Source organism: Maribacter sp. PR1, from assembly GCF_028464145.1.
In the GTDB taxonomy this organism is placed as follows: Bacteria; Bacteroidota; Bacteroidia; order Flavobacteriales; family Flavobacteriaceae; genus Maribacter.
In genome coordinates, this window is record NZ_JAQPCG010000005.1 from 346,030 (window position 1) to 402,849 (window position 56,820).

The 56,820-nt window shown below is 37.3% G+C and carries 60 protein-coding genes and 1 riboswitch (1 of these 61 only partly in view); of the genes, 30 read left to right on the plus strand and 30 right to left on the minus strand.

Features of this window, described 5'->3' with window-relative positions; genetic code table 11:
* The first annotated feature begins 270 nt into the window (after positions 1-270).
* A riboswitch (cobalamin riboswitch) is annotated at positions 271-477 on the plus strand.
* A 73-nt stretch (positions 478-550) separates the two neighbouring features.
* Positions 551-2,425: a TonB-dependent receptor plug domain-containing protein gene (locus tag PP182_RS12445; protein ID WP_272651583.1), complete on the plus strand. Its 1,875-nt coding sequence runs from the start codon at positions 551-553 to the stop codon at positions 2,423-2,425.
* Positions 2,426-2,476: 51 nt separating this feature from the next.
* Here the strand turns inward: PP182_RS12445 and PP182_RS12450 are convergent, their stop codons facing one another.
* Together PP182_RS12450 and PP182_RS12455 are read right to left on the minus strand one after the other, a co-directional pair.
* On the minus strand, positions 2,477-3,943 hold the full coding sequence (locus tag PP182_RS12450) for a S41 family peptidase (protein WP_272651584.1): 1,467 nt from the start codon (positions 3,941-3,943) through the stop codon (positions 2,477-2,479).
* Between the two features lie 27 nt (positions 3,944-3,970).
* Complete coding sequence (locus PP182_RS12455; RefSeq protein WP_272651585.1) at positions 3,971-5,497, minus strand: S41 family peptidase; 1,527 nt, start codon at positions 5,495-5,497, stop codon at positions 3,971-3,973.
* 226 nt (positions 5,498-5,723) lie between these two features.
* On the opposite strand from PP182_RS12455, the gene PP182_RS12460 reads away from it, so the two are divergent.
* The 6 genes from PP182_RS12460 (at position 5,724) to PP182_RS12485 (ending at position 9,389) form a co-directional block, all read left to right on the plus strand.
* The gene (locus PP182_RS12460) at positions 5,724-6,236 is read left to right on the plus strand and encodes an RNA polymerase sigma factor (RefSeq protein WP_272651586.1); all 513 of its coding nucleotides are present in this window, start codon (positions 5,724-5,726) and stop codon (positions 6,234-6,236) included.
* Entirely contained in the window at positions 6,223-6,657 is a 435-nt protein-coding gene (locus PP182_RS12465) for a hypothetical protein (protein ID WP_272651587.1), read from the plus strand. The genes PP182_RS12460 and PP182_RS12465 overlap by 14 nt, the downstream gene beginning before the upstream one ends.
* Positions 6,658-6,674: 17 nt before the next feature.
* Entirely contained in the window at positions 6,675-7,220 is a 546-nt protein-coding gene (locus tag PP182_RS12470) for a DUF4252 domain-containing protein (RefSeq protein ID WP_272651588.1), read from the plus strand.
* A gap of 43 nt (positions 7,221-7,263) precedes the next feature.
* Positions 7,264-7,809 carry a DUF4252 domain-containing protein gene (locus tag PP182_RS12475; protein ID WP_272651589.1) on the plus strand — a complete coding sequence of 182 codons (546 nt, stop codon included), beginning with the start codon at positions 7,264-7,266 and terminating at the stop codon, positions 7,807-7,809.
* 73 nt (positions 7,810-7,882) lie between these two features.
* Complete coding sequence (locus PP182_RS12480; RefSeq protein ID WP_272651590.1) at positions 7,883-8,422, plus strand: DUF4252 domain-containing protein; 540 nt, start codon at positions 7,883-7,885, stop codon at positions 8,420-8,422.
* Between the two features lie 154 nt (positions 8,423-8,576).
* Positions 8,577-9,389: a mechanosensitive ion channel family protein gene (locus PP182_RS12485; RefSeq protein ID WP_272651591.1), complete on the plus strand. Its 813-nt coding sequence runs from the start codon at positions 8,577-8,579 to the stop codon at positions 9,387-9,389.
* Between the two features lie 35 nt (positions 9,390-9,424).
* On the opposite strand, the gene purB is transcribed toward PP182_RS12485, so the two are convergent.
* Positions 9,425-10,768: an adenylosuccinate lyase gene (purB, locus tag PP182_RS12490; protein ID WP_272651592.1), complete on the minus strand. Its 1,344-nt coding sequence runs from the start codon at positions 10,766-10,768 to the stop codon at positions 9,425-9,427.
* Between the two features lie 111 nt (positions 10,769-10,879).
* Positions 10,880-11,440: an adenylosuccinate lyase gene (locus tag PP182_RS12495; protein ID WP_272651593.1), complete on the minus strand. Its 561-nt coding sequence runs from the start codon at positions 11,438-11,440 to the stop codon at positions 10,880-10,882.
* 35 nt (positions 11,441-11,475) lie between these two features.
* Between PP182_RS12495 and PP182_RS12500 the strand changes: the two genes are divergently transcribed.
* The gene (locus PP182_RS12500; RefSeq protein ID WP_272651594.1) at positions 11,476-11,949 is read left to right on the plus strand and encodes a heme-binding domain-containing protein; all 474 of its coding nucleotides are present in this window, start codon (positions 11,476-11,478) and stop codon (positions 11,947-11,949) included.
* Here the strand turns inward: PP182_RS12500 and PP182_RS12505 are convergent.
* Entirely contained in the window at positions 11,912-12,604 is a 693-nt protein-coding gene (locus PP182_RS12505) for an SIR2 family NAD-dependent protein deacylase (RefSeq protein WP_272651595.1), read from the minus strand. The two genes, PP182_RS12500 and PP182_RS12505, sit on opposite strands and share 38 nt — an antisense overlap.
* Before the next feature lie 45 nt (positions 12,605-12,649).
* Here PP182_RS12505 and PP182_RS12510 point away from each other — a divergent pair, with 45 nt between their 5' ends.
* Complete coding sequence (locus tag PP182_RS12510) at positions 12,650-13,306, plus strand: TrmH family RNA methyltransferase (protein ID WP_272651596.1); 657 nt, start codon at positions 12,650-12,652, stop codon at positions 13,304-13,306.
* A gap of 44 nt (positions 13,307-13,350) precedes the next feature.
* Positions 13,351-13,878: an SRPBCC family protein gene (locus tag PP182_RS12515; RefSeq protein WP_272651597.1), complete on the plus strand. Its 528-nt coding sequence runs from the start codon at positions 13,351-13,353 to the stop codon at positions 13,876-13,878.
* Positions 13,879-13,888: 10 nt separating this feature from the next.
* Here PP182_RS12515 and PP182_RS12520 read toward each other — a convergent pair whose 3' ends face one another.
* The 6 genes from PP182_RS12520 to PP182_RS12545 form a co-directional block, all read right to left on the minus strand.
* Positions 13,889-14,710: a metallophosphoesterase gene (locus PP182_RS12520; protein ID WP_272651598.1), complete on the minus strand. Its 822-nt coding sequence runs from the start codon at positions 14,708-14,710 to the stop codon at positions 13,889-13,891.
* 43 nt (positions 14,711-14,753) lie between these two features.
* Positions 14,754-16,442, minus strand: a complete 1,689-nt coding sequence (locus PP182_RS12525) for an alpha-amylase family glycosyl hydrolase (RefSeq protein ID WP_272651599.1) — start codon at positions 16,440-16,442, stop codon at positions 14,754-14,756.
* Positions 16,443-16,493: 51 nt separating this feature from the next.
* On the minus strand, positions 16,494-17,264 hold the full coding sequence (locus tag PP182_RS12530) for a carboxypeptidase-like regulatory domain-containing protein (protein ID WP_272651600.1): 771 nt from the start codon (positions 17,262-17,264) through the stop codon (positions 16,494-16,496).
* Positions 17,265-17,342: 78 nt separating this feature from the next.
* Entirely contained in the window at positions 17,343-19,130 is a 1,788-nt protein-coding gene (locus PP182_RS12535; protein ID WP_272651601.1) for a DEAD/DEAH box helicase, read from the minus strand.
* A 163-nt stretch (positions 19,131-19,293) separates the two neighbouring features.
* Positions 19,294-19,938: a DUF4337 domain-containing protein gene (locus PP182_RS12540; protein WP_272651602.1), complete on the minus strand. Its 645-nt coding sequence runs from the start codon at positions 19,936-19,938 to the stop codon at positions 19,294-19,296.
* On the minus strand, positions 19,925-20,512 hold the full coding sequence (locus PP182_RS12545; RefSeq protein WP_272651603.1) for a non-canonical purine NTP diphosphatase: 588 nt from the start codon (positions 20,510-20,512) through the stop codon (positions 19,925-19,927). The genes PP182_RS12540 and PP182_RS12545 overlap by 14 nt, the downstream gene beginning before the upstream one ends.
* 61 nt (positions 20,513-20,573) lie before the next feature.
* Between PP182_RS12545 and PP182_RS12550 the strand changes: the two genes are divergently transcribed.
* The 5 genes from PP182_RS12550 (at position 20,574) to serA (ending at position 25,266) form a co-directional block, all read left to right on the plus strand.
* Positions 20,574-21,026 carry a methyltransferase family protein gene (locus tag PP182_RS12550; protein ID WP_272651604.1) on the plus strand — a complete coding sequence of 151 codons (453 nt, stop codon included), beginning with the start codon at positions 20,574-20,576 and terminating at the stop codon, positions 21,024-21,026.
* Positions 21,027-21,118: 92 nt separating this feature from the next.
* Complete coding sequence (locus tag PP182_RS12555) at positions 21,119-21,724, plus strand: SatD family protein (protein ID WP_272651605.1); 606 nt, start codon at positions 21,119-21,121, stop codon at positions 21,722-21,724.
* A gap of 2 nt (positions 21,725-21,726) precedes the next feature.
* Entirely contained in the window at positions 21,727-22,428 is a 702-nt protein-coding gene (locus tag PP182_RS12560) for a DUF3307 domain-containing protein (RefSeq protein ID WP_272651606.1), read from the plus strand.
* Positions 22,429-22,435: 7 nt separating this feature from the next.
* Positions 22,436-23,218, plus strand: a complete 783-nt coding sequence (locus PP182_RS12565; RefSeq protein ID WP_272651607.1) for an alpha/beta fold hydrolase — start codon at positions 22,436-22,438, stop codon at positions 23,216-23,218.
* Between the two features lie 155 nt (positions 23,219-23,373).
* Positions 23,374-25,266 (plus strand): phosphoglycerate dehydrogenase, encoded by a 1,893-nt coding sequence (gene serA / locus PP182_RS12570; RefSeq protein ID WP_272651608.1) that lies wholly within the window; start codon positions 23,374-23,376, stop codon positions 25,264-25,266.
* A gap of 14 nt (positions 25,267-25,280) precedes the next feature.
* Here serA and rlmH read toward each other — a convergent pair whose 3' ends face one another.
* Positions 25,281-25,754 (minus strand): 23S rRNA (pseudouridine(1915)-N(3))-methyltransferase RlmH, encoded by a 474-nt coding sequence (gene rlmH, locus PP182_RS12575; protein WP_272651609.1) that lies wholly within the window; start codon positions 25,752-25,754, stop codon positions 25,281-25,283.
* 63 nt (positions 25,755-25,817) lie between these two features.
* On the opposite strand from rlmH, the gene nadC reads away from it, so the two are divergent.
* The 4 genes from nadC to priA are packed head-to-tail and all read left to right on the plus strand — an operon-like array spanning position 25,818 to position 30,540.
* Positions 25,818-26,675 carry a carboxylating nicotinate-nucleotide diphosphorylase gene (nadC, locus tag PP182_RS12580; RefSeq protein ID WP_272651610.1) on the plus strand — a complete coding sequence of 286 codons (858 nt, stop codon included), beginning with the start codon at positions 25,818-25,820 and terminating at the stop codon, positions 26,673-26,675.
* Positions 26,676-27,644 carry a YihY/virulence factor BrkB family protein gene (locus PP182_RS12585; RefSeq protein ID WP_272651611.1) on the plus strand — a complete coding sequence of 323 codons (969 nt, stop codon included), beginning with the start codon at positions 26,676-26,678 and terminating at the stop codon, positions 27,642-27,644.
* Positions 27,641-28,081 (plus strand): DUF2147 domain-containing protein, encoded by a 441-nt coding sequence (locus PP182_RS12590; protein WP_272651612.1) that lies wholly within the window; start codon positions 27,641-27,643, stop codon positions 28,079-28,081. The genes PP182_RS12585 and PP182_RS12590 overlap by 4 nt, the downstream gene beginning before the upstream one ends.
* 5 nt (positions 28,082-28,086) lie before the next feature.
* Positions 28,087-30,540, plus strand: a complete 2,454-nt coding sequence (priA, locus tag PP182_RS12595; RefSeq protein ID WP_272651665.1) for a replication restart helicase PriA — start codon at positions 28,087-28,089, stop codon at positions 30,538-30,540.
* A gap of 55 nt (positions 30,541-30,595) precedes the next feature.
* Here priA and PP182_RS12600 read toward each other — a convergent pair whose 3' ends face one another.
* Positions 30,596-31,288, minus strand: coding sequence for a LytR/AlgR family response regulator transcription factor (locus PP182_RS12600; RefSeq protein WP_272651613.1), 693 nt, complete (start codon positions 31,286-31,288; stop codon positions 30,596-30,598).
* A gap of 236 nt (positions 31,289-31,524) precedes the next feature.
* Here PP182_RS12600 and rpsF point away from each other — a divergent pair, with 236 nt between their 5' ends.
* The 5 genes from rpsF (at position 31,525) to hisS (ending at position 34,636) form a co-directional block, all read left to right on the plus strand.
* Positions 31,525-31,866: a 30S ribosomal protein S6 gene (rpsF, locus tag PP182_RS12605; protein ID WP_272651614.1), complete on the plus strand. Its 342-nt coding sequence runs from the start codon at positions 31,525-31,527 to the stop codon at positions 31,864-31,866.
* 5 nt (positions 31,867-31,871) lie between these two features.
* Positions 31,872-32,168 carry a 30S ribosomal protein S18 gene (rpsR, locus tag PP182_RS12610; RefSeq protein ID WP_138258923.1) on the plus strand — a complete coding sequence of 99 codons (297 nt, stop codon included), beginning with the start codon at positions 31,872-31,874 and terminating at the stop codon, positions 32,166-32,168.
* A 12-nt stretch (positions 32,169-32,180) separates the two neighbouring features.
* Positions 32,181-32,633 carry a 50S ribosomal protein L9 gene (gene rplI / locus PP182_RS12615; protein WP_272651615.1) on the plus strand — a complete coding sequence of 151 codons (453 nt, stop codon included), beginning with the start codon at positions 32,181-32,183 and terminating at the stop codon, positions 32,631-32,633.
* Positions 32,634-32,717: 84 nt separating this feature from the next.
* Positions 32,718-33,188: a DUF6495 family protein gene (locus tag PP182_RS12620; protein ID WP_272651616.1), complete on the plus strand. Its 471-nt coding sequence runs from the start codon at positions 32,718-32,720 to the stop codon at positions 33,186-33,188.
* A 71-nt stretch (positions 33,189-33,259) separates the two neighbouring features.
* Complete coding sequence (hisS, locus tag PP182_RS12625) at positions 33,260-34,636, plus strand: histidine--tRNA ligase (RefSeq protein WP_272651617.1); 1,377 nt, start codon at positions 33,260-33,262, stop codon at positions 34,634-34,636.
* Here the strand turns inward: hisS and PP182_RS12630 are convergent.
* Together PP182_RS12630 and PP182_RS12635 are read right to left on the minus strand one after the other, a co-directional pair.
* Positions 34,620-35,180, minus strand: coding sequence for an NUDIX hydrolase (locus tag PP182_RS12630; protein ID WP_272651618.1), 561 nt, complete (start codon positions 35,178-35,180; stop codon positions 34,620-34,622). The two genes, hisS and PP182_RS12630, sit on opposite strands and share 17 nt — an antisense overlap.
* A 35-nt stretch (positions 35,181-35,215) precedes the next feature.
* Positions 35,216-36,310, minus strand: coding sequence for a M42 family metallopeptidase (locus PP182_RS12635; RefSeq protein WP_272651619.1), 1,095 nt, complete (start codon positions 36,308-36,310; stop codon positions 35,216-35,218).
* Between the two features lie 145 nt (positions 36,311-36,455).
* On the opposite strand from PP182_RS12635, the gene PP182_RS12640 reads away from it, so the two are divergent.
* A complete protein-coding gene (locus tag PP182_RS12640; protein WP_272651620.1) occupies positions 36,456-37,112 on the plus strand; it encodes a DUF4294 domain-containing protein in 657 nt (218 codons plus the stop codon).
* Positions 37,113-37,122: 10 nt separating this feature from the next.
* Here the strand turns inward: PP182_RS12640 and PP182_RS12645 are convergent, their stop codons facing one another.
* The 10 genes from PP182_RS12645 to PP182_RS12690 all read right to left on the minus strand — a co-directional run bounded on the left by PP182_RS12645 (position 37,123) and on the right by PP182_RS12690 (position 48,981).
* Positions 37,123-37,356: a DUF6095 family protein gene (locus PP182_RS12645; RefSeq protein WP_272651621.1), complete on the minus strand. Its 234-nt coding sequence runs from the start codon at positions 37,354-37,356 to the stop codon at positions 37,123-37,125.
* Positions 37,353-38,210, minus strand: a complete 858-nt coding sequence (locus tag PP182_RS12650; protein WP_272651622.1) for a DUF4249 family protein — start codon at positions 38,208-38,210, stop codon at positions 37,353-37,355. Before PP182_RS12650 ends, PP182_RS12645 begins: the two co-directional genes overlap by 4 nt.
* 3 nt (positions 38,211-38,213) lie before the next feature.
* The gene (locus PP182_RS12655) at positions 38,214-40,613 is read right to left on the minus strand and encodes a TonB-dependent receptor (RefSeq protein ID WP_272651623.1); all 2,400 of its coding nucleotides are present in this window, start codon (positions 40,611-40,613) and stop codon (positions 38,214-38,216) included.
* A gap of 112 nt (positions 40,614-40,725) precedes the next feature.
* Positions 40,726-42,945: an NADP-dependent isocitrate dehydrogenase gene (locus PP182_RS12660; RefSeq protein WP_272651624.1), complete on the minus strand. Its 2,220-nt coding sequence runs from the start codon at positions 42,943-42,945 to the stop codon at positions 40,726-40,728.
* A 646-nt stretch (positions 42,946-43,591) separates the two neighbouring features.
* Positions 43,592-43,942 (minus strand): 50S ribosomal protein L19, encoded by a 351-nt coding sequence (rplS, locus tag PP182_RS12665; protein ID WP_272651625.1) that lies wholly within the window; start codon positions 43,940-43,942, stop codon positions 43,592-43,594.
* A 132-nt stretch (positions 43,943-44,074) separates the two neighbouring features.
* A complete protein-coding gene (trmD, locus tag PP182_RS12670) occupies positions 44,075-44,749 on the minus strand; it encodes a tRNA (guanosine(37)-N1)-methyltransferase TrmD (protein WP_272651626.1) in 675 nt (224 codons plus the stop codon).
* An 18-nt stretch (positions 44,750-44,767) separates the two neighbouring features.
* Positions 44,768-45,211, minus strand: coding sequence for a GNAT family N-acetyltransferase (locus tag PP182_RS12675; protein WP_272651627.1), 444 nt, complete (start codon positions 45,209-45,211; stop codon positions 44,768-44,770).
* A gap of 37 nt (positions 45,212-45,248) precedes the next feature.
* Complete coding sequence (locus PP182_RS12680; protein ID WP_272651628.1) at positions 45,249-45,869, minus strand: tRNA (guanine-N1)-methyltransferase; 621 nt, start codon at positions 45,867-45,869, stop codon at positions 45,249-45,251.
* A 147-nt stretch (positions 45,870-46,016) separates the two neighbouring features.
* Positions 46,017-47,465: a glyceraldehyde-3-phosphate dehydrogenase gene (locus PP182_RS12685; RefSeq protein WP_272651629.1), complete on the minus strand. Its 1,449-nt coding sequence runs from the start codon at positions 47,463-47,465 to the stop codon at positions 46,017-46,019.
* 118 nt (positions 47,466-47,583) lie between these two features.
* Positions 47,584-48,981 (minus strand): S1C family serine protease, encoded by a 1,398-nt coding sequence (locus PP182_RS12690; protein WP_272651630.1) that lies wholly within the window; start codon positions 48,979-48,981, stop codon positions 47,584-47,586.
* 127 nt (positions 48,982-49,108) lie between these two features.
* Here PP182_RS12690 and dapF point away from each other — a divergent pair, with 127 nt between their 5' ends.
* The 4 genes from dapF to PP182_RS12710 all read left to right on the plus strand — a co-directional run bounded on the left by dapF (position 49,109) and on the right by PP182_RS12710 (position 52,224).
* Positions 49,109-49,885, plus strand: coding sequence for a diaminopimelate epimerase (gene dapF / locus PP182_RS12695; RefSeq protein WP_272651631.1), 777 nt, complete (start codon positions 49,109-49,111; stop codon positions 49,883-49,885).
* The gene (locus PP182_RS12700) at positions 49,879-50,403 is read left to right on the plus strand and encodes a GNAT family N-acetyltransferase (protein ID WP_272651632.1); all 525 of its coding nucleotides are present in this window, start codon (positions 49,879-49,881) and stop codon (positions 50,401-50,403) included. Before dapF ends, PP182_RS12700 begins: the two co-directional genes overlap by 7 nt.
* A complete protein-coding gene (gene mltG / locus PP182_RS12705) occupies positions 50,403-51,446 on the plus strand; it encodes an endolytic transglycosylase MltG (RefSeq protein ID WP_272651633.1) in 1,044 nt (347 codons plus the stop codon). The genes PP182_RS12700 and mltG overlap by 1 nt, the downstream gene beginning before the upstream one ends.
* 148 nt (positions 51,447-51,594) lie before the next feature.
* Positions 51,595-52,224 carry a hypothetical protein gene (locus PP182_RS12710; protein WP_272651634.1) on the plus strand — a complete coding sequence of 210 codons (630 nt, stop codon included), beginning with the start codon at positions 51,595-51,597 and terminating at the stop codon, positions 52,222-52,224.
* A gap of 54 nt (positions 52,225-52,278) precedes the next feature.
* Here PP182_RS12710 and PP182_RS12715 read toward each other — a convergent pair whose 3' ends face one another.
* From PP182_RS12715 to dnaA, 3 genes are read right to left on the minus strand one after another with little or no spacing between them, the layout of a single operon-like run.
* Entirely contained in the window at positions 52,279-53,001 is a 723-nt protein-coding gene (locus PP182_RS12715; protein WP_272651635.1) for an SAM-dependent methyltransferase, read from the minus strand.
* A gap of 2 nt (positions 53,002-53,003) precedes the next feature.
* Positions 53,004-53,456, minus strand: coding sequence for a low molecular weight protein-tyrosine-phosphatase (locus tag PP182_RS12720; RefSeq protein ID WP_272651636.1), 453 nt, complete (start codon positions 53,454-53,456; stop codon positions 53,004-53,006).
* Between the two features lie 5 nt (positions 53,457-53,461).
* Positions 53,462-54,886: a chromosomal replication initiator protein DnaA gene (gene dnaA, locus PP182_RS12725; RefSeq protein ID WP_272651637.1), complete on the minus strand. Its 1,425-nt coding sequence runs from the start codon at positions 54,884-54,886 to the stop codon at positions 53,462-53,464.
* A 206-nt stretch (positions 54,887-55,092) separates the two neighbouring features.
* Here dnaA and PP182_RS12730 point away from each other — a divergent pair, with 206 nt between their 5' ends.
* A complete protein-coding gene (locus PP182_RS12730) occupies positions 55,093-55,488 on the plus strand; it encodes an acyl-CoA thioesterase (RefSeq protein WP_272651638.1) in 396 nt (131 codons plus the stop codon).
* Positions 55,489-55,499: 11 nt separating this feature from the next.
* Here the strand turns inward: PP182_RS12730 and PP182_RS12735 are convergent, their stop codons facing one another.
* Positions 55,500-56,114 (minus strand): IMPACT family protein, encoded by a 615-nt coding sequence (locus PP182_RS12735; RefSeq protein WP_272651639.1) that lies wholly within the window; start codon positions 56,112-56,114, stop codon positions 55,500-55,502.
* A gap of 5 nt (positions 56,115-56,119) precedes the next feature.
* On the minus strand, positions 56,120-56,820 hold the 3' portion of the coding sequence (locus PP182_RS12740) for an EamA family transporter (RefSeq protein ID WP_272651640.1). It continues 190 nt past the right edge of the window; the window shows 701 of its 891 coding nt (coding positions 191-891); its start codon lies off the right edge, out of view; the stop codon is at positions 56,120-56,122.

Genomic DNA, 56,820 nt, shown 5'->3' on the forward strand with positions numbered 1-56,820 from the left:
AGATAGGAGAAGCGATACGAGGAAAATAGATTTTAAGAACTTCAAAAGCAGCCTAATTTTAAAAATCAATATTTGTCGCAAGGTAACAAAAGTCACATTCTATTTAAATAAGAGTTTATAGCTTTGATAAAAATCAATTTTTATGCACGGCCATTCAAACACTATAATCTATATTGTTGGAGGCATCGTGTTGCTTCATTTTGTCATCGGTATTGTTTGGTTGGCCCTTAAAATGACCAAGAAAAAATAAGATTGATAAAAAAAAATTCTATTTTCGCCCCGAATCTTGGTTCAATACAACTCGTTTTAGGTCGTATTGATTAAAAGGGAATCCGGTGAGAATCCGGAACTGTTCCCGCAACTGTAAGCTCAGCCGATTTTTCGGTACTTATCGTAAACTTCAAAACCACTGGTGTATACCGGGAAGGTGCTCGATAAGATGCAAGTCAGGAGACCTGCCAAATTCAAACAAACTATAGTTAAACTTTCGGGATAAAGGTTTACGTATGGGGACAGACATACTATTCGCTCGAACAAGAGATTAAAAAACATGTACAAAAATTTGGTAGGTTTTAGTGCCATGGCTTTGCTATGCACTAATTCGATTGCTCAAGGCACACAACAGGACTCCATTAAACTTCAAGAATTAGATGAAGTGGTTGTAAGTGATTCCCGTTTTTCTTTAAAACGAGAAAATTCGGGAAAGACGGTCATTAAAATTTCGGCCAAGGAATTGGAAAGAAATCAAGGGAGAACGGTTGCCGAAATTATCAACACTAAAAGTGGCCTGGAAGTTAGTGGAAGTAGAAGTTATCCTGGTCAAAATTTATCGGTTTTTGCTCGAGGAGGTAATAACCGTCAAGTCTTGGTTATTATCGATGGTATTCAGGTTTCGGACCCTTCAAATGTTAACGCGGAGTATGATTTACGTTTATTAAGCCTTGCTCAAGTTGAGACTATCGAAATTATTAAGGGAGCATCGAGCACATTGTATGGAAATTCGGCGGCAACGGCCGTGATTAATATCACAACTAAAAAAGCCATAAAGGACGGTTTAAATTTGGAAGTAATTTCCAATTGGGGAACCAATCAAACACAGAACAATCAGAACCATAATATTTCGGATATTTCAAACAATGTAACCGTTACGGGTAGAAAAAAAGGGCTTTCCTTTTTAACCTCTGTAGGCCATCAATTTACGGATGGACTTTCGGCCGCAATAGGGGAAGAAGAAGATGTATTTTCAAGGATAGATGGAAATATAAAGGTGGGGTACGAATTTTCAAATAGTTTTAAAATGGAGGGCTCGGCGTTCTATAACAAATTGAATTCCGATTATGATAATGGATTTCCGGTAGTGGACGCCGATTTTAGCTTTAACGGTGAACAGTCAAGATTTGCATTAACGAATACCTACCAATACAAAAAAGGAGAAATACGATTAAATACCGCCTTGAATCGGATTACAAGAAATTTTGTGTCCGACTTTCCCAATTTTTATGTTTCCAAATCCATTATACTGGACGTTTTCAACAAATACACGTTTAATGATAATATTTATACCATTGTAGGTCTGAATATAGTACAAGGTAAAACCGTATTTGCCGATGTAGAAAAAGTAAAAAATACCGACCCATACGCTAACCTAGTTTATGTAAGTGATTTTGGCCTTAATATTAATACTGGGGCGAGATGGAACAACCACAGTGCTTATGGGAGTAATTGGATTTACAACGTCAACCCCTCCTATAGATTTAAAATAAATAAGGGGTATCTAAAATTTTTTGGTTCGTATGCAACATCCTATATAGCTCCCAACCTGTCACAACTTTACGGCCCCTTTGGGGCAAATCCAGAATTGAATCCTGAAGAGGACACTACTATTGAGGGAGGGTTAGAATTTCAATATTCAGATAGATTAAGGTTTAGTGCTGTTTATTTCAATAGAGCTGAGGAGGGAAGAATAGATTATATTGTTGTTGACCCGGATACTTTTGTAAGCCAATATAGAAACATCTCGGAAGATATTAACCTATTCGGTGTCGAGGTTGAATTATGGGCAAAACCGATGAGGAATTTTGAAGTTACCGCGAACTATACGCTTACCGACTCCAAAAATGAATTGGCCTTACGAATTCCCAGAAGCAAACTGAACGCACGTATATCCTATATTATTAATAGTAAAGCGTATTTTTCAGCAGGGTATCAAAATGTTTCTGAACGTTCGGATACGGATTTTGCCACACTCTCCGACGTTGAGCTAGAATCCTTTGGACTAATTGATTTATATTACAAACAGGAGGTAAGTAAGCAGTTTAGTTTCTTTTTATCTATTGATAATGTATTGAACGAGGATTATGTTGAGATACTAAATTATACTACAAAAGGAAGAAATTTCAGAATCGGGATGCGTTTAAAAATTTAGAAATAAAAAAGGGCGGTCATTCAGACCGCCCTTTTTTCTATTCCCATATATTTAATCCAAAGTTATAACATGATCATATACAGTGTCATCAATCATTTTGTCCTTGAAAGGACTAAACATTTTAGAACTGGTCATTATCTCGATAGGATTTTCAACAGTAAAACTCCTTTTACCTGTAGCACCTGTTATCTCTTGAATGGCACGCGCCAATAAAGGTTCATTCTGGTCACCCAAAATACCTAGATTACCAAAATCTTCTTTTAAGGCAATATCAGGTACCAGACCATCCGTATAATCAAAAAAACCATCTGCATTTTCATTTCTTCCTAGCAGGGGTTGAATGGCCCATTGATTGTCGGAGTTTATTTTGTTTACCCTTGTAGGTGTATACAAGTATGAGTTCTCACGATCATCTACAAGAGTAGTGGAGAATTCGTTTTTACCTCTGGTTACATCCCCTATTTGTATTACATCGATATAGGGTTCTAAACTATTAATGAGTAACTCACTTGCCGAAGCGGAACTTGCCGTTGTCAATACATAAAGCTTACTTAGACCTAACGGGTCTATGGTATTACTTCCTACACGATCTGTAAAGTTAACCACTAATTGAGTTTCCGTTAATTGATCCTGAATCTTGTCATTATACCTTTTTCTCAAAAAGATATTATCATCATTCGTATCGTATATCATACTTGCCAATACACGCGTAGTATTGACCGATCCACCGGGATTATACCTTAAATCTACGATTAACTCTGTAATACCAAGGTTTTTAAGACCCTGTATAGCTTCATATAGGTCGGTATCATACTCATTCGTAAACTGGTTGTACATTAAATAACCAATGGTAATTCCGTTGATTTCAAATGATTTGGAAATAAAAACTGGATTTTCTGCCAATGCCGCTTCCTTGGTCAAAGATACCTCCCTATCATTTTGTATAATATTACCATTGGCAAAGTCGGCCATATTCAAAACATAAGTATCGTTTTCTCCAAACAATAAATCGATGTAATTGTTTATGTTCAAGGTGACACCGTCCACACCTGTGAACAAGTCTCCTCTCTCAATTTCCTTTGTGGATGCATCCGAATTGGGTACAATATAGCGGACATATCCAAAAATCTCTTCACTATCCGCTTTTCTGACCAAGCCAAATTCAAGGCCATTACTTCTCGATATTCCTGCTAGGGAATTTGTTAGTTCCCGGTAATCGGAATTATAGAAGCTAAAACGGTCCTCGATATAAAGGAGTTTATTGTCAAAAAAAACGCCGGGTTCTTCTTCCGATTCTAAAAACTCGGTATAGTTTTCTGCATCTTGAAACCGGTCATCAGCCAAATCCGGAACATCGGCCTGCCAAAAGTACCAGAAGTTCATCGCCTTCCACATAAAGTTTTGAACAGGCACGTCCGCAGAAGGAATTGGATCTATAGTTTTTGGAATGCTTAGTTCCTCATCCTTGGAACAGGAAAGTAAACTAATGACAAAAATTAGGGTTAAGAACCTTTTCATAGTAGGTAGAACTGGATATATCTAAATTTATTTTACCTTCTTAAAGGCATTTTTTAAAGACTCCGATACATTATCCAATATTAGGGCGCTGTTTCGGTCATCGTAGAGTTTTGAACTGGAAATCAGGTTGACCGGCATTAGAACTTCAAAACTTCTTTTCGCACCAGTACCTGTTATTTCCTGTATGGCTCTTGCCAATAAAGGTTCATTGGGGTCGCCCAAGGTACCAAGATTGGTAACATCCTCTTCCAATTCAATATCAGGTATTAAACCCTCAGCATAATTTGAAAAACCGGCACTATTTTCTACCCGGCTTACGATAGGTTGTAATGCCCATTGATTTTCTGGGTTTATTTGGTCCTCTCTTTCCGGATCATAAAAATTTCCATTTTCTGGATCATCCACGAAGGTTATAGATCCTTGGTTTTTACCAACTGTTGTTGTTCCAATATGAACAACATTCATGTAAGGTTCCAAGCCTACCATTACCAATTCACTTGCGGATGCCGAGGCGCCAGTAGCTAGAACATATACATTGGTAAGGTTTAAAGTGTTCAAAGCGGCGTTTGAATTTCCATTGAAGGTGCCCGTGGTTTCTACAAAATTATTATCCAATTCCCCAGGTTCGAACAAAGCCTGCACTTTGTCATTGTACCTTGTCCTATACAGTAAATCGCTAGTATTTGTACCATAAATAAGGCTAGCCAATATTTGGGCCGTTGTTCCTCGTCCACCGGAATTATACCGGAGGTCTAAAACCAAGTCGGTAATATTCTCGCTTTTAAAATCTCCAAAAACTTGATTCAGTGCTTCGCCCGATCCTGGCGTAAAAGAATTGTACATAAGGTACCCAATTCTTTTGTCACTCACATTCAATACCGTACTGGCAAGAATAGGGTCTTCTTCCAAACCTTCTTCCTTTGTAAGGGAAACCTCTTTTCCATTGGGACTTATCGTATTATTTTCGATAGTGGCCATATTAAGGATATAGGTATCATTATCCCCAAAAAGTAAATCTATATAATTGTTTACCGTTAGATCGGTACCGTTAACCCCTATAAAATAATCTCCTCTCTTAATATCTTTCGTGGAAGCGTCAGAATCCTTAATAACATATTCTACAAACCCAAATACATCATCTGAACTGCCAATTCTAGATAGCCCAAATTCAAGGCCATTACTTTTTGAAATTCCAGATAATAAATTGGTTAATTCGGTATAATCATCACTATAAAAGGTAAACCGATCTTCTGAAAATAAGAGTTCGTCCAATAGAAAATTTTCTGGGTCTGGATGCGAAGCCAAATAAGTTTCGTACTCCGTTTGAGTGGAAAAACGGTCATCCGCCAAAACAGGAACATCTGCCTGCCAAAAATAATAATTGTTTAAGGTCTGCCACATAAAATTTTGTATCTGGATATCAACCTCTTCTTCGATTACTTCTTCCTCAACAACTTCTTCTTCTACTTCTTCAATAATAGGGTCGTCATCGTTCTTATTACAAGATTCGGCGACAATTCCAATAAACAATAAAAACACTAAATATTTCTTCATAGCAATTTTTTTAATCTATCCACTTTCAATTATTGTACCATTATAATTCTAATACTTGAAATTGTAGACTTTAAGCAATTTTTTTATAGTTACGTATTAATGCTTGCAAATGGATGTTAAATTTACTTACATGGAAGTGAATAAAAAATTTATTGTAACAAAATTCGTTGAATATCGTCTTCCTTATATAAACCGTTAATAAGGTTTTTGAACAACTAAACCAGAAATGAAACAAGCTGAATTTTTAAACGTGGTAATGCCCTTTAAGGATAAGCTATACCGACTGGCAAAACGACTTTTAGTATCTAGTGAAGAAGCTGAGGATGCTACACAGGAGATTTTGCTAAAACTTTGGTCTAAGAAAAAGGCAATGGAATCATATAACAATGTGGAAGCGTTTGCCATGACCATGACCAAGAATTTTTGTCTGGACCGATTGAAATCGAAACAAGCAGGTAATTTGAAATTGGTTCATAGTAATTACGGGGATGAAGGAGCGACTTCCCTACAGAAACAAGTAGAGGCTAGAGATAGTATAAGTTGGGTCGAAAAAATTATGGAAGAATTACCGGAACAACAAAAAATGGTACTTCAATTAAGAGATGTAGAACAGTATGATTACGATGAAATTGAGGAATTACTGGGAATGAAACCAACGGCCATAAGAGTGGCGCTCTCAAGAGCCAGAAAAACAGTAAGAGAAAAATTAATGCAAAAACATAGTTATGGAATCGGATAAAGTGGAAAAATTAATAGAGAAGTATTTTGAAGCTAGCACTACGTTGGCAGAGGAAGAAAAACTAAAGGAATATTTTTCAAAACAGGATATTCCAACACATTTAGAGCGGTACGCTCCTATGTTTCAATATTTTGCCATTGCAAAGGAGGAACGTTTTACAAAGCAGGTCCCACTAAAACCTAGAAGAAATTTTTACAAGTGGGCTTCCGTTGCAGCTGTAGCAGTTTTAGCTTTTGGAATTTATTTTGGCAATGATTACCGTCAACAGAAGCAAGCGGAACAAGAAAAGGCGCTTTTGGCCTACAATCAAACAAAAAAGGCATTTGCCCTGTTAGCAGAGAATTTTAATAAAGGTGCCGAAAAGGTTGCTTACTTGAACGAGTTTCAAGAAGCAAAAGAGAAAATTTACAATAACAATTAAAAATTAAAATGAAATCGATGAAAAAGATAATAATCACAACAGTTATGGCATTGGTATGTTATACCGGGTTTTCACAGTCCATGTTCGACAAGTACGAGGATTTGGATAATGTAAGTGCCGTGGTCGTAAACCAAAGTATGTTCAGGTTACTGGCCAATATAGATGTAGAAGTAGATGATCCTGAGGCAAAAGACTTTATGGACATTGCCAAGAGCCTTAAAAACCTTAAGGTATTTATTACGGAGGATAAAAAGATATCTGCCGATATGAAAAACTCTATGGACAGTTACCTTAGGTCTAACTCATTGGAAGAGTTAATGCGGGTCAAGGACAAGGACGCCAATGTAAAGTTTTATATAAAGGAAGGCAAGGACGAAGACCACGTAAGTGAACTGCTTATGTTCGTAACCGGAATCAGTAATTCGGACGTTGAGGTTAACGGAAGAAAATTTGAAACCGTCCTATTGTCCCTAACAGGAGATATAGACCTTAACAAAATAGGTTCCCTTACCAGTAAAATGAACCTTCCAGAAGAGTTGAACGAAGCTGGAAAGAAAAATTAAATTTTAATAATAATTCATCAATAACAATCAAAAAACAACAGTCATGAAAAAATTAGCAGTAGTATTTTTAATAGCCGTATTACCATCATTAGGTTTTTCACAATCTATTTTTGACAAATACGAGGATATGGACAATGTAGGATCTGTAATCGTAAACAAGGGGATGATAGACCTAGTTTCCAAAATTGGAGCTATGGATGATGATGAGGACGCTCGGGAGTTTCTTGAGATTGCCCAAGGTCTTCAAGGTGTAAAGGTATTTATGACGGAGGACGAATCAGTATCCCTGGACATGTCCCAAACCGTAAAGAAATATCTAAAAAGCGCCAAGCTTGAAGAGTTGATGCGAGTTAAAGACAAAGACGTCAATGTTAAATTCTACATCAAAAACGGAAAGAAAAAGGACCATGTCACCGAATTGCTTATGTTCGTTTCTGGAATGAACAACGTTGAAATAGGGCATAATGGAAGAAAATTGGAAACAGTTTTGGTAAGTTTAACCGGTGATATTGATTTAAATAAAATAGGATCAATAACAGATAAAATGGACCTGCCTAAAGATCTGAACAAGGCAGGTGGAAGTAGATAGGAGATAAAATAGTATAGAGCGGACATCCAAAAAAGTGGATTGTCTGCTCTATATTTAATTAAAAAAAAGACAGATGAAAAAAATTAGAAACTTTGTTGCAATAGTAATGATAATCGTCTTAAGCGGCTGTTCATCTACGCAAAGTCTACAAGAGTATTATATAGATAATACCGAGAATCCAAATTTTCTTCATTTGGATGTACCTACAAGTATCTTGAACCTTGAAAAAGCAGATCTTACGGAAATTCAAAGAACTGCGCTTTCTTCCCTTAAGAAACTCAATATTTTGGCATTTAAAAAAACTGTTGATAACACTGCGGATTATAAAGTAGAAAAGCAGCAGGTAAAGGCCATACTTTCAGGAGATAGCTATACTGAGCTTATGAAAATGAATACGGATTTTGGTAGAGCAACCATCAAATATTTAGGTGAGGACGATGCTATTGATGAAGTTATTATTTATGGAGATAATGACGATAAAGGTTTTGCCTTAATACGCGTTTTGGGTAATGATATGAATCCTGCACATTTCATACAACTCTTACAGGCGGTTCAGAAATCGGATTATAATGGAGAAGGCCTGGGAGAATTAAGCTCTTTTTTCAAAGGATAAGAAATTAAGTATAGATTTTATACGGGCCTCATAAATAGGAATATTTATAGGGCCTTTCATTTTTAAATTCATAGCCTTGCTTTAATTTTTGTGACCTTCTAAGTATATTGGTGTCCAATAAATTAGAAGAATAATCACTAAACACTATTAAAACATGGAAAAAGATGCACAGGTATGGATAAATAAGGCAATAGACCTAGCCTTGGAATATGGGCCAAAATTGTTATTGGCTATTGTTATTTATATTGTAGGTTCTTGGATTATTAAAAAATTAATGAAGGTCCTAAGGAACGGTATGTCGCGCCAGGAATATGACAAATCGTTACAAAAGTTTTTATTGAGTCTTGCCAAATGGGCCTTGACCATTTTTCTGATTATCACGGTAATTTCTACCCTTGGTGTGGAAACAACCAGTTTGGCGGCGGTTATTGCAGCTGCTGGCTTGGCTATAGGCCTCGCCTTACAAGGTTCTTTATCCAATTTTGCCGGAGGTGTTTTAATTATCATTTTCAAACCTTATAAAATTGGGGATTTAATTGAAGCTCAAGATGAACTGGGTCACGTAAAGGAAATAGATATTTTTACGACCAAGTTGGTTACCCCTCAAAATAAATTGGCGATTATACCCAATGGGGCCATGGCCAATGGGAACATCGTTAATTATACAACGGAGGGTAAAATGCGTGTCGATACTGTAATTGGTGTTGGTTATGACGAGGATATTAAAAAAACAAAGGAGGTTTTAATGGAAGTTTTGACCTCAAACCCCAAAGTTCTATCAGACCCAGCTCCATCTGTAAATGTTTCTGAATTAGCGGATAGTTCGGTCAATTTTGCTGTAAGGCCTTATTGCAAACCAGAAGACTATTGGAGTGTTTATTTTGGAACGATGGAAGGTTGTAAAATAGCGCTGGACAAGGCTGGTATTGAGATTCCTTATCCACATGAAGTTCAAATAAATAAATAATGAACAAAAAGGGCCGATGATCATCGGCTCTTTTTTTAGATTCCCGTATAATTACTTGGGGTAATTTCCTTTAATTCCTTTTTTATTTCGTCCGATATATCCAAGGTTTCAATAAAGGACGCAATTGATTTTTGGTTGATTTTATCGTTGGTTCTTGTCAATCCTTTTAAGGCCTCATAGGGGTTTGGATACCCTTCTCTTCTTAAAATTGTCTGTATGGCTTCAGCAACTACTGGCCAGTTATTCTCCAAATCCTGCTCAAATTTCTCTTTATTCAACAGCAACTTGTTCAGACCTTTTAAAGTCGATAAAAAGGCGATAATCGTATGTGCAAAAGGAACCCCTACATTTCTTAATACGGTACTATCCGTTAAATCTCTTTGAAGTCTGGATACCGGTAGTTTAGCGGATAAATGTTCAAAAAGTGCATTTGCAATGCCCAGATTACCTTCGGAGTTCTCAAAGTCGATTGGATTTACTTTATGGGGCATGGCAGAGGAACCTACTTCCCCAGCTTTTATTTTTTGCTTGAAATAATCCATGGAAACGTAGGTCCAAAAGTCCCTGTCCAAATCCAGGATTATGGTATTGATGCGCTTTAAGGTATCGAACAATGCGGCCATGTGGTCGTAATGCTCTATTTGTGTGGTTGGAAAGGAATGGTGCAACCCCAGCTTCTCCTGTACAAATTGCGAACCAAATGCCTTCCAATCAATTTTTGGGTAAGCTACTTTGTGCGCATTGTAATTACCCGTGGCTCCACCAAATTTGGCGGCACTTGGTATATCGTTTAGAAGATTAAATTGTTCCTTTAGTCTAACAACAAAAACCTCGATTTCTTTTCCTAACCGGGTAGGGGAGGCCGGCTGACCGTGAGTTCTGGCCAACATGGGAATATTATTCCATTCTGCCGCTAAGCTTTCCAACTTTTTTAGGACATTTAAGTATTCTGGGACATACACATCGTTCATGGCCTCTTTTATGGAAAGCGGAATAGCAGTATTGTTTATGTCCTGGGAGGTCAACCCGAAATGAATGAATTCTTTAAAGGATGAAAGGTCTAATTTATCGAAAGCTTTTTTTATGAAATACTCTACCGCTTTTACGTCATGGTTGGTGGTTTTTTCTATTTCCTTAATGTCGGATGCATCCCGGGCATCAAAGTTTTCATATATGTCACGAAGTACAGAAAATTTGGAGGTGTCAAAAGACGAAAGCTGCGGCAATGGTATTTCACAAAGCGCGATAAAATATTCTATCTCAACTCTGACCCTGTATTTTATTAAGGCTTCCTCAGAGAAATAAGGGGCCAATTTTTCGATTTTATTTCTATAGCGACCATCTATGGGAGATATAGCATTTAGCACATTCAGAGCCATAATTTTGTGTTTATTGAAAAGGGCAAAGATACCGAATAGTGGCTGAGTTCAAAATAGTTCTATGAACTAAATTCTATGGTATTCATAAATAGTTTTTTCCAAAGTGAATCTTTAATTTAACTTTTTCAAGACCATTCTTGCACGGGCTTGGTAGGCCGCGCTTCCATTGGCATAGTTTTGTTCCAATATCATTTTTAATTCGGGATGAATCCATTCAAACTTTTGTCCCAATAAGAACAAGCTGGTCATAGAATAAGCCTTGGCTGCCACTTTATGTTCTCCAATCAACCAATCAAAACATGCTGTTGTTATTTTATTCAAATGAGTTTCATTGATATGTTTTTGACTTTCATTGGGTGTATTAGAAAAATAGGATTGAACTAGAAGTTCACAAATTTTGGCCAATGGGCGAACAGAGGAATCTAAATTGACTTTAGTAATTATTTTCGTAAAATTGTTCAAATAAGGATAAAGTATGGAACTGCGTTTTTTAAATGAAAATTCTAATATCCAGCTGGCTTTACAGGAAATAGGGTCTTCTTCAAGATGTATAATTTCAATTAAAGAAAGTATTAAATCTTCATTAGACAGGACAACCTCTGCCATTTCTGACCTACTTTTACGGGAACTATCAACGTAATTTAACGCTTTGTATAAATCACTTTTAATCATACCATAGTAAATTTATAAATAAATAAAATCAGCAAATGAAAATCCTTAAAAAAGTATTAATAGGTCTTTTGGTGCTCTTCATAGCCATTCAATTCTACAGACCGGAAAAAAATATTTCAAAAAAAAACGATACCGCTGCATTTATGCAGGAAACGAACCCTCCTGAAGAAGTACGCACCATACTTAAAACTACCTGTTTTGACTGCCATAGCAACAATACTGTGTATCCATGGTATGATAATATCGCACCAATTTCTTTTTGGTTGGCGGATCATATTGAGGAGGGCAAATCCGAATTGAATTTTTCCGAATGGGCAACTTATTCGGATAAAAAAAAGGATCATAAGCTAGAGGAGCTTTATGAAGAAACCGAAAAGAGGGCGATGCCGCTGAAGGAATACACCTGGACCCACGAAGAGGCAAGGCTTACACAGGCCCAAATTGATGCCGTAGTGAAATGGGCAAAAAGTACTAGGTCGCTTTATCAATTAGGGAATCAACCAAAGTAGGAACACCTTCTACAGCAGTTTTAGGCATAACCTCAAGGTTGGGCATACTATGCTTATCTATGCTAGGTTTGGGGTCAATAAAGTAAATAGGAGTGCCACGGTCTATAAAATTAATAAGACTGGCAGCCGGGTAAACTTGCATGGAAGTGCCAATGATTATCAAGATATCTGCTTTTTGGGTAATTTTTATGGCAAAATCTAACATAGGTACAGCTTCTCCGAACCAAACAATGTGTGGCCTTAACTGATAACCATGCTCACATAAATCTCCTAAATGAATATCTTTTTTCCAGATTATTTCTTGAGTACTATACTTCGTACTCCTTGCTTTAAGTAGTTCACCGTGTAGATGTAGGACGTTTGTGCTTCCTGCTCTTTCATGTAAATCATCCACATTTTGAGTGATAATATGAACATCGTAGTAATGTTCCAATCTGCTTAATGCCTGATGTGCGAGATTAGGTTCCACTTCTAACAATTGCCTTCTTCGTTGATTATAAAAATCCAAAACTAATTCCGGATTTCTTTCAAAAGCTTCTGGAGTCGCCACTTCCATAACGTCGTGGCCTTCCCAAAGACCATCGGCATCCCTAAAAGTCTTTAGACCGCTCTCTGCACTTATTCCGGCCCCAGTGAGTACAACTATGTTTCTCATAAATACCTTTTACCCCAAAAATATACTTTTTATTATCTTGGTTATATGGGAGACATTGAACTTTTGACCTATCTGGAAGGTTTTATTTCGGAGGAAAGAAAAGATCGGTTTATATCTATTTTAAAAAATAGGACTAAATATATAACAGTAGCCATAGAGGATGTGTATCAAATGCATAATACGAGTGCGGTTATCCGAAGCTGTGAGTCTTTTGGTATTCAAGAGGCTCACGTCATTGAGGGAAGATTTGGAAAGCGATTGGATAAAAACATTGCCATGGGAGCCCAGCAGTGGGTCGATATAAGTAGGTACGCCACTTCAACTGAGGCCATAGACATTTTAAAAAGGGATGGATATAAAATTGTGGCAACAAGCCCGCATGCGGACAGTTCTTTGCTTACCGATTTTCAGTTGAACTCCCCAGTTGTACTGTTTTTTGGTACGGAGAAGGAAGGTCTAAGCACAGAGGTTTTGGATAAAGCTGATATGTCACTAAAGATTCCTATGGTAGGTTTCACCGAAAGTCTCAATATCTCGGTTTCTGCAGCTATAATCCTTCAAGATTTGACTTCAAAGTTGCGGAAAAGTAAACTTTCTTGGCGATTAACAGATGAAGAAATTATTCAGAAACGGTTGGATTGGACCAAAAAATCCATCAAGAGTATCGAGGAAATTCTGATAAGATTTTACCAACCGGAATAAAATTTTTACTACTTTAGAAGAACAACCAACTAATTGAATAACAAATGACTACGCTAATCTACATTATTATCGCAATTCTTGTACTGGTACTTTTATTGGCTGTAATTGCCCCAAAAAACTATGATGTATCTCGAAGTATTAAAATTAAAAGTTCAAAGGACAAAATTTGGCCGTATTTAAAGTTTCTGGAAAAACAAAGGGAATGGTCGCCATGGGCCAAAAAAGACCCTGATATGGATACAAAACTGACCGGTACCGATGGAGAAGTGGGAGCTATTAGTTACTGGAATGGTAACAAAGAAGTAGGGGAGGGGGAGCAAGAAATAACGGGTTTGGTTGAAGGTGAAAGAGCCGAAGGGAAACTACGTTTCTTTAAACCTATGAAATCACAGTCGGACTGTTATTTAATACTCGACGAATCCTCCTCGGAAAATAGCAAGGTAACCTGGGGTTTTAAGGGTAAAAGTTCATTTCCTTTCAGTGTAATGCTTCTTTTCATGAGTATGGACAAAATGGTGGGAAAGGACTTTGAAGAGGGCTTGCAAATGCTCAAAAATAAGATGGAGTCTTAAGCTGATTTAATTAAATATAGAAAATCGATGCCTCGGCCCTTGCCCAAAATCTTATGGGTAAAATAGTGGTTCCAATTCCTTTGGAAACATACATAGAAATTTCCTTGGTTTTATACCATCCTTTCAAATAAATACCACTGCCTGAAGGTTTAAACAACTCCTTTCCAAAGAAGGTAATCTGTCCTCCGTGGGTATGTCCAGATAGGATACATTTTATATTTAGATATTGTTCACTATTTTGTTCACCAATGGTATCACTATATTCTGGACAATGATTAAGGACAACAGTTTCTAAACTTTTATCATTAAGGGTTGAAATTGATTTCGCAAAATCCGCATTGCCACCCACGAAATCATCAATTCCTAAAATATTAATTTTCCTATGGCCTTTTATAAGCTCGTAATTTTGGTTGATCAGGACTATACCGTTATACCTTTTTACGATTGTTTTAAAATCCTCTAGAGGTACTTTTCCGCTATACTCTTTATTACCGTAAATGAAAATTTTAGGGATTTTGTCATCGAAAAGGCCCAAATATTCATTCAATAAGTTTAACCGACTTTTTCTTGTTATGGTGTCCCCGGTAAAAAGCAAAGCATCGGGCATTAGGTCGTTTACCTTTTCCGCAATCGAAGTAAGTGCGGAATGTACTTCCCTCAAATGTATATCTGATAATTGTACAAGCTTGATTTTCTCCTGTCCACCATCTGACAAATCAAAATCTGTCCACTGAATTATATATTTTTCAAACCAAAAAGCGTCTAAAACTATTAAACCACTTAAACCTAGTATATATGCAAATAGCCTTTTAAAAAATGTTCGTCTTCTCATTCAAATTTCTCACCATCAATCTAATACCCTTAACCAAATTACTTTATTCCTTTACTTCAAGTAAGGCAATATCATAATTATTATCTAGCATCACTTTTCCGTTTTGCACCGTCACCTCCGTTTGTGAATAGGTATCGTAAAGTATTGTTCCATCGCCAAAAAATCCTTTTACCCAAAGTGATTTTTTACCATTTGGCAAGTCTAACCCCACTACAACTTTATCCCTGATATCTCCGTTCATATAGGTTCTGCCAAAGGTATATGGGGCTTTGGCCAATCTACGATGCCTCCCCGCGCCAATAGCGATATGATTATTTCTGAATTTACCTAACTTTCTCCAGTGGGCCAAAATATCCTGTTTTTGCTCAAGGGAATCCAATTCTTCCCAATTCATAAAGGAACGTAGGGTAGCGTCTCCTTCTGTGCTATCAATGACCAAACTTCTTGCCGTTTCATCACCATAGTATATCTGTGAGGCTCCAGGAGTAAGTAATAGCACATTAGCAGCCCTTTTAGGGTGCTGTCTTTCTTTATCAAACGGACTGCCATCATCATGGGAGGTCAAGTAGTTTAAGATACTTTTACCTTTTAATTTGGTACGTAACAGTTTATTGTATTTGTTGAAAATAGAATCATACGCTTTTGTAGCGTCAGCCTTAAGTTCAAAGTTGATGAGACTTTTAAAACCGTTGTCAAAGTAGTCTACTTTTTTATCTCCAAAGTCGTAATTCCTACCATTGGAAATACCATAACCATAAACTTCCCCCACCATGTAGAAAGGTGAATCATCCAAAACGGAATTAGGATGCTTTCTTTTCCAGGTCTCAAAGGCATAGGAGGCTTCTTTTTCCAAATCCGCCCATGCATTTTCGTTTACATGTTTCACCGTATCCACCCTAAAACCATCAACACCAAATTCATGGATGTAATCCGTTAACCATTTAATAATGTAAAATCGGGGTGCTCTGGGGTATCCGGTACGTTCAAAAAATAATTGAAGTTCGTCCAATTCCTCACTTAGTCTTCCTTCCTTTTTCCACTTGGCCAATAAATGGTCCGGTAGGTTTACATTTTCATCACTACGGGTAATTATATCAGGTAGATTATTCACCAAGGTGCAATCGGTTGTATTTTCATAATTGGTAAATTGGCAAGTAGGTTCGGTAATTACCCACTCTTCTGGCCACACGGGATCTTCATCTGTAACTGGGCCTGTGTGATTTAAAACAACATCCATCAAAATCCGTATTCCATGCTCATGAGCTGTTTTAATAAGTTCTTCTAAATCTTTGTTAGTTCCAAAATTAGGGTCTAGTGCTGTCCAGTCTTTTGCCCAATATCCATGGTAGGCATACGTATTACCGGTCCCTTCATCCGTATCTCCATGAATTTGCTCAACAACTGGAGTAAACCAGATTGCATTTACTCCTAGCTCATTAAAATAGCCCTCCTTGATTTTTTCGGTAATTCCTTGGATATCACCCCCCAAAAAACCTCTCAACTTTCCTGTTGTATTATCTCGCCCAAAATTCAGGTCATTTTCTGGATTTCCATTGTTGAACCTATCGGTCATTAAGAAATAAATGTTGGCACCTTCCCAAGCGAAGGGTTTTTTTACTTGGGAAATAGAGGTATCCTCGTTACTTGCGATTACTTTGACTGTTTCTTTTTTTTCCATTTTACAGGAAAGGAACAGTAAAGAAAGAAACAGGGTGAAAAAGGTGTGTTTCATTTGCATTTTGTATTTGGTTAAAGCTATAAAATGCAGATGGAAGTCGAAAATTTATTTTTTTCTATTCAGGACCTTAAACTCTTCATAGCAACTACTAATTGCATCTAAAATCTGAAGGTCATTGGCAGTGGTAATAAAGGACTTTGAATAATTACAATTATTAAGTATGTCCTGAATATCCATCTTATCCAATTGTAGAAGCTCCATCAAGGTTTCTCGGTCGAATTTTGAGGCGAGTAAATCCCTTATTTGGTCATCCTCTTTCATTTGCCTTAATTTTCGCATTTGATTGGGTTTTTTACCAAATAAGTTTCTTAGTAAATCGGCAGGGTTTAAAATTGCACCCAATACTTTTGTAACGGCACTGGGGTTTTTGTTTCCTCCCTCATATCCTACGGATAAGCCGGATATGCTATATTGATACGCATTATTAATAGGAAGGTTTTTTACGTCAATCTCCAAGTATCCCGTTAGTTGATAGGGTCTAACAATAACTTCTTCGAGTGCGTAGGCCAATTCGGTAAGGGCTATCTCCGTATTTTCAAATTTGAACATATCGTTGGTAACCCTTATTTTCTGGGATTTAAAACCTAAATATGAAAAATATAATGTGTCATTGACTGCAGCAGAAATTGAAAATTGGCCATCCTCATTGGTGATGGTGCCCACTACCTGATTTAGGTTGACCACATGGACACTCTCCATGGGAGCATCAGTCTGTGCGTTTTTCACAATGGCTTTAATGATATCGACTTCAGGAAGATCCTGTGAGAAGCCTAGTAGACTACAAAAACAAAAAATCCCTACAAAAATACTACGCATAAACCTTCTGGCTGAAAAATTAAAGGTACAAACAAAATAAAAAAATACGCCGAAGCGTATTTTTTAATATACAATTAACTAAAAGAAATCACCTTTTCTTTTCTTGCTCCTTCTCTTTCCGGAATTTGGATTTTTTGAATTTCCTCTATCTCTTCCTTTTCCGCGACCTCTATCTTCGTTTCTTGGTCCTTTCTTTCTTTTTCCTTTATCCCTGAAACTTTTGCCGCGACGATTTCCGCCACCGCCTCCGCCGCCTGGATTTTTGGATATTTCAACATTAACAAAGCGACCATCGACCTTGAATTCTGTAAAGGTGCTTAGTATTTGCTCTGTAACTTCGGCCTCGGTATTGAAAAACGAAAAACTTTCCTTTACATCTACTTTATAGACATCCTCTTTTCCAAGACCAACAGTATCCCTAATGAAGTCCTTTAAGGACATCCAATCGTATCCATCTTTTTCGCCAACATTAATAAAATAACGGACGGAGCCATTACTATTAAACGAGGTATCGCTTTTACCTGAATCACTAGAGCGATCAGGCGAGGTGTTTAAGTCTTTTGTTTTATTGTAATAGTTGTAAAACCTGGTAAATTCAACAGAAACAATTTTCTTAATCAGTTCTTCACGGTCTATACCTTGTAGAACATCATTGATTGCGGGTAAATAACTATCTACGTCATTATTGATTTTAGTATCCTTTATCTTATTGGCCAGATGATACAATTGTATCTCACAAATCTCCATTCCCGTTGGGATGTTCTTTTGTAGGAACTCTTGTTTTATTTTCTTTTCAATGGCCTTTATTTTTCGAAGCTCACTTCGAGTAACGATAACCATAGATATTCCAGATTTTCCAGCCCTACCGGTTCTTCCACTACGGTGCGTATACGTTTCAATTTCATCCGGTAGTTGATAGTTGATAACATGGGTTATATCGTCAACATCGATACCTCTAGCCGCCACATCCGTTGCTACCAACATTTGTATCTGCTTCTTTCTAAAAGCATTCATAACCAAGTCTCGCTGGTTCTGACTCAAATCACCATGTAAAGCTCCTGCATTATAACCGTCTTCTATAAGTTTTTCCGCTACCTTTTGGGTGTCCCTCTTAGTTCTACAGAAAATAACTGAAAAGATATCGGGATTGGTATCCGCCAAACGTTTTAGTGCAGGATAACGGTCCCTACCACTAACTACATAATACTCGTGTTGAACGGTTGACGCTCCTGAGTTCTTTGCACCCACAGTTATCTCTTGAGGTGAGTGCATAAATTTCTTAGCAATTATCGATACCTCTTTGGGCATCGTTGCAGAAAATAACCAAGTAGATTTTTCATTGGGAGTATTGGAAAGTATATCCTGTATATCCTCAAAAAATCCCATGTTCAGCATTTCATCGGCCTCATCAAGTACGCAATAGTCTATTTTGGTGATATCCACCAAACCACGACCAATCATGTCCTTCATCCTTCCCGGAGTAGCAACTACAATTTGTGCCCCTCGTTTTATTTGTCTGGCCTGCTCAGTAATGCTGGCTCCTCCATAAATGGCTACAACACTAATATTCTTTTCATATTTTGAATAGAGCTGCAGTTCATTGGTAATTTGCAAACATAGCTCTCTGGTCGGCGATAGAATCAGGCCTTGTGTAGTTCTACTGTTACCATCGATTTTCTGAATTAAGGGAAACCCAAAAGCTGCGGTTTTTCCTGTCCCTGTTTGGGCAAGTGCCACTAGGTCCGTTTCACTTTCCAGTAGAATTGGGATTGCTTTTTCCTGTACTTCGGATGGGGTTTCGAATCCCATGTCCGATACAGCATCTAATAAGGACTTATCTAGTCCTAATGCTTCAAACTTTGTCATAATTATGTTATATACTAAATCGCAAATAAGAATGTTGCTTAGAGGGATTATTCGATATAACCTAATTTAGACTCGGCGCAACACATGCTATACCAGCGGCGTTTTACAAAGCGGCAAAGGTACTGTTAATAAACGAGATGGAATAATAAATCTTTATAAGGCTTCAAGGTGCAAGGCTATAGCCATAAATGGAAAGTAAAATACCCATTATCCCTGAAATAATCATAATGACGATAAAGGTTTTCTGTAATTTGGGGTTGTCATAAATTATGATGCAGACAGCACCGAGTACGATACTTATTTGAAAAAAGAGCATACCCAAATCGAATTTTTTGGTGGCAAAATCATATTCGTCCGCTAGGCTTTCCCATTCGTTTATTCCTATGATTTTTCCCATTTCACCATCGAGGTCTTGCGCCCAATTTTCTTCGGCAATATTTGCTGAACCAATCAGTATTTCAGTTTTTTCGGAATCATATTTTTCTATTTGCCTCTCAACACTTGCTATCTTTCCTTCTATATTGATTATTTTATCTTCCTTGACCACCCCACTCTCCAAAAGTGCTTGTAGGTAATCCAATTCGCTTTCTTTTAGGCTTTCCTTTATACTTTTGGATTGGTACCAACTGGAGTAGTTTACTACTTTGTTGTGGGCAATCATCATTTCTTCTTCGAGCTCGCCATTGATCATTTGAGAAATGGCCATTAACGCCGCAAAAAAAGCAATCAAAACACCACCGACAGCTTCTGCACGTTCTGAGGCAACTGAAACTTCTACTGTATCCAAGTTTGTTTTAGATTGTAACATGATTGGATTGTAAATAAGTTATCAACTTGGAAAATGCTTTTCCTCTATGGCCTATTTCATTTTTTGTTTCAATAGGTAGTTCGGCAAATGTTTCTGTATAACCATTTGGTAGGAAAATTGGGTCATATCCAAAACCTTGGATTCCTTTCTTGGTATGGGTTATTTTTCCTTGAACAGAACCTTTAAAAAATTGGGTTTCACCATTTAGGTTTAATGCGATGACAGTTTTAAAACTTGCAGACCGATCTTTTTTGGTTTCTAGGCTCTTTAATAACTTATCCATATTGGCCTGGGCATCATTTTCTTTACCCGCATACCTTGCGGAATATACTCCCGGTTCACCGTTTAGGGAGTCGACAACCAACCCGGAGTCGTCGGCAAAACATGGGAGTTTATATTTTTGGTACACGTAGTCCGATTTTAATTTTGCGTTTCCTTGTAGGGTTTCAGCGGTCTCAGGTATGGACTCGGTACATCCTATTTCGTTTAATGAAACGAGGTCGATGTTAGGTGGTAAGAGCTTCTTTATTTCCCTCAGTTTATTTTGGTTCTGGGTAGCAAAAACAAGTTTCATTCTGCGCAATTATTCAATAGTTTTAGGTAAATGTCAGCGCCAAAAATAGTAATTTTATCATATGGAGTTAAAAGTGCCGCCAGTATTGGTGTTTTTTAGTTTTACGTTTATAATGTATTTGGTCGGTAGGTTTTTACCGGTAGGGTTTTTCGATTTTTTTGGCCGATTTCTTTTAGCGAAAATATTAATTGGTTTGGCCGGTCTTATTGGTTTAGTGTCACTGATTCAATTTTTTAGGACCAAGACTACTGTAGACCCTATCAATCCTCAAAAAGTTAGTCGGTTGGTGACTTCTGGTTTATATAAGTATTCTAGAAACCCGATGTATCTAGCGCTTTTATTACTGTTGTTGGGTTTTGGTCTTTTTCAGGGAAATGCTTTCAATACCTTGGTTGCCGCTGGTTTTGTGTGGTATATGAATCGTTTTCAAATTATCCCGGAAGAAAGAATACTGCTCGATAAATTTGGAAAGGATTACAAAACGTATTTAACGGCCACTAGGAGATGGTTTTGAAAAAGGTCGTTCAATTACTTGAATAATTAATATTACATAATATTATCTATTTAGCTTATAAGTTTATATATTAGCTTTTTAAATAATATATTATGATAGCGATTATCACGGGAGATATCATTAATTCAGAAGAACATCATGCTTCCGAATGGATTGATATCTTGAAAAAATATTTTTCACGATTTGGTCCTTCACCTATGAATTGGGAAATATATAGAGGAGATGAATTTCAACTAAAGATTACCCAAGAAAACGCCTTGCGTACAGCTATCCAAATAAAGGCAATTTTAAAGTCAATCAAGGATTTAGATGTTAGAATGGGTATTGGAATAGGCCTTGAAACCTATATCGGTACTGGTGTCAGCGAGTCCAACGGACCTGCCTATCAACGTTCCGGGCGTAAACTGGAATCTATAAAGGATGGAAAAGTTAACCTAAGTATTGCCACAGGAGATGAATTCTACGACCGCACCTTAAATTTGATGCTGCAATTGGCATTGGATTTTATGGATCATTGGAGTGTAGTATCCGCAGAGATTATGGCCTTGGTCTTAGATAATCCAAAAGCGTCTCAAAAGGAAATTGCCAAGAAATTGGGAATAAAACAATCGGCCGTGAGTCAACGATTAAAAAGGGCCCGTTTGGATTTGGTTTTGGATTTGTTGGAGTATTACGATCAAGTAATTAAAGAAATTTAACTATGCAGCTATTTACGAAGCTTTTATTGGCTCATCTATTAGGCGATTTTATGTTTCAACCCACAAAATGGGTGGTACATAAAGAGGCTAACAAAGCTGCTTCCAAGTACCTCTACTTTCATGTTTTGATACATTTTGGACTTTACATGCTCGTATTGTGGAATTATCAAGAATGGAAAATAGCTTTGGTTTTAGCATTAAGTCATCTGTTTATCGATATGGGCAAATTATATACGAACCCCTTGTTCAAGAATAAAAGCCTACCATTCTTTATCGACCAGATTTTACACCTTTTTGTGATTTACATTTGCTGTTATTATTCCAACTTATATGACCATACCCTATCAATTTTCCAAAACTTAGATTGGGCATTAATTGTGGCCATTGTTTTCGTAACCTCTCCATCGGCTATTATCATGACCAAATTATTGCAAGGAATGTCCGATAAAATAAATACGGACCATAAGTCGCTCCCTAATGCAGGGAAGTACATTGGGATTATAGAAAGGCTTTTCGTTTTAACTTTTATACTTATTGGAAGGTGGGAAGGTATAGGGCTTTTAATTACGGCCAAATCCGTATTCCGGTTTAATGATTTAAAGGAAAGTAATAGTAGAAAACTTACCGAATACATATTAATTGGTACATTAGTAAGCTTTGGTTTGGCAATTATTGCCGGATTATGCTATGTGAATTTTAAATAAGATTAAGATGAAATTATTTGTGGCTCTACTAACACTAGCCACCTTGGCAGTATCTAAAACTGTAGCACAGACAAATTACTTTACTTCTTTTGACGGAGTCAATATTACGTATACCGATGAAGGATTTGGGGAACCGGTGCTCCTTTTGCACGGATTCCTAAATTCCGGAAAATCATGGGACAATACACCGTTGAAAAAGGATTTATTAGAAAAGGGTTACAGGGTTATCGTACCGGATTTACGGGGATGTGGGCAATCAGATAAGCCTCAAGAGGAATCCTATTATCAGGATCATGCAGAAATTAAGGATGTCATATTATTAATGAGTCATTTGAATGTTAAAGCGTATAATGTGGTTGGATATTCAAGAGGGAGTATTGTATTGGCAGAACTGCTAACAGAAGATTCGAGAATTAAAAAAGCGATTTTAGGTGGTATGGGTATTGATTTTACCAATCCACAATGGGAAAGAAGATTAAAATTCGCCGCTGCATTTAATGGAGAGGTCGATGAAATGACTGAAGGAGCCGTATCCTATGCAAAATCTATCAACGCAGATTTTCGCTCGCTATATTTACAGCAAAAGTATCAGCCATCAACGTCTACTAAAGAATTACAAAAAATAAAGGTAAAAATATTGGTCATTGCCGGTAATAAAGATTTGGATAATGGAAACCCAGAAATGCTAAGCAAAGTTTTTAAGCGAGGTAAATTGGTCATTGTTCCAGGAGACCATAATGGGACTTGGAAGACCAAAAAGTTTTCGGAAGAAATCCTTCACTTTTTATGATATGGACAAACAATTAAATTTTTAATTTTTTATAATTCCCTCAATACTTCTACATTTTGTTTTATTTTGATGAAGCATTAAAATCAACCAATTAAATTTTTACTTTTGCCACTTGATTTTAAGTATTCCCTTTTTAGCTTAGAACGCTTTTTATAATGGTTGAAACTGGTAGAAAATATGTTTTTGATTTTGACAGCACATTAACCAGGGTAGAGGCTCTGGATGTACTGGCAGAAATGACCCTGGAAGGCAAAGCCAACAGGGAAGAAATTGTTGACGAAATCCAAAAGATTACCAATTTAGGAATCGATGGGGACATATCTTTTACCGAATCCCTGGAGCGAAGGATTAAACTCCTACATGCCCATAAGGATGACCTAGATAATTTGGTGGCCGAATTAAGGCAAAAGATTTCTAAATCTATTGAGGCGAATAAAGAATTCTTTGAAAAATATTCAGAGGATATTTATGTTATTTCCTGTGGATTCAAGGAGTTTATAGATCCTATTGTCAAGGAATATAATATACCGTCAAACCGGGTATTTGCAAATACCTTCAAGTTTGATACCGATGGAAAAATTGTCGGGTTTGACGAAAAAAACGTCCTATCACAGCATAACGGAAAAATAGAATGCCTAAAACAAATGAATTTGGACGGTGAAGTTCAAGTTATTGGAGATGGCTATAGTGACTACGTAATGAGGGAAGCCGGAATCGCGGACAAGTTCTTTGCTTACACAGAAAATGTACACAGAGAGAAAGCCGCCAAAAACGCTGACCATATTACCCCTAATTTAGATGAATTTTTATTTGTGAACGATTTGCCAAGAAATATCTCTTACCCTAAGAACAGAATTAAGATACTTTTACTAGAAAATGTGCATACAGCCGCTTTCGAAAACCTTTCAAATGAGGGTTTTTCGGTGGAGCTTTTAAAACACAGCCTGCCAGAAGAGGAGTTAATCGAAAAAATTAAAGATGTACACGTGCTAGGTATCCGGTCAAAAACTCAGGTGACCCAAAAGGTATTGGATGCTGCGGACAAGTTAATGGTGGTCGGTGCCTTCTGTATAGGTACTACACAAATTGATTTGGACCATGCCAAAAGGAAAGGAGTTGTTGTTTTCAATGCTCCTTACAGCAATACCCGGTCCGTGGTGGAGCTGGCCATCGGTGAAATTATTATGTTAATGCGTAGTGTTTTTGACAGAAGTGCGGAAATCCATAAAGGACAATGGCAAAAAACAGCCGCTGGATCAAAGGAGGTACGAGGAAAAAACCTGGGTATCGTTGGATATGGCAACATAGGAAAACAATTATCCGTTCTAGCCGAGGCCATGGGGATGAAGGTGTATTACTACGATGTTAACGATCAACTTGCCCTAGGAAATGCAGTGAAATGCAGTACCTTGGAAGATTTATTGAATGTTTCAGATGTGGTAACCTTACATGTAGACGATAATCCTGCCAATAAAAACTTTATTGGGGAAAGGGAAATAAACCAAATGAAAAAAGGAGCAATGCTCATTAACCTTTCCAGGGGTTTTGTGGTGGATATCGATGCTTTGGCCAAAGGTTTGGAAAGTGGTAAAATAGGTGGCGCAGCGGTCGATGTTTATCCGGAAGAGCCCCGTAGCAATGGTGATTTTAAAACCAGTCTTCAAGGATATCCGAATGTAATTTTAACTCCACATGTAGGAGGTAGCACGGAGGAAGCTCAGCGAGATATTGCGGATTTTGTTCCTAATAAAATAATGGATTACATAAATTCCGGAAATACGGTGGATGCGGTAAATTTTCCAAATATTAGGCTGCCAAAGCAGACCAAGGTTCATAGATTTTTACATATACATAAGAATGTACCTGGGATTATGGCAAAAATCAATAAAGTTTTGGCCAAATATGAGCTAAATATCTCTAGCCAATACTTATCCACGGATAGCGAGGTAGGTTATGTAATTACAGATTTGGACAAAGAATACAACAAAGACGTGATCAAAGCTTTAAAGAAAGTTGAGAATACCATTAAATTTAGGGTTCTCTACTAAGTTTGATTATTAGACTATTGATGATGATAGGGCTCGTTTCTTAGAATAGTAAACGCCCTGTACAATTGTTCCACCATAAACAAACGTACCATTTGATGGGAAAAAGTCATTTTGGAAAGGCTTATTTTTCCTGAAGCTTTTTTGTAGATGTCATCACTGAAACCGTAAGGTCCACCAATTAAAAATACTAGTTGCTTTAGCCCCGAATTCATTTTCTTCTGTAGATAATTTGAAAATTCCAAAGAAGAATAGTGTTTGCCGTTTTCATCTAAAAGAATCAAGACATCCGTATTGGAGAGCGATTTTAAAATAAGCTCTCCTTCTTTGGATTTTTGTTGATCAACCGATAGATTTTTTGTCTTTTTAAGGTCCGGAATTACCTCGAGGTTAAATTTTATGTAGTGTCCTAACCTCTGCTCGTAGACATTTATCAAATTTTGTAGTTCACTACTGTCCGTTTTTCCTATGGTCAAGAGTTTAATCATCATATTTCAAAAGTAAATCAATTTCCCAATATGGATTCGTATTTTAGCATTAAGCAATAGTTTTATATGATTTCAAAAGAGCAGTTTGATAAAGAGGTAGCCGGAATAATTAGTAATGCCATCAGAGAAGATGTCGGGGATGGGGACCATAGTTCATTAGCCTGTATTCCTAAGGATGCCAAGGGTAAGGCCAAATTATTGGTTAAGGACAATGGTGTAATTGCCGGTATCGAATTTTCTAAAATGGTTTTCGACTTTGTAGATAAAGATTTGATTTTTGATAATAAATTGAACGATGGATCTGAAGTGGCATACGGAGATATTGCTTTTTATATTGAAGGTAGCTCACGTAGCATTTTAAAGGCGGAACGTTTGGTATTGAACGCAATGCAACGTATGAGTGCGATAGCCACAAAGACAAAATCATTCGTGGATTTGTTGGAAGGAACTTCCACCAAGATTTTGGACACCAGAAAAACAACACCAGGGATACGGGCATTGGAAAAGTGGGCCGTTACGATTGGGGGAGGAGAAAACCATAGGTTTGCCTTGTATGACATGATAATGCTTAAGGACAATCACATTGATTTTGCTGGAGGAATTACCAAAGCTATCGATAAGACCAAGTCCTACTTAAAAGAAACCGGAAGAGATTTAAAAATTATACTAGAGGCCAGAGATTTAAATGAGATTAAGGAAATTCTTAAATCTGATGGGGTATATCGTATTCTCATCGATAATTTTAATTATGAAGACACAAAGGAAGCTGTTAGATTGATTGGTGATAGGTGCCTTACAGAGTCTTCCGGTGGGATCACGGAAGAAACAATAAGGAAATATGCAAACTGTGGGGTGGACTATATTTCCTCTGGGGCATTGACCCATTCGGTATACAATATGGACCTAAGTTTAAAAGCTGTTTAAATGTCATTAGAGGTCGAACAGAAACTTGATAAGATTCCCATACTCAATAAGATTGTTCGGTTTTTGAAAACCGTAAAATTACCTGGACTTGAAGGTCTTTCCCTCTATGACCTTATGGAAATGTACGTAAACGGTATAGTGCAAGGTGCCTTATCTTCTAGGGCCAGTGCCATCTCATTTAGCTTGTTTATGGCACTTTTCCCCTTATTAATTTTTATGGTGACCCTTGTTCCATTTTTGGTGGACTATATCAGTATACAGAATGAGAACTTTGAACTACAGTTCCAATTGTTTTTGGAATCTTTTTTACCCAATGCAACGGGTGATTACTTTGGTGATGTTTTTAGACAGATAAAAGACCAGAAGCGGGGTGGACTTCTTTCTTCCTCCTTTCTACTTTCCATATTCTTGGTGGCCAATGGCGTTAATGCTATTTTTGGAGGTTTTGAGACCAGTTATCATATCGAGCTCAGGCGTAACTTTTTTAGGCAATATCTCTACGCATTAATGGTGGGTCTTATTTTGGCAATTCTCATAATCGTCGGATTTGTAGCCTATGTTTATTTTGAGTTTTATGTGCTGGGTTATTTAACAGAATTCGCTGCTAGGCAAGGAGGATATGTCTTGGATGAAGATGAAATTATCGGTGTACAAATAGCTAAAGTCTTGTTTTTCATAGTGCTTTCCTATTTTACAACGGCAATTTTATATTATTTTGGAACCAAGGAAGGCAAGCAGGCACGGTTTTTTTCAATTGGGGCACTGGTAACCACTATTCTGTTCTTATTGACTTCCTATTTGTTCGGTATTTATGTGGAGAAGTTCGCTAGGTATAACGAACTCTATGGCGCATTGGGAGGATTGTTGATTTTAATGGTTTACATTTGGTTAAATTCCAATATATTGCTCCTAGGTTTTGAATTGAACGCCTCATTAAACTCCCTTCGTAAAATCAGTAAAAAAGAATGATAAACTATAAATCTGTACTCATACTTCTATTTTTTTTTGGTAGTATAAACTTCTTGTCGGCGCAGTCGGTTTTTGGAAAATGGAAGACTATAGATGACCGTACAGGCAAACCAAAAGGGATCATCAATATTTATAAGAAAGATGGGCAGATGTACGGTTATATTGAGAAAATTTTGGAAAAGGGCAAAGAAGATGCTCTTTGCGTAAAATGTGATGGAAAATTAAAGAATGAGCCTATTATTGGTATGGAAATAATAAAGGGTGGGGAAAAAAATGAAGACGGAGAATGGAAAGGAAAGCACCTTTTTGACCCCGAACAGGCGATGACCTTTAGGTTTAAAATTTGGTTGAACCCTGATAATGAGGATGAATTAAAGGTGCGTGGTTATTTGGCATTTCTATTTAGAACCCAAACTTGGCTAAGAGTGGAAGGGTAGGGCTTATGGAGTATTTTGTAAACATTGTGTTGCCTATTCCCCTCGAGAGGCACTTTACATATAGCATAACTCCCGATGAAGCAAAAATACTTGTACCGGGAATGCGGGTCTCCGTGCCTTTTGGCAAATCTAAAATCTACACAGGTCTTGTCTTGCAAATTCATAATATTCCGCCTGAAGTTTATGAGGCCAAAGAAATAGACCAAATACTGGATGAATTTCCAATTGTTAATCCAATTCAATTACAACATTGGGAGTGGGTGGCCAATTATTATATGTGTACCCTGGGCGAAGTTATGCGAAGCGCCCTACCCTCAGCTTTTTTATTGGAAAGCGAAACCTTAATTCTAAGAAATACAGATGCTGATGTCGATGAATCTCAATTAAAGGATGATGAGTTTCTGGTGTTTGAGGCATTACAGCATCAGGCAGTACTCAAGGTTCATGAGGTGTCTGCCATTGTTGAAAGGAAAAATGTACTTCCTATTTTAAATCGGCTTTTGGACAAAAACATTATTTACTTAAAGGAGGAGGTTTACGAACAATACAAACCGAAGCTGGTAAAATATGTAAAGCTGGGAAAGGAGTATTTATCGGACGATGCTTTAGAAACGTTGTTGGAGTCACTTTCCCGGGCACCGAAGCAAAGTCAGGTAGTGTTGTCCCTTTTTCAATTGCAGGGTAATTCCCAGAAACCTATTTCGATAACGGATTTGGAGCGGTATAGCAATTCTTCAAAAGCGGTAGTAAAGGCACTCATAGAGAAAGAAATCCTCGAAGAATATCATATCCGTAAGGATCGGGTTACTTATGATCTTGATGAAAATTCATCCATAAAAAATCTAAATGAATATCAATTAAAGGCCTTAAAAGATATTCAAGTTTCGTTCAAGGAAGATAAGGTAACCTTACTCAAAGGGGTCACGTCTTCAGGAAAGACGGAAGTCTATGTTAAATTGATCAGTGAATATTTGGAACAAGGAAAACAGATTCTCTATCTGCTTCCGGAAATAGCTCTTACCACCCAGTTAATAACGAGATTACAAGAGTACTTTGGCGAGAAAATATCCGTCTTTCATTCAAAATATAATATTCAAGAAAGGGTAGAGGTTTGGAATAATGTCTTGAAGAAAGTGGGTAAGGCCCAAATTGTTATCGGTGCACGCTCTTCTTTGTTTCTACCCTTTAAGGATTTGGGCTTGATAATAGTAGATGAGGAACATGAAGGCTCCTTTAAGCAATTTGATCCGGCACCAAGATACCATGCGCGGGATGCTGCCATAGTTTTGGCCAATTTGCACAGGTCCAATATTCTTCTAGGCTCTGCCACTCCAAGTATTGAAAGCTATTACAATGTTCACCATGGCAAATATGGATTTGCCGAGATAAATCGACGTTTTGGTAATGTCCTAATGCCTGATATGGAGCTGGTAGATTTTAAAGAGGCGCTTCGAAAAAGAAAAGCAAAGGGGCATTTTTCCGAACGTTTGTTAGAGGAAATTGAAGAAAGTTTGGTAAATGGCGAGCAAATTATTCTTTTTCAAAATAGAAGGGGATTTGCCCCGGTTCTAGAGTGTTTAACCTGTGGCCATACGCCCCAATGCTCTAATTGTGATGTTACCCTGACCTATCATCAATACAAAAAACAACTTCGCTGTCATTATTGTGGTTATCATACTGCCCTACCTGAAAGTTGTGCCGCTTGCGGGAGTCCAGATTTGGATACTAAAGGATTTGGAACCGAGCAAGTTGAGGAAGAAGTTAGAACACTTTTTCCAGATGCCAAGGTGGGCCGGATGGACTTGGATACAACTAGAGGCAAGCATGCCTACGAAAAAATTATTACTTCCTTTGAACAACAGGAAATGGATATATTAGTAGGTACACAGATGCTTACCAAAGGATTGGACTTTAGGAATGTTAGTCTTGTGGGCGTTATGAATGCGGATTCACTGTTGAATTTTCCGGATTATAGAGCGCACGAGAAGACCTATCAGATGTTAACACAGGTATCGGGTAGGGCAGGGCGGACTCAAAAGAGAGGTAAGGTTATTATTCAAAGTTATAACCCCTACCATCAAATTCTTAAGCAAGTGACCACTGGAGATTACGACACTATGTATGCGGAACAAATTTACGAGCGGGAGCAATATAAATATCCACCCATAAATAGGATAATTAAAATTACGTTCAAGCATAAAAATTATAATACACTCAATGAAGCCGCTGAATGGTTTAGCGGTGCATTGAGAACAAATTTTGGAGGTACGGTTTTGGGACCTGAATTTCCACCGATATCAAGAATTAGGAATCAATACTTAAAAAATGTATTGGTAAAAATTGATAAAAGGGAATCATTGGGAAGAACCAAAAGAAATATCAAAAGGATTGAGAAATCCTTCAATTCCATCTCCATGTACAGGAGTGTTCGGGTCATTTATAACGTAGACCATATATAAAAACAAAACCGCCCAATGGGCGGTTTTGTTAAAGTAAGATTATTTCATAGGCAGCCTAAACATTACTTAGGGCTTCGGCCAATTCTGTTTTCTTATTTCTACTCAAAGGAATAGAACGTCCGCTAACTTCTACGTTTTTACTGTTGAATTTTTCAACTTTCTCCAAGTTTACGATATAAGACTTATGTATTCTTAGGAATTTCTCTTCCGGTAATTGCTTTTCGAAAGATTTCATTGTTGATAAAATTACGATATTGGCTTCATCGGTTACCAATTTAATGTAATCTCCCAAGGCCTCTATCCACTTAATATCGTTTAGGATGACCTTTCTCTTCTTTAAGTTACTCTTTACAAAGATATGCTCTTCGTCTTCCGTAACCCTATGCATTTGCTCGTATTTGGCGACAGCTCTCTTAACCGAGGCATCGAAACGTGCCATAGTAATCGGTTTATGTAAGTAATCCGTTACATCATAGTCAAAAGCTTTTAAGGCATAGTCCGGTTTACCGGTAATCAATATTACCTGAGGACTGTTATCTAGGGATTCAAGTAGGTCGAATCCTGTAATGATTGGCATCTCAACATCGAGAAAAATCAAATCGATTTCGTTGTTCTTGATTCCATTTTTAGCTTCGATGGCATTGCTGTACTCTGCCACCATAGCTAGGTTCGGGTGGTTGTTTACCAACTTGGCGACCGCCATCCTTTGCATGGACGAATCGTCAACGATAATACTTCTTAACTTCATAAGGGCTGATTTGTGGGGTTAAATCATCGACAAATTACCGAAAAAACACGTTCAACTGCAACAAAAGATGTAAACAATGCTTTTCTTATTGTATAGATGGCAATGATCATAGGTTATTAAGATTTGGTTTATACGTTTTTAATTAATTCTTCCTAGCTATAACGAAGAATTTCTGCATTTCTTATAATTATTTTAAAATAATGGCTATTTTTGCACTCCTTAAAACAAAATATAATATGAACCATTACGAAACTGTTTTCATTTTGAATCCCGTTCTATCTGATGTTCAGATAGAGGAAACAGTTAAGAAATTTGAGGATTTCTTAATTAACAATGGCGCCAAAATGGTGGCCAAAGAAAATTGGGGCCTAAAGAAATTGGCGTATCCCATCCAAAACAAAAAAAGTGGCTTTTACCACTTGTTCGAATTCACTAACACTGGTGAGGTAGTATTGCCTTACGAGCAGGAGTTTAGGAGAGATGAACGCGTTATGCGATTTTTGACTGTTAAATTGGACAAACATGCAATTGCGTGGGCAGAAAAGAGAAGAACAAGAAACAAAACCGCTAAAGCTTAAGTACTATGGCAACATTACAACAACAGGCAAAAGGTAAAAAGGATGGGGAGATTAGATATCTTACCCCGTTAAACATCGAAACAAACACCAAAAAGAAGTATTGTAGATTTAAAAAATCCGGTATTAAATATGTGGATTATAAAGATGCTGACTTCTTAATGAAATTGGTGAACGAGCAAGGTAAGTTATTACCAAGAAGACTTACAGGGACTTCCCTTAAGTATCAAAGAAAAGTAGCCCAAGCGGTGAAGAGAGCTCGTCATTTGGCATTAATGCCATATGTTGGTGATTTATTAAAATAAAAGAAAAGAATCATGGAGCTTATATTAAAGGAAGACGTAGAGAATTTAGGTTTTAAAGATGACTTGGTAAGTGTTAAGAACGGATATGGTAGAAATTACCTTATTCCTCAAGGCTTAGCGACCATGGCAACTTCATCGGCTAAAAAGGTTTTGGCCGAAAACTTAAAGCAAAGAGCCCACAAAGAGAAAAAAGTTGTGGACGCTGCCAATAAAACTGCAGATGCCCTAAAGGCACTGGAATTGAAAATTACTGCAAAGACCGGTACGGCGGATAAATTATTCGGTTCGGTTACCAACGGTGATTTGGCGGATGCAATCGCAAAAGAAGGTCATACTATCGAGAAGAAGTTTATTAGCATCCAAGGAGGTTCCGTAAAAAGAACCGGACCTTATAATGCGCAGATCAGACTTCACAGAGATGTGGTTGTAGACTTTCCGTTTGAGGTTGTAGCAGAGCAGAATTAAACTGATTATAAATATATGTTTAAGCCTTTCAGGAAACTGAAGGGCTTATTTGTTTATTGCTGATATAGCACAAAATAGCTACTTGTGAAGTATACAAGACTTACAAAGGAACAACTGGAGGAACTACATCCGGAATTCATCAATTTTTTGGCGACACAGTCTATAGATAAAGAGGAATGGGATGAATTAAAGCAAAACAAACCCGAAGTTGCAGAGGAAGAATTGGATGTTTTTAGTGATTTGGTTTGGGAAGGTGTATTGACCAAGGTCTCCTTTCTCGAGAATATTTCTTCCCATCAAATGCATTTATTCCATTTGACCGAAAAAGAAATGAAATTGATAGCGGTAAAAGTACTTAATCCAGAAATCGACTTAACCACAAAGGTTGGTTTTGATTGGTTCAAGAAAAACTGGCAATCGGATTTCGTAGACTATATGACGGCTTCCAAAGCTTACACGGATGACCCTAATCATGATAAATTTGAATTGATCAAACAAGGAGCAGTCATCACAAAGGGAGAATTGTTTCGATGGTTTGATAAAGTTATTGGATAACACGATATTTGTCCCACTTTAGGGTATCTCGGTTCAATTTATCGGGATATCTGCAAACCAATTTACATAAAATGGCACAAAAACCATCCATACCCAAGGGGACTAGAGACTTTACACCCTCGGAGGTCGTTAAGCGAAACTACATTTTTGATATTGTGAAGAAGCATTTTCAAACTTTTGGTTTTCAGCCTATAGAGACCCCTTCGTTTGAAAATTCGGATACCTTAATGGGTAAGTATGGGGATGAGGGAGACCGATTGATTTTTAAGATATTGAATTCGGGCGACTTTTTGAGAAAGGTCGATGATAACCTATATAATTCAAAAGATTCCAATAAAATCACTTCTAGTATTTCCGAGAAGGCGCTTCGGTACGATTTAACGGTACCTTTTGCCCGATATGTAGTCATGCATCAGAACGAATTGGACTTCCCTTTTAAGCGCTATCAGATACAGCCGGTGTGGCGCGCGGATAGACCTCAAAAAGGACGATTTAGGGAATTTTATCAATGTGATGCGGATGTAGTTGGTTCAGATTCATTATTACAAGAGGTAGAGCTCATACAATTATATGATACCGTCTTTACGGATTTAAAGCTTGATGGGGTTACCATAAAACTGAACAATAGAAAAATTTTGGCAGGTATTGCGGAAGTTATAGGTGCAAAGGACGTATTGATAGATTTTACCGTGGCACTGGACAAGTTGGACAAGATTGGTGAAGAAGGCGTAAAAAAAGAAATGCTTTCCAAGGGTATTTCCGAGCACGCCATAGCAAAGGCATCGCCTTTATTCAATTTAAGCGGCAGTAATGCGGACCAATTAGAAAGATTGGAGGAGTTACTTAAAGATTCCGAGGAAGGGAGTAAAGGTATTTCAGAGCTTCGGTTTATTATGGAAACTATCACCAGCTTAGGATTACAATCTGCCAAGTTGGTCATTGATGTAACTTTGGCCCGTGGATTAAATTATTATACAGGAGCCATTTTTGAAGTGGCTGCGCCGGAAGGTGTATCCATGGGATCTATTGGTGGCGGAGGTAGATACGATGATTTAACGGGTATATTTGGTCTAAAAGATGTCAGTGGAGTGGGTATTTCCTTTGGTCTTGACCGAATATATCTGGTGTTGGAGGAACTCGAGCTATTCCCCGAAGCGATTGACCGATCCTTGGATGTCTTGTTTTTAAATTTTGGTCCCAAGGAAGGTTTGGCAGCTTTAAAATTGACCACAGTATTAAGAAAGCAAGGTATTAAGGCCGATCTGTATCCTTCGGATGCCAAACTAAACAAGCAGTTTAAATACGCCAATAATAGAAATGTGCCCTATGTGGTTCTACTTGGGGAGGAGGAACTAGGTAACAGTTCATTTATAGTGAAAAACATGAAGAGCGGGGAACAACAAACCTATGGTTTGGAGGAGACCCAGAAATTTATTGACTCTTTATAAGAACTTTTTCCAGTGCGGTTATAATTGTTTGGTAGTATGTCTTTTTGTGAGGCACATATTTTCCTTGGATATTCAATTCAAACAACTCCTTTTTAAATTGATTTATTGGAATCAAGGCCAATGACTCTACTTCAGTTTCTTGCTTTTTTAAGGAGTTGAACGGAACCTTCAGCTCACAGATGTATGTATGATGGAACTCACAATCAATCAAATTTTTGGAGTGTTTTTGTATCGATTTAAAGACACCAATCTTGTATAAGTCGATTAGTCTTATTTCTAGGCCAATTTCTTCTTGTACTTCACGCAGCGCTGAAATTTCAATTAATTCACCTGCTCCGACATGACCGGCGACTGAAACATCCCAAAGTAAGGGGAAGGTGTTTTTGTCTTTACCTCTTTGCTGGATTAACACTTGATTATTTTTAGTATAGAACCAAACGTGGACCGTAGGATGGAACCATCCCATCCTATGGGCCTCTGATTTCATGAGAGAAATTCCCTTGGAATTACCCTGGGCATCTAAAATATCAACAAGTTCGTCCATCTAAAAAAAACCCGCCTTATGGCGGGTTTTAAGTATTAATCAAAATAACTGAAAGTTTCACCTTCCTCTATATTCAATAGTGTTTCATAAATTAATCGAATCACATTTTCGACATCATTCTTGTGCACCATTTCTACCGTAGTGTGCATGTATCTCAACGGGAGTGAAATAAGTGCGGAGGCTACTCCACCGTTACTGTAGGCAAAAGCGTCTGTATCAGTACCAGTCATTCTTGATGAAGCCATACGTTGAAAAGGTATTTTTTTGGCTTCAGCAGTTTCAATAATTCGTTCCCTTAATTTATTCTGTACGGCGGGCGCATATGAGATTACGGGTCCAGCTCCTATTTCTGTATGACCTTGCGTCTTTTTCTCGATCATAGGAGTTGTGGTATCATGGCACACATCTGTGACAATGGCTATATTTGGTTTAATCGTTTGCGTAATCATTTCCGCCCCACGTAAACCAATTTCTTCTTGAACTGAGTTCGTAATGTACAGTCCAAAAGGTAATTTCTTCTTGTTTTCATGTAAAAGTCTTGCCACTTCCGCTACCATGAAACCTCCGGCACGGTTGTCTATGGCCCTGCATACAAATTTATCACCATTTAGAACTTGGAAAGTATCTGGGTACGTTATTACGCAACCTACGTGGACGCCCATTTTCTCCACCTCCTCTTTATCTTTTGCACCTATATCAATACAGATATTGTCCAATTTTGGAGCCTGCTCTTCCTTACCGTCCGATTTTCGGGTATGTATGGCCGGCCATCCAAAAACACCTTTTACGATTCCTTTTTTTGTATGGATGTCCACCCATTTAGAGGTTGCGATTTGATGATCACTACCGCCATTGCGAATTACATAAATCAATCCATTGTCTGTAATGTAATTAACATACCAAGAAATTTCATCAGAATGTCCTTCTATGACTACTTTATACTTTGCATCGGGATTTATAACACCAACGGCAGTTCCGTAAGTGTCCGTAATAAATGTATCCACATACGGTTTTAGATATTCCATCCAAAGTTTTTGACCTTCCCATTCATAACCAGTGGGAGCGGCATTATTGAGATATTTTTCAAAAAAATCCAATGATTTTTTAGAGATAATTTTTTTGTTCGCCATGTATTATTTATTTAACTACAAACTTAGCAATATTCACTTGTTTTTAATAATAAGCTTTACCAATTATCGTTAATTTTGGCAGGGCTTTTGTACGAAGTATAGTATGTGGAAATATAGTTGTTTGTCGTTTATCTTCCTTTTTTCTATGGTAAGAACTATGGGACAGGTGGCGGAACAGGAGCTGGATTCGATTTCCGAAAAAATGATAATCATTTCTGGCGATTCCATCGTTCAAAGTTCCATTTCCTTAGAGGAAGCCTACGTCTTTGGAAAACTTAAATTCAATTCCTATGACGAGAAACTTCGCTATTATATATTGAGGAGAAAAACGCATAAGGTGTATCCCTATGCCAAATTGGCTGCAGAAAGGCTTGTTGAGTTGAATGACAGCCTTACCAAAATCACAAAAAACAGGAAGCGAAGAAAGTATACTCGCAAAGTCCAAAAGTATATTGAGGAAGAATTCTCCGAAGAATTGAAAAAACTAACACGTACCGAAGGCCAAATTTTGGTCAAACTTATATATCGACAAACCGGCACTACGGCATTCGATTTAGTGAAAGAGTTGAGGAATGGGTGGAGGGCTTTTTGGTATAATACTACAGCTAAATTTTTTAAAATAAGTATAAAGGAAGAATTTCACCCCGATCAAATTGAGGAAGATTATCTAATTGAGGATATTCTACAAAGAGCTTTTGCCGCAGGTCAATTACAAAGACAAGAAACGGTGTTGGATTACGATTATAATACCTTGTATAATAAGTGGAAGAAACCCCCTAGAAACAATAAATCGGGTAATTAATTTCTTGGGTCTATCTTTTAACTTTACCACCAAAAAGTGCATCAACAATAGTGTGTATGCCTTTAAAGCCCATATAAACAGCATAAATAGCTAGAAAAAGGCCAATAATAAGTACTGGCCAATAGAAAGGGTGATCTTCATTTTTAAATGCCTGCCAAATGACTATAGGGGCTAAAAACATTAATAATACGGTCAAGGCCAACTTTTTAATACCCTTGATCATCATTTCCTTATCAGTTCTCATTCAATTGTAATATTACCTTTATATTCCTGTACTACGGCAAAATAACCTAAGGCGAAATTGTCAGAACGTTCCACATTATCAAGTACTTCAATATTGTCCAATCCGGTAACATTAAATACATTTCCACGAACGGTAGCCGCAGGGGTCTGGAAGGGACCTTGATCACCTCCCGACTGTACAATCACTTGATTCATATAATTATAGAAACCTTCGTCGGCACCCAATAAGCTAATGTTCAGTTCCGTGCCAGCTTCTAGACCGTCCTCATAGAAGTAGGAGAACTCAAAAGTTTGTCCTTGATAAAATTCATCCTCCGTAACTAGGAATTCATTAAAACCGAAATCAAAAATGTAAAAATCATTTCTCTCCCCGTTATCCTTAAACGATACGACAATTTCTGTTTCATCCTCTGAAAATAAGGTCTCGGTTCCTTGTCGTAAGGTATCTATAGGTACAGATGGAACAAAATTGGTGGCGGCGTAGAATCGTTCGTCGTTGTAGTTGATGTATAAATCTAAACGACCTTCGGTAAAAAAACGTGTCCTTTTCGATCCTTCGTAAATACCAGGTTCTACCTCTGCCAAATTAATAAAATTACCTTCCCCAACAAATTCCGGCTCATATAACACATTTTGAATTCTTACCAAGTCAGCTGAAACTGGAGTGTTTTCATCAAAGAAAGAGCTACTTGTACTGATTTTGATTCTGGCCGTAGTAAACGCCTCCGTAGTATCTATTCGTACAATGCCATCTACAACTAATCTTGGAGGTTCTCCTGGGGTTTCTACTTCAATGACATCCTCACAAGAGATAAACGATATTAAGACTAAAAAAATAATTATAATTCTTTTCATGCCCTATAGTTTAAAGTTATAAGTAACGGCCGGGACAATACCAAAAATGGAGGTTCTTACCGCTTCATTTGCACCGGTATCATCGTTCCTTCTAAAATTAATAGAAGCAGCATTTCTTCTATTATAAACGTTATAGATACTAAATATCCATTCTCCCTTTATTTTTCTATCCTTGTTTTTTCGTGGAGTTAGTGTAGCGGAGATATCCAATCGGTTATAAGCCGGTAATCGTTGCTTATTTCTGAGTTCGTAATAGGGAATGGATAAGTCTTGAAATTCAAATTGCCCAATGGGGTAATTTGTTGGTTGTCCTGTTTGGTACACAAAATTACTGCTGAAGCTCCATTTTTCATTCAAATTATAGTTCAGGAAAAGGGAGATATCATGAGTCTTATCATAGGGAGTGTTGTACCAGTTACCGTTATTTATACCGGTTTCTAAATTACTGCGCCCATTATCGAAATCGAGATTTCTACCTGGTGTTCGCTGTTCCGATTTTGAAAGGGTATAGGCCAACCAACCCTGAAAATCCCCCTCATTCTTACGTAGTAATAATTCCAGACCATAGGCCCTAGCTTGTCCATTGAGAATTACCTGCTCTATGGCGTCGTTGGCTATAAGGTTGGCTCCGTCGATGTAATCAATTCTATTTTGTACCTCCTTATAAAAAACCTCGCTTTCAATAACATAATCCCCCTCATTTATATTCCTAAAATACCCTAAGGCATATTGATCTAATAATTGAGGTTTTACAAAAGGTCCACTTGGAGTCCAAACATCCAATGGGGTAGGGGAACTTGTGTTGGAAAGCAGATGTAAGTATTGTGCCAAACGGGTATAACTCGCCTTTATGGAGCTTTTTTCATTCAACGTATAGGATAAGGATGCCCTTGGTTCCAAATTATTGAATGTCGCGAGTCTTCCTTTACGTCCTGGGGTTGATCTCCCTGTAGGTTCTGCTTCCTGATAAATTAACAAAAATGGGTCAAAAACGACCGGATTATCATTAGCGTATGTGAAAACCTCATCTTGACCCAAACGCACGAACTGACTGAACCTAAGACCATAACCAAGGCTGAGACTGTTCGTGATTTTATGTTCTACATCAACATAAGCCGCAAATTCATTTGCGTATTTTTGGGTCAATTGATCTTCTAAGATTCCGGATTCATCGTTACTAGGTTCTATTTTGCCTGGATTGAACTGATAATAAATATTATTTACTCCGTAGTTCAACTGAAATTTATCGCTCAGATAGTGTTTGAAATCATATTTAAGGTTGAAATTACGAATGCCCGAATTCCAATTGAATCCTACAAAGTCTAGTTTTAAGCCATAGTAGTAATCAGAATAAATCAAGGAAAGGTTTGAAAAGAGCTTATCCGAGAAAAGATGGTTCCATCTGAAGTTTCCAACAGCATTTCCATAGGTGTTTACAAAACTTTCACTAATCCCAAAGACATCCCGTCCAAAATAACCTGAAAGGAAGACGTTATTATTTTCATTGATTTTGTAATTGATTTTGGTATTTAAGTCATAAAAATAGGCCGTATTATCAACATCGAATAATGGTAAAAATAAGTGGGCGTAGGAGGCACGGCCTCCAATCAAAAAGGCAGCCCTATCTTTCTTTATTGGACCTTCTACCAATAATCTACTGGCGACCGCTCCAATGCCACCGTTCATTTTAAATTCCTTACTATTTCCTTCTTTCTGAAATATATCCAGTACCGATGAGACCCGTCCACCATAACGGGCCGGTATACCGCCCTTGTAAAGTTTTATATCCTTGATGGCATCTGGATTGAAAACGGAAAAGAATCCAAAAAGGTGCGAGGAATTGAAAATTATGGCTTCATCTAAAAGAATAAGATTTTGGTCTGCGGCACCACCCCTAACATTAAAACCTGATGCACCTTCGCCAGCATTGGTAACCCCTGGTAATAGCAAAATGGACTTGATGACATCTGCTTCCCCTAAAATAACAGGTATCTTTTTTATGGTCGCTACGGAAAGCGTGTTAACGCTCATTTGCGGCTTTCTAATATCCAACCTTTCTGAATCATCTGTTACGACCACTTCATCCAGTTGCTCAGCTTCTTCCGCAAGTTGAAAATCTAGTTTCGTGTCCTTATCAAGTGTAATATTTTGAACAATATCACGAAACCCCAAATAACTTACAATAACTTGATATTCCCCTTCAGGAAGTGTTATGGAATAAAATCCATATTCATTGGTAGTAACTCCACTCCCTAAACTTGGAAATGCAATGGTAACCCCGATTAGAGTTTCATTGCTTGAACCTTCTTTGATTATGCCGCTTAGTGTATATTTCTCTTGTGCAGAAGCGACTAATGAAAAACAAAGCCAGAGGATAGGAAATAGCCAGAGCGGCTTTTTCATTTGAATTTTTTTTTAAAAATAATGAGAAATACCGTAAGTAATTAAAGGTTAACGATATTTTAAACTAAAAAAGCCCCATCTCCGGGGCTTTAATAAAATATAAACGTACATCTTATATTGATTCTAAAATTCTATTGAATGCATCACTTGGGCGCATGGCAATGGATTCCAGGTTTGTATTTGGCTTGTAATAACCGCCCACATCTTGTGGATGGCCCTGAGCATCCATTAGCTCATTCAGGATTTGATCTTCTTTTTCCTGAATCTGAGCATATATTTTTGTGAAAATTGATTTTAACTCAGCATCTTTTTCTTGGTTGGATAAGGCTTCCGCCCAATACTTTGCCAAGTAAAAATGACTTCCCCTGGTATCCAGTTCTTTAACTTTCCTAGATGGTGATTTATCGTTTAATAAAAATTTCTCTGTAGCGGCGTCCAGTGCATCACCCAAAATCTTAGCCTTTGGGTTATTATTTTTTTCACCATAAAACTCCAAAGACACACCAAGGGCCAAGAACTCCCCTAAGGAATCCCATCTTAGATGTCCTTCTTCCAAGAATTGCTCTACATGTTTAGGCGCGGATCCACCTGCACCTGTTTCAAATAATCCGCCTCCATTCATTAAAGGAACAATGGATAACATTTTAGCACTTGTACCTACTTCGAGAATTGGAAACAAATCCGTCAAGTAATCCCTTAGGACGTTTCCGGAAACTGAAATGGTATCTTTTCCTGCTTTAATACGCTTTAAGGTGTATTCTGTTGCTTTTTCAGGGGACATAATTTGGATATCCAAACCATTCGTATCCTGTTGTGGTAGGTATTGGTCCACTTTCTTTATAAGTTCTCTATCATGAGCTCTATTTTCATCCAACCAAAAAATTGCTGGGTCGCCAGTTGCTCTAGCCCTAGAAACGGCTAGCTTAATCCAATCTTCGATTGGAGCGTCCTTCACTTGGCACATTCTCCAAATATCGCCTTCTTCGACCTCATGTTCCAATAGAACATTTCCGGAATTTAAATCTATAACTTGAACAGTCCCTGCGTGCTTTATTTCGAAAGTTTTGTCATGCGACCCATATTCCTCCGCTTTTTGTGCCATTAAACCAACATTGGGAACAGTTCCCATGGTAGTTGGGTCAAATGCACCATGTTCTTTGCAAAAATCTATAGTAGCAGAATAAATACCTGCATAACTACTATCCGGAATAACGGCTTTTGTATCTTGAGATTTACCTTGTGCGTTCCACATTTGCCCAGAATTGCGAATCATTGCAGGCATGGATGCATCTATGATGATATCACTGGGTACGTGAAGGTTGGTAATTCCTTTATCTGAATTTACCATGGCCAAAGACGGACCTTTTTTGAGTTCGGTAGCGATTTGGCTTTCAATTTCAGCTTTTTCTTCAGCGGGTAATTTTTCTAATTTATTATACAGTACCTCTAGACCATCATTAGGGTTAACTCCTATTTTTTCAAAGGTAGCCTCATTTTTTTCAAAAACAGGTTTTAGAACGGTCTCCACTACGTGTCCAAAAATAATAGGATCCGAAACTTTCATCATTGTCGCCTTTAAATGCACGGAAAATAGGACTCCTTTTTCCTTGGCGTCTTGCACTTGCTCTTTCAAAAAGGCTAACAATGCTTTTTTGCTCATAACGGTGGCATCTATAATCTCACCGTCTTGTAAGGATAGTTTTTCCTTTAAAACTTTCTTATCTCCACTATCGGAGTTTAGAACAATCTGTACATCCGTTGCCGAGGGAATTGTTAGTGATTTCTCATTGGATTTAAAATCACCATGGGACATAGTGGCTACGTGTGTTTTTGAATCGGCCGACCAAGCACCCATGGTATGTGGATTCTTTTTGGCATAATTTTTAACGGCTCTAGGAGCACGACGGTCCGAATTTCCTTCCCTGAGCACGGGATTTACGGCACTTCCTTTTATTTTATCATATTTTGCCTTAATCTCTTTTTCTTCATCCGTCTTGGGGTCATCTGGATATTTAGGTAAGTTATATCCTTTGGAACGTAATTCTTCAATCGCTTCTTTCAACTGGGGAATAGAAGCACTAATATTAGGTAATTTTATAATATTCGCCTCTGGTTCCTTGGCCAATGCTCCCAGTATGTCCAAATCATTTGGTACTTTTTGATCATCGGATAAGAATTCAGGAAAAACAGCGGCAATTCTTGCGGCCAAAGAAATATCCTTGGTCTCGATTTCTACTCCAGAAGGTTTTGTAAAAGCTTTGACGATAGGTAAAAATGAAGCTGTGGCAAGAGCTGGTGCTTCATCTGTTTTGGTATAAAAAATCTTGGACATTGGTTTTTATTTAAATTAAAGCGGTGCAAATATACGATTTTATCTAGCCTAAAATGAGTGGAAGCGCCTTAATATTTGAGGCTTAAAGTAAAGATATATGAAATAATAAAAGCCATATCAATGTACGAATACCTTGATATGGCTTTTTAGAAATAGCTTACAGACATGTTGTTCTAAACTTAATTAAAACTGCAACCCTTGATTGCTTCTGCGTCACTATATCAACGTTTGAAATGTGTTTTAATCTCAATTCTATAACCGAGCATTTACTCTACATTTCGTTCTTGTTGCCTTAGCATTCTAAATTATTAACTGTGGTAGTCAATAAGATTTGTGCCCACATTAACCATAATGGCGACAGCCTTTACGAATCAATGCTCATTGTATTAAATACTTCCCTAGAAAATATTAAAGAACAATTAAGCCACAATATAAAGAACGTAAACTTTATAATGAATGGAAGTTTTACTATTTACCTCAGCATACTTCCTTAATCATACTACAATATAAGAAAAAAAAGAATACAAACTTAAATTTTGTAATTATTTAGTAATGAACAAATTATGAACTTATGTTTTTAACATTTGTTCATAAAAAAACACCGACTATAAATCGGTGTTCTTGTATATATAATTTGAGGTTGACCTTAAGATCTTACCTCTTTAATTCTGGCTTTCTTACCGGTTAATTCTCTAAAATAGTAAATTCGTGATCTACGTACTTTACCTTTCTTATTAACCTCTATTTTTTGAAGTGCAGGAAGATTGACTGGGAAAATCCGCTCAACACCAACTGTTCCCGACATTTTACGAATCGTAAATGTTTCCGTTGCACCGGTCCCTCTACGTTGGATTACTATTCCTTTAAAGAACTGTGTACGTGTTTTTTCGCCTTCCTTAATTTCATAGTAAACAGTGATTGTATCACCGGCAGAAAACTTAGGGAATTCTTTTTTCGTTACAAACTCGTCCTGAACAAACTTTATTAATGATTCCATTTTTAAATTTAATATAGGAATTAAACTAAAACAACTTTCACGATTATCGTCAGAGGTTGATTTAACAGGGTGCAAAAATAATTCTAAAAATATTATCTACAAATATTTTAGGGTTTTATTTTGCCCAAAAACTTAGGGTAATAGGTCTGGCCTTAATTGTTCTGTTCTTTCCTGCGCCTTTTCTTCCCTCCATTGTTCTATTTTGCCAAAATTTCCGCTCAAAAGAACTTCTGGAACTTTTAATCCTTTATATTCCGCTGGTCTCGTATAAACAGGAGGGGCCAGAAGCCCATCCTGAAAACTATCGGTTAGTGCAGAAGTCTCATTATTAAGCACTCCTGGTAAAAGTCTTATTATAGTATCACAAAGGACCGCTGCACCGAGTTCTCCCCCCGAGAGAACATAATCACCTATCGAGATTTCTTTGGTAATAAACAGGTCTCTAACCCTTTGGTCCACACCTTTATAATGTCCACATAGAATAATAATATTGTCCAAAAGGGAAAGACCGTTCGAAATTTTTTGGTTCAGTGTTTTGCCATCCGGTGTCATATAAATGACCTCGTCATAGTTTCTTTGGGACTTTAGCTCGGTGATGCATTTGTCTATGGGCTCTATCATCATCACCATTCCGGCTCCTCCTCCAAATTGGTAATCATCAACTTGCTTGTAACTATTGTCCGTATAGTCCCTAAGGTTATGGAAATATACATCGACCAATCCTTTATCTATGGCCCTCTTCAAAATTGAGGCTTCAAACGGACTCTTCAATAATTCGGGCAATACGGTAATAATATCAATTCGCATTGTATTTAGTATGATACATTATTGAGCGAGCCAAAAGTAATGAAAACAATGAGAATCCTTTTCCCATCCCAAACGTTCATATAGTCTTTGGGCCGGATTGTCTATCGCCGTTTCCAAGGCCAAACCTTTGTATTTGTTAGTTCTGCAATATTCTTGGGCACTTTTCAAAAGTAGTGCACCGACCCCTTGCTGTCTATAGTCTGGATTAACGTACAAGTCATTTAAGATTAAAGTAGGCTCCAAGGATACTGAGGAAAACGAAAAAAACAATTGGGTAAACCCCACAAATAAATTCTCTTTGGCAGCAATTAGAATTATAGATTCTTGATTGTCAAACCGTTCCTTAAGAAAATTCCTGCCTTTTTTTTCGTCTGAAGTTTGTCCATAAAATACCCTGTATTGATCAAATAATGGTAGCAACGCTTCTAAATCGGACGATATAGCTTTTCTAACGGTAAACATTCATTTAAAAAAAGCTCCTTGGTAGGAGCTTTTGTATTTATTTGGCTTTCTTTTGTTTATTAAGCTCATCCTGTAATTTTCTACTTATTTTTTGCTCACGTTCCAGTGCTTTTCTACGATGATCCTCATACTCAACTTCAAGTTCCGCCAAGTTTTGTTTTGCCTCTTGAGTTAAGATATTGCTATTTCTAAACTTGTAGATGAATGCCAATAATAGAATGAGCAAGCCGGCGATAATAGTCCATAATATCACATTGTAAGTGGCTTTGGAAACAGAGATGCCCAGAAATGACATACTATCTTTTTCTTCCGTAACGGACGCCAAGTTAGTTGTAGTTTCTTCCAGCTTTTTATTAAGTGAACTAATAGTAGTTTCGTGCTCTGAGATGGTGGAATTCAACTCTGCCGCTCTTTTATTAAATGCAGCTACAGAATCCAGGACATTTTTTCTAAGTTTATAAAGATTAGCTTCCTTGACAACTTCATATCGTACTCCGTCAGCACGGTAATTACCGGACTTTTTGGAAACATAGTCAAATTGGCTGCTGATCGGACCATTATCTAAAGAAGGTGTTTCCTCATCTTCAGATTCTTGCGCATAAGTAAAACCGGCAGTTAGTAGGAGTGCCAGTAAAAATAGTAACCTTGAAAATTTCATTCGTATTTAAATTACCGTTAAAATTTGATTTAGAGAGGACTAAAGTAATTGATTAATATCAATTAAGAAAAAAATTGGATTAAACCTTAGTCTTTAAATAAAAGGTACGTAAAAACCGTCGATGAGGATGTTTTTGTACTAAAAAAATTAATAATAGGTGTATCTTCTAACTTTAGAAATATATTTGGCCAATCGAACGACTTGTTGAGAATATCCGTATTCATTGTCGTACCATATATATAAAACCAAATTTTTGCCATTTTCAGAGACAATAGTTGCTTCGCTATCATAGACCGAAGGTGCTACTGAGCCCACAATGTCCGATGATACCAATTCTTTACTAAGGCTATATTTAATTTGTTCCACTAAATCACCTTCCAAAGCATATTTTTTTATAATAGTATTTATGCCATCTCTGGAGGTCTTGTTTTTAATGTCTAGGTTTAGGATAGCCAATGAACCATTAGGAACAGGAACCCTAATGGCATTTGAAGTTAACTTGCCCTTAAGCGAAGGCAAGGCCTTGGATACTGCTTGTCCGGCTCCGGTTTCTGTAATCACCATATTTAGGTTTGCCGCTCTGCCTCGTCTATATTTAGCATGCATATTATCTACTAGGTTTTGATCATTTGTGTACGCGTGAATAGTTTCCAAGTGTCCCTTTTTTATACCAACAGAATCCTCGATTACCTTTAGAATAGGTGTAATGGCATTGGTCGTACAGGACGCTGCAGAAAATATATGGGTATTATCTGGATCATAATCCAAATGGTTTACGCCGTGTACAATGTTAGGAACTTCCTTACCAGGAGCAGTCAATAATACTTTAGAAACTCCTTTAGCCTTTAAATGCCTTGACAATTGTGCCTGGTCTCTGAATGCCCCCGAATTATCAATAACAAGCGCATTTGAAATTTGGTACTGAGTATAATCAACGTTCTCAGGGTTATCTGTACTTATTATCTGAACGGTTGTGCCATTAATCAATAAAGTTTTTTCTTCGTCGTTTACGGCCACCGTACCTGTAAAGTTGCCATGGACGGAATCTGTACGTAGTAAACTCGCCCTCTTTTCCAATATTTCCTTATTTAATTCTCCTCGTACCACGATAGCCCGCAAGCGCATCTGTGTCCCCTTTCCGGTTTTGGACATAAGTTCCCGAGCCAATAAACGTCCAATTCTGCCAAAACCGTAAAGTATTACGTCTTTGGGTTTAATACTTTCATATTCAGTGGCGGTTTTAAGTTTGTCAATTACAAATGCCTTAACGTTATTGAAGTTGTTATTGTCGGTATGGTATTCATAGGTAAGTTTACCAATATCCAATTTGGCGGGAGGTAGTTTTAAATCATTTATGGCCCTTAAGATTTCAACGGAATCGAAAATTGAAATAGGTTTTTGAACAAATTCACCTGCGTATTCATGTAATTGAATGATATCACTGACATTTCGATCTATCAGCGGGTTCTTAAAAAGAACGATTTCAATGGACTTATCATACCATAAGTCACTAATTATCTTAATAAACTCCGTTGTTGCTTTTCTTCTATCGGCCTGAAATGCCAATTCTTTTTCAAATGAGATTTTGCGAGACATAGTTTAGATTGTTGTTATAAATCACTTCAAAAGTATGATTTTTGTAAACTATTGTAACACTAAATAAAAAAAGAAGCATCCGGTTTTGCGGATGCTTCATCAAATTGTATAATTCTTTCTATTGAAATATTAAGCGCTCTCTTTCACCCTTTTCGTTCAACATGGTAATTATGGTTTTTCCATATCTGGATATAGCACCAAAGGCAGTGTCTGCATCCGATATATCCTCAATTTCCTTATCATCTACTTTAACGATTACTTTTCCTTCTAGACCATAACCTCGATATCTTTCAGGCACTCCTGTTATTTTTACACCGGATTTTGTTTTAAATCGCTTTTGGTCATCTTTTGTAAGGTTTTTTACCTCCATGCCCATAGCTGGGACAATTAGCTGCTGTCTCTCTTTTAAGATAACCGGCAGGGTTAAAAACTCTTCATCTCGTTCAACCGTAACATTAATGGTATCATTGGGTCTTTTGGTTCCCAAATAACCGGTAAGGTCTGGATATTTATGTATTTCAATTTGATCAATTTTTTTAATGATATCTCCCAGTTCCAATCCGGCATCGGAAGCACCTGACTCGTCTTCAATATATTCGATATAAACGCCGTCAATATTATTAATACCCCTTTCAACGGCGTCCCTGGTATTTACGGGAGCTGGACTAATTCCCATAAAAGCTTTTCTTACGTTTCCATATTCCAAAATATCATTAACTACCTTTTTAGCAATATTACTTGGAACGGCAAAGGAGTATCCCACATAAGAACCTGTTTGTGAAGAGATGGCCGTATTGATACCAATTAAGTCCCCATTGGTGTTTACTAAAGCACCCCCGGAATTTCCCGGATTCACAGCAGCGTCAGTCTGTAAGAAGGATTGATTGGAACGCGTTTCTAGACTACGCGCTTTAGCACTTACAATACCCGCGGTTACCGTAGACGTTAGGTTAAAAGGGTTTCCAACGGCCAATACCCATTCTCCAATTTTAGTATTGTCCGAATCACCAAAAGCTAAATATGGTAATTTGTCTTCCGTATCAATTTTGATAAGTGCAATGTCCGAGTTGGGGTCTGTGCCTACGAGCTCTGCTTCATAAGTTTGATTGTTGTTCAAAGTAACTTGAAGTTGGGTAGCATTATCAATAACGTGATTGTTTGTAACGATATAACCGTCCTGTGAAATAATTACTCCAGATCCCGTTCCCACCTGAGGTGTAACGGTACCGCCAGAACCATAGAAAAAATCGAATACGCTACTTCTTCTTGTACTCAGGGTCAGGTTTTTAACATGAACAACGGAATTGACGGTTCTTTCCGCTGCATTTGTAAAATCAACCTCGTTAATTCCGGCTCCTCTTGCGGTCGTTGGAGTATAACTCGTATTAAATAAAGGTTGCTCTTCATTCGAAGATACAATAGCGTATTTAGGTGCTTCAAAGAAATACTTATATGCCCCCAAAGTTATAACACCTGCAAAAATGGAAACAAGTAAAAGTCCTCCTATTCTTCTCATAATCTAATCTATTTTAACCTTTTAACCGTAAAATTACATCATTTCATTTTTTATGGTAGTGGTTTAACGACTTTTTAACTGCGCTGATGCCTCCAATTAATCCTATCTTTGTTTTTTAATTCATAACATGGTCGCGACATTTTATAAATATCAGGGTACCGGGAACGATTTTATCATGATTGATAATCGAGAGAATTTCTTCCCGCAGATGGACGTTAAGTTGGTTGCCCTTTTATGTGATAGAAAGTTCGGAATTGGTGCGGATGGCTTGATTTTATTAGAAAGAGACGACACTTATGATTTTAGAATGGTCTACTTTAACTCTGATGGGAAAGAGGGCAGTATGTGCGGTAATGGAGGTAGATGCATAGTAGCATTCGCCAATTTCTTAGGAATTATTGGTGAAAGGACCAACTTTATAGCGGTTGACGGTCCACATTCCGCTACAGTCAATAACGACGTTGTAAGCCTTAAAATGCAGGAGGTTTACAAATTGAATAAAAAACCCAATGCAACATTTCTCAATACAGGTTCTCCGCATCACGTTCAATTAGTCAATGAACTTGATACTTTTAATGTTGTTAAAGAGGGTTCCAAACTAAGATATGGTATTTATGGAGCGTCTGGTTGCAATATTAATTTTGTAGAGCAAGAATCGTCAGATACCTTTAATGTTAGGACTTACGAACGTGGGGTAGAGGACGAAACGCTTTCTTGTGGTACAGGCGTAACGGCTGTAGCACTTGCCATGCACGATTTGGGAAAGGTTAAAGGAAATTATGCGCACATAAATGCAGAAGGTGGCAAGCTAAAAGTCGATTTTGATTTTAAAAATGGAGTTTATACAGAAATATACTTAATAGGAGAGGCAAAACAAGTTTTTAAAGGTGAAATAACGTGGTAAGTTTACAAGGTAAAATAATAAAACTAAGGGCTCTTGAAAAGGAGGACTTGGATTTTCTGTTCGCTTTGGAAAACAACCCTTCCGTATGGGAGATTAGTGGAACCATAACACCTTATTCTAGGGATGTACTCACACTTTATCTAGATAATGCCCATAGGGATATTTACGATGTAAAACAATTGCGTTTGGTTATTTGCACCCAAGATGATGAGGCCATTGGCTTGGTCGATCTTTTCGATTTTGACCCAAAAAATAGAAGGGCTGGAATTGGTATTATTATTAATGAAGAGGGTAATAGGAACAGTGGTGCGGGTACGGAATCTTTGCAGATTCTTTGTCAATATGCCTTTAGCACCTTGCAATTAAGACAGTTATATGCCAATATTCTGGAAGGAAACGAAAGAAGTCTTCATTTATTCAAAAAATTAGGATTTGAACTTGTTGGAACCAAAAAGGATTGGATCTTTAATGAAGGTAGGTATAAAAATGAATTGTTATTTCAAAAGATAAATAAGTAATGTATATCAAAAAGATTCTGTTGGCAATTCTACTTCTGGGTTTGGTTGTAGGAGGAGTATTTGCCTATTTGGTTTATAGCACATTTTTTACGCCCAATACAAATTTCAACAACCAAGAAGCATTTTTATATATTGGTTCGGAAGATTCCTTTGCCGATGTCAAGGAACAGATAACACCTCTTTTAAATAATGTTGAATCGTTTCAGCTTGCGGCGGAAAGAAAAGGGTATGCAGGAAATATAAGAGGGGGTAAGTATATGATTTCCAGCGGAATGAACAACAATGAGATTATTAATAACCTAAGGGTGAATAATATACCTGTTAAGGTTTCCTTTAATAATCAGGAAACGGTAGAAAGTTTGGCAGGTAGGATTTCTGAGCAGATAGAGGCCGACAGTATTTCGCTATTATCTGCATTTCGGGATAGTGAATACCTAAAGCGTAACGGTTTTAATGAAGACAATAAACTTGCAATGTTTATACCCAATAGTTACGAGTTTTTTTGGAATACCTCTGCTGAGGAATTTAGGGACCGAATGTTTAAGGAGTATGGGAGATTTTGGAACGAGGATAGAATCACTAAGGCAAAAGCGCAAGGAATGACCCCTAATGAAGTTGTTGCTCTTGCTTCCATTGTGCATAAGGAAACGGCCAAAGTAGATGAACGGCCTAAGGTTGCCGGGCTTTATCTGAATCGACTGAAAAAAGGGATGTTATTACAAGCGGACCCTACGGTCATTTACGCCATAAAAAAGGAAACTGGAAATTATGATACTATAATAAGAAGGGTATTATACAAGGATTTGGAAATGGATTCCCCGTATAATACTTATAAGCGGGGAGGAGTGCCTCCTGGACCTATAACCATGCCCGATATTAGCGCGGTGGAAGCCGTCCTAAATCCTGAAATACATGATTATTACTATATGGTCGCCAATGTTGAAAATTTTGGTTACCACATGTTTGCAGAGGATATGGCGCAACACAACCGTAATAAGGTACAGTACATCCGATGGATTAACTCACAGAAAATCAACAGATAAGCTATAATCGGGATTTTAAGACATGTTAACTAAAAAAGGATATTTTTAACAAATCCTTCCCAGTTTGCCTTTTTAACATATGTACCTTTGTCCTGAGAAATTTAAGCAGAAACTTTTATAGTATCGTAAGTCTTAAGAAAAACACAGTATGAAGAGATGGATATTATTTTCTTGTCCTCTTATCGTGATTTTTATTTTATCCAGTTATGGGTTCAGCCTTTACAAGGTTGAAGTACCAAAAGCTCTTAAAGTAAAAGAATCTTCACCGTTTTTGTTCCCTCAGGACGAAGCTTTTTTTGATAAATTGAACGCGCAACCACCCTTTTTAGGTACTAGATATGTTGGCTTTAAGGAGGCTTTGGCTTTTAAGGAGTCGCAAGGAAAATACTCAGCCGTAAATTCTTTCGGATATATGGGAAAATACCAGTTTGGTATCAATACACTTGCCCTGGTAGGTGTTTATGATGGTCAACATTTTCTTGATAATCCTGAATTACAGGAGAAAGTTTTTGAAGTAAACATCGCTCGTAATAAATGGATTCTTCGAAAAGATATCAAAAGGTTTGTGGGTAAATATATTAAGGGCACCGAAATTACGGAGTCAGGAATCTTGGCAGCGGCTCATTTGGCTGGACCTGGCAACGTGAAACAGTATTTGCGAACCTATGGAAAGATAGATGTTATGGATGGCTATGGAACCACTATAGCCACGTATATTAAAGATTTTTCGGGGTACGATATTGAAATGATAAAACCTGTTAGGAATCCAAGGATTTAAAAAATAAATTAAATATGGAAATGGGAAAGCCCTGGCAAAATTGTCTGGGCTTTTTTATGCTTGTAATATATAAATTGCCGGTCTCTTGTGTAAATCCACTTGCTCCTTTTTCCATTCCAAGGCCGATTTGGTCATAATATATTCGGTAGTTAAGGTAATATCACATGCTACACAAATTTGAGTGCTGCCCGAAACTGTTTTTATCAATTCCTCCAAGAGTTTATTATTGCGATATGGTGTTTCGATGAAAATTTGTGATTGGTTTTCCTCTTTGGACTTCCTTTCTAATTTCTTTATTTCTTTGCGCCTTTCGGAGCCGTCAATAGGCAGATAGCCATTAAAAGCAAAATTTTGACCATTAAGACCACTGGCCATAAGTGCCAGAATAATGGATGATGGACCAACTAAAGGGACAACCTGAATATTCTTTTCATGAGCAATCTTGACCACAGATGCACCTGGGTCGGCAATTCCCGGGCAGCCTGCTTCTGACAATATTCCAACATTATGTCCTTCGATACACGGATTTAAAAAGCTTGGTATTTCTGATACTTCGGTAAATTTATTTAGTGCAAACATTGTAAGGGAAGGCTGAGATTTTCTAGGTGATATTTTTTTTATAAAATGACGAGCTGTCTTTTCGTTCTCAACGATGTATATATTGATGTCCTCTATCGCCCTCTTAATAGAAATGGGTAATACCTCAAGAGGAGGTATCTCTCCTAGGGTGGATGGTATTAAGTAGAGTTTTCCTTTTTTAGTTAGTTGGTCTGACATTTTTAGGATAATTTTCGGGCAATCGCCTCACAAGCCTGATCTATTAGGTGGTAAACCTTCTCAAAGCCATCAACTGAATCATAGTATGGATCTGGTACTTCTTTTTCTGGTCGATTAATTTCGTTAAGCAATAATTTAATTTTCTTGGCTTGTTCTTGGGTTTTACTTAAGCTCAAAATATTAGTATAATTGCTTTTGTCCATCGCATAGATAATATCAAATTCTTCCAAGTCGGAAGACGTTAGTTTTCTACAGGTTTGGTTGCTAATATCAATACCATATTTAAGCGCCACTTCGATGGATCTAGAATCTGGGGAATTCCCTATGTGATAACCGCCTGTACCTGCCGAATCTATAAAAACATCATCGGTATCTACTTTACTTTTTAGGATACCTTCAGCCAATGGTGACCTACAGATATTACCTAGGCAAACCATTAAAACTTTAGTCCTCATAAAGTTTAGGAGAATTTTTTGGTCAAATCCTCAATGTATTTTCGGAACTGCTTATCTGTTTCAGCTAGGTTGTCAACTGTTTTACAGGCATGTAAAACTGTAGCGTGATCACGTTTTCCTATTTGCGAGCCTATACTGGCCAGGGATGCCTTGGTAAATTTTTTCGCAAAAAACATGGCCAATTGTCTTGCTTGCACTATATGCCTTTTTCTTGTTTTAGATTGCAATGTGGCTACGTCCATCTCGAAGTAGTCGGATACTACTTTTTGTATGTAATCGATAGACACCTCCCTTTTTGTGTTTTTTACAAATTTTTCAACTACTTGCTGGGCGAGTTCTATCGTAACTTCACGTTTATTAAGCGTAGATTGGGCAATCAATGAAATAATGGCACCTTCTAATTCCCTAATATTGGATTTTATGTGCTTTGCAACATATTCAATGATATCTTCTGGCATTTCCACACCATCTCTATACAGTTTATTATTAAGAATAGAGATACGGGTTTCGTAATCTGGACTTTGAAGTTCGGCAGAAAGACCCCATTTAAATCGGGACAAAAGTCTTTGTTCAAAATCTTGCATGTCAACGGGTGCTTTATCCGATGTAAGCACCACTTGTTTTCCATTTTGATGGAGGTGATTAAAAATATGGAAGAAAACATCCTGTGTTCCCGATTTACCGGAAAGGAACTGTACATCATCGATAATCAATACATCAATTAATTGATAGAAATGAATAAAATCATTCCTCGTATTCTTTTTGACGGACTCTATATATTGTTGTGTAAATTTCTCTGCAGAGATGTAGAGTACTGTCCTTTCTGGATATTTGTCCTTGATTTCAACACCAATGGCATGAGCTAGATGGGTCTTGCCCAGACCAACCCCACCAAAAACCAATAGTGGATTAAACGAAGTGCCTCCTGGTTTATTGGCTACAGCCATACCCGCAGACCTTGCCAACCGATTAGAATCACCCTCCAAGAAATTATCAAAATTATAACTTGGGTTTAATTGGGATTCAATTTTGATATTTCTGATACCAGGAATTACGAAAGGATTTCTTAATTCAGGATTTTTAGATTTTATGGGTACGTCCATTTCCTGAGGGCTCATATTGCCTCTATTTGAACTAGGTATTTTTTCCGTGAATGGTTCTTTGTTCCCATAAGTATTTTCCATTCTAATTATGTATACCAATTTTGCGGACTCGCCCAGTTGTTTCGTAAGCGCAACTTTTAATAGTTTAACATAATGTTCCTCTAACCACTCGTAGAAAAACTTACTGGGAACTTGAATACTTAACGAATTCTCGGAAAGCTTAATAGGTTTAATGGGTTCAAACCATGTTTTGAACGCCTGCGGTTGGATATTATCTTTGATAAATACCAAACAATTTTTCCATACGGAATCAGCAGTAACATTCATAATAAAAAAAAGCTCTCGTTATTGGTTATTTAAAAGCGAACAAAACAAAATATAGTGTCAATTATTTTAGCTCTGTCAAGTGGACAAATATGTGAACAAAAAATCTAAAAAAAAAATCAATCTCTATTGAATTTGACCTTTTTTTTTCTCATGTTCGCTAACGAACATCGGGGGGCTTTAAATATATAGTTTTTAATTAGAAATCAATGGACTTTAACGAAATTTCTTTTCGGGTTAGATATGCTGAAACTGACCAAATGGGCATCGTGTACTATGGTAACTATGCGCAATATTTGGAGATGGGAAGGGTTGAGTGGCTGAGGTCCCTTGGGGTTTCCTATAAGTGGATGGAAGAAAAGGGTGTTATGCTGCCCGTTATTTCATTAAAAATAGATTATAAGAGTTCCGCACGTTACGATGATCTAATTACGGTTAGGACACGACTAAAAAAAACACCCACTGTTAGGATAGAATTTGACTATACAATCTTAAATGAAATTCAGGAAATTCTTGTGGAGGCAAATACTGTTTTGGTGTTCATGGATAGCCATAAGAAAAAACCGATAAAATGTCCAGACTATATTTTGGAAAGACTGCATTAAATCCTACAATATCATGCTGAAGTTTCAACTGAAATTTTGTGGTATGCTTTTAAAAGTCCCAAAATATTTTGGACTTTATTTTTGGGGATAGATAAGATGATTTCACAATTGAGGTGAAGATTTTGAGAAATAGCATCTAGCTGGTGTTTTTTTATAAAACGCATTACGGTGTCCATTTCTTCGTATTCAAAGCTCAATTTAATTTGAGTTTTAAGAACCTTATTTATGATTTTGGAATTTTCCAAAGCAATCTTAGCCGTTTCTTTATAAGCCGAAATTAATCCGCCTACTCCGAGTTTAGTGCCTCCAAAAATTCGTACCACAGCTATCAGAACATTGGTCAATTCGAATGATTGTATTTGTCCATAAATGGGCATTCCGGCAGAATTATTAGGTTCTCCATCATCATTGGCTCTATAATGGATAGCTTCCACGCCTATTTGCCAGGCATAACATACATGGTTGGCAGATGAATGCAGTGTACGTAGTTCATCAATTATAGGTTTTACTTCGTCTTCATGGTTTAAAGGAAAGGTATATCCATAAAACTTACTTTTCTTTTCTTTAAAAAGAATTTCTTTAGAAGGTGAGCGAATCGTTTTATAGCTGTATTTATTCTTTGTCATCTAAATTAGTTCATTAGGCTATTTTGTATAGAGTTGCCCAAGGCGACCAAAATAATACTGACAACGGCTAATCCAATTCCCAGCCAATTTTTTAAACTTATACGCTCTTTAAATAATAAAATTCCTAACAATGTGGACAGCATTACAATGGCCACATTGTTGATGGTGAATATTGAAGCACTATTTAAGATACTAGCATCTAAAGCCTTCATTAAAAAGTAAATGGAAAAATAGTTGGGTACCCCCAAACAAATACCGCCGAGTATATTCTTAAAATTTATTCTGATTGGTTTATCAAAAGACCTTCCTAAAATGAAAATCACTCCGATACAGGCAGCAGAACCAAAAACCAATGCTGAAAACAAGGGGAACTCATGTTCCTGGACGTACATTTGCTGCGCGTATTTGATGCTTGTGTCAATAACTCCAGAACCTAAGAAAACAGCAATGGGAAGTAGAAGTAAATATTTATGGGTCACAACGCTCTTTTTTTTCATGGTAGCCAGGTAAACGGCTGCTAATGCGAGTAAAATCCCGATGACTTCAAATAAACCCAAGTATTCCTCATAGACCCAGACACCAAAGATGACTGGAATCGCCAAGGACATCTTAGTGGCTACGGAGGCTGCTGACACCCCAATTTTTTGAGAGGTTGCGGCCATTAGATTGAATACAACAATAAAAAGGAGGCCCAGACCAACGGTTC

What these genes read in the sequence shown, in the direction of transcription:
- PP182_RS12735 (WP_272651639.1), bottom strand. Translation starts at nt 56,114, where the DNA reads ATGACAAAGAATAAATACAGCTATAAAACGATTCGCTCACCTTCTAAA.
- PP182_RS12485 (WP_272651591.1), top strand. Translation starts at nt 8,577, where the DNA reads ATGGAAAAAGATGCACAGGTATGGATAAATAAGGCAATAGACCTAGCC.
- PP182_RS12640 (WP_272651620.1), top strand. Translation starts at nt 36,456, where the DNA reads ATGGTAAGAACTATGGGACAGGTGGCGGAACAGGAGCTGGATTCGATT.
- PP182_RS12510 (WP_272651596.1), top strand. Translation starts at nt 12,650, where the DNA reads ATGGGAGACATTGAACTTTTGACCTATCTGGAAGGTTTTATTTCGGAG.
- PP182_RS12525 (WP_272651599.1), bottom strand. Translation starts at nt 16,442, where the DNA reads ATGAAACACACCTTTTTCACCCTGTTTCTTTCTTTACTGTTCCTTTCC.
- hisS (WP_272651617.1), top strand. Translation starts at nt 33,260, where the DNA reads ATGGCACAAAAACCATCCATACCCAAGGGGACTAGAGACTTTACACCC.
- PP182_RS12590 (WP_272651612.1), top strand. Translation starts at nt 27,641, where the DNA reads ATGATAAACTATAAATCTGTACTCATACTTCTATTTTTTTTTGGTAGT.
- PP182_RS12470 (WP_272651588.1), top strand. Translation starts at nt 6,675, where the DNA reads ATGAAAAAGATAATAATCACAACAGTTATGGCATTGGTATGTTATACC.
- PP182_RS12565 (WP_272651607.1), top strand. Translation starts at nt 22,436, where the DNA reads ATGAAATTATTTGTGGCTCTACTAACACTAGCCACCTTGGCAGTATCT.
- PP182_RS12505 (WP_272651595.1), bottom strand. Translation starts at nt 12,604, where the DNA reads ATGAGAAACATAGTTGTACTCACTGGGGCCGGAATAAGTGCAGAGAGC.
- serA (WP_272651608.1), top strand. Translation starts at nt 23,374, where the DNA reads ATGGTTGAAACTGGTAGAAAATATGTTTTTGATTTTGACAGCACATTA.
- PP182_RS12635 (WP_272651619.1), bottom strand. Translation starts at nt 36,310, where the DNA reads ATGGCGAACAAAAAAATTATCTCTAAAAAATCATTGGATTTTTTTGAA.
- rpsR (WP_138258923.1), top strand. Translation starts at nt 31,872, where the DNA reads ATGGCAACATTACAACAACAGGCAAAAGGTAAAAAGGATGGGGAGATT.
- PP182_RS12730 (WP_272651638.1), top strand. Translation starts at nt 55,093, where the DNA reads ATGGACTTTAACGAAATTTCTTTTCGGGTTAGATATGCTGAAACTGAC.
- PP182_RS12500 (WP_272651594.1), top strand. Translation starts at nt 11,476, where the DNA reads ATGAAAATCCTTAAAAAAGTATTAATAGGTCTTTTGGTGCTCTTCATA.
- PP182_RS12690 (WP_272651630.1), bottom strand. Translation starts at nt 48,981, where the DNA reads ATGAGAAGAATAGGAGGACTTTTACTTGTTTCCATTTTTGCAGGTGTT.
- dnaA (WP_272651637.1), bottom strand. Translation starts at nt 54,886, where the DNA reads ATGAATGTTACTGCTGATTCCGTATGGAAAAATTGTTTGGTATTTATC.
- PP182_RS12535 (WP_272651601.1), bottom strand. Translation starts at nt 19,130, where the DNA reads ATGACAAAGTTTGAAGCATTAGGACTAGATAAGTCCTTATTAGATGCT.
- PP182_RS12480 (WP_272651590.1), top strand. Translation starts at nt 7,883, where the DNA reads ATGAAAAAAATTAGAAACTTTGTTGCAATAGTAATGATAATCGTCTTA.
- PP182_RS12445 (WP_272651583.1), top strand. Translation starts at nt 551, where the DNA reads ATGTACAAAAATTTGGTAGGTTTTAGTGCCATGGCTTTGCTATGCACT.
- PP182_RS12685 (WP_272651629.1), bottom strand. Translation starts at nt 47,465, where the DNA reads ATGTCTCGCAAAATCTCATTTGAAAAAGAATTGGCATTTCAGGCCGAT.
- rplS (WP_272651625.1), bottom strand. Translation starts at nt 43,942, where the DNA reads ATGGAATCATTAATAAAGTTTGTTCAGGACGAGTTTGTAACGAAAAAA.
- PP182_RS12585 (WP_272651611.1), top strand. Translation starts at nt 26,676, where the DNA reads ATGTCATTAGAGGTCGAACAGAAACTTGATAAGATTCCCATACTCAAT.
- PP182_RS12450 (WP_272651584.1), bottom strand. Translation starts at nt 3,943, where the DNA reads ATGAAAAGGTTCTTAACCCTAATTTTTGTCATTAGTTTACTTTCCTGT.
- nadC (WP_272651610.1), top strand. Translation starts at nt 25,818, where the DNA reads ATGATTTCAAAAGAGCAGTTTGATAAAGAGGTAGCCGGAATAATTAGT.
- PP182_RS12630 (WP_272651618.1), bottom strand. Translation starts at nt 35,180, where the DNA reads ATGGACGAACTTGTTGATATTTTAGATGCCCAGGGTAATTCCAAGGGA.
- PP182_RS12540 (WP_272651602.1), bottom strand. Translation starts at nt 19,938, where the DNA reads ATGTTACAATCTAAAACAAACTTGGATACAGTAGAAGTTTCAGTTGCC.
- mltG (WP_272651633.1), top strand. Translation starts at nt 50,403, where the DNA reads ATGTATATCAAAAAGATTCTGTTGGCAATTCTACTTCTGGGTTTGGTT.
- purB (WP_272651592.1), bottom strand. Translation starts at nt 10,768, where the DNA reads ATGGCTCTGAATGTGCTAAATGCTATATCTCCCATAGATGGTCGCTAT.
- priA (WP_272651665.1), top strand. Translation starts at nt 28,087, where the DNA reads ATGGAGTATTTTGTAAACATTGTGTTGCCTATTCCCCTCGAGAGGCAC.
- PP182_RS12515 (WP_272651597.1), top strand. Translation starts at nt 13,351, where the DNA reads ATGACTACGCTAATCTACATTATTATCGCAATTCTTGTACTGGTACTT.
- PP182_RS12650 (WP_272651622.1), bottom strand. Translation starts at nt 38,210, where the DNA reads ATGAAAAGAATTATAATTATTTTTTTAGTCTTAATATCGTTTATCTCT.
- PP182_RS12495 (WP_272651593.1), bottom strand. Translation starts at nt 11,440, where the DNA reads ATGATTAAAAGTGATTTATACAAAGCGTTAAATTACGTTGATAGTTCC.
- PP182_RS12645 (WP_272651621.1), bottom strand. Translation starts at nt 37,356, where the DNA reads ATGAGAACTGATAAGGAAATGATGATCAAGGGTATTAAAAAGTTGGCC.
- PP182_RS12545 (WP_272651603.1), bottom strand. Translation starts at nt 20,512, where the DNA reads ATGAAACTTGTTTTTGCTACCCAGAACCAAAATAAACTGAGGGAAATA.
- PP182_RS12530 (WP_272651600.1), bottom strand. Translation starts at nt 17,264, where the DNA reads ATGCGTAGTATTTTTGTAGGGATTTTTTGTTTTTGTAGTCTACTAGGC.
- rplI (WP_272651615.1), top strand. Translation starts at nt 32,181, where the DNA reads ATGGAGCTTATATTAAAGGAAGACGTAGAGAATTTAGGTTTTAAAGAT.
- PP182_RS12465 (WP_272651587.1), top strand. Translation starts at nt 6,223, where the DNA reads ATGGAATCGGATAAAGTGGAAAAATTAATAGAGAAGTATTTTGAAGCT.
- PP182_RS12715 (WP_272651635.1), bottom strand. Translation starts at nt 53,001, where the DNA reads ATGTCAGACCAACTAACTAAAAAAGGAAAACTCTACTTAATACCATCC.
- PP182_RS12655 (WP_272651623.1), bottom strand. Translation starts at nt 40,613, where the DNA reads ATGAAAAAGCCGCTCTGGCTATTTCCTATCCTCTGGCTTTGTTTTTCA.
- trmD (WP_272651626.1), bottom strand. Translation starts at nt 44,749, where the DNA reads ATGCGAATTGATATTATTACCGTATTGCCCGAATTATTGAAGAGTCCG.
- PP182_RS12555 (WP_272651605.1), top strand. Translation starts at nt 21,119, where the DNA reads ATGATAGCGATTATCACGGGAGATATCATTAATTCAGAAGAACATCAT.
- PP182_RS12600 (WP_272651613.1), bottom strand. Translation starts at nt 31,288, where the DNA reads ATGAAGTTAAGAAGTATTATCGTTGACGATTCGTCCATGCAAAGGATG.
- dapF (WP_272651631.1), top strand. Translation starts at nt 49,109, where the DNA reads ATGGTCGCGACATTTTATAAATATCAGGGTACCGGGAACGATTTTATC.
- PP182_RS12550 (WP_272651604.1), top strand. Translation starts at nt 20,574, where the DNA reads ATGGAGTTAAAAGTGCCGCCAGTATTGGTGTTTTTTAGTTTTACGTTT.
- PP182_RS12475 (WP_272651589.1), top strand. Translation starts at nt 7,264, where the DNA reads ATGAAAAAATTAGCAGTAGTATTTTTAATAGCCGTATTACCATCATTA.
- PP182_RS12680 (WP_272651628.1), bottom strand. Translation starts at nt 45,869, where the DNA reads ATGAAATTTTCAAGGTTACTATTTTTACTGGCACTCCTACTAACTGCC.
- rpsF (WP_272651614.1), top strand. Translation starts at nt 31,525, where the DNA reads ATGAACCATTACGAAACTGTTTTCATTTTGAATCCCGTTCTATCTGAT.
- PP182_RS12675 (WP_272651627.1), bottom strand. Translation starts at nt 45,211, where the DNA reads ATGTTTACCGTTAGAAAAGCTATATCGTCCGATTTAGAAGCGTTGCTA.
- PP182_RS12720 (WP_272651636.1), bottom strand. Translation starts at nt 53,456, where the DNA reads ATGAGGACTAAAGTTTTAATGGTTTGCCTAGGTAATATCTGTAGGTCA.
- PP182_RS12660 (WP_272651624.1), bottom strand. Translation starts at nt 42,945, where the DNA reads ATGTCCAAGATTTTTTATACCAAAACAGATGAAGCACCAGCTCTTGCC.
- PP182_RS12560 (WP_272651606.1), top strand. Translation starts at nt 21,727, where the DNA reads ATGCAGCTATTTACGAAGCTTTTATTGGCTCATCTATTAGGCGATTTT.
- PP182_RS12460 (WP_272651586.1), top strand. Translation starts at nt 5,724, where the DNA reads ATGAAACAAGCTGAATTTTTAAACGTGGTAATGCCCTTTAAGGATAAG.
- rlmH (WP_272651609.1), bottom strand. Translation starts at nt 25,754, where the DNA reads ATGATGATTAAACTCTTGACCATAGGAAAAACGGACAGTAGTGAACTA.
- PP182_RS12520 (WP_272651598.1), bottom strand. Translation starts at nt 14,710, where the DNA reads ATGAGAAGACGAACATTTTTTAAAAGGCTATTTGCATATATACTAGGT.
- PP182_RS12455 (WP_272651585.1), bottom strand. Translation starts at nt 5,497, where the DNA reads ATGAAGAAATATTTAGTGTTTTTATTGTTTATTGGAATTGTCGCCGAA.
- PP182_RS12710 (WP_272651634.1), top strand. Translation starts at nt 51,595, where the DNA reads ATGAAGAGATGGATATTATTTTCTTGTCCTCTTATCGTGATTTTTATT.